This is a genomic window from Candidatus Gastranaerophilales bacterium, from assembly GCA_028696075.1.
Lineage (GTDB): Bacteria > Cyanobacteriota > Vampirovibrionia > Gastranaerophilales > JAILCC01 > JAQVHS01.
Genome location: JAQVHS010000006.1, coordinates 1 through 57,671 on the forward strand (window position 1 = coordinate 1; position 57,671 = coordinate 57,671).

56 protein-coding genes and 1 tRNA gene (1 of these 57 running past the window's edge) are annotated in these 57,671 nt (G+C 34.1%); 32 read left to right on the forward strand and 25 right to left on the reverse strand.

All coding sequences use genetic code 11. The features are described from left to right. The 5 genes from PHX18_05190 to PHX18_05210 all read right to left on the reverse strand — a co-directional run. Nucleotides 1-582, reverse strand: a 582-nt coding sequence (locus PHX18_05190) for a translation initiation factor IF-2 N-terminal domain-containing protein (GenBank protein MDD3594004.1), incomplete at its 3' end; no start/stop codon positions are given. 235 nt (nucleotides 583-817) lie between these two features. Next, nucleotides 818-1,678: a HEAT repeat domain-containing protein gene (locus PHX18_05195; protein MDD3594005.1), complete on the reverse strand. Its 861-nt coding sequence runs from the start codon at nucleotides 1,676-1,678 to the stop codon at nucleotides 818-820. 274 nt (nucleotides 1,679-1,952) lie between these two features. Continuing rightward, the gene (gene mtaB / locus PHX18_05200; GenBank protein MDD3594006.1) at nucleotides 1,953-3,242 is read right to left on the reverse strand and encodes a tRNA (N(6)-L-threonylcarbamoyladenosine(37)-C(2))-methylthiotransferase MtaB; all 1,290 of its coding nucleotides are present in this window, start codon (nucleotides 3,240-3,242) and stop codon (nucleotides 1,953-1,955) included. Nucleotides 3,243-3,245: 3 nt separating this feature from the next. Further along, complete coding sequence (gene aroE, locus PHX18_05205; protein MDD3594007.1) at nucleotides 3,246-4,094, reverse strand: shikimate dehydrogenase; 849 nt, start codon at nucleotides 4,092-4,094, stop codon at nucleotides 3,246-3,248. Between the two features lie 12 nt (nucleotides 4,095-4,106). Then, nucleotides 4,107-4,643: a hypothetical protein gene (locus tag PHX18_05210; GenBank protein MDD3594008.1), complete on the reverse strand. Its 537-nt coding sequence runs from the start codon at nucleotides 4,641-4,643 to the stop codon at nucleotides 4,107-4,109. A gap of 121 nt (nucleotides 4,644-4,764) precedes the next feature. Between PHX18_05210 and PHX18_05215 the strand changes: the two genes are divergently transcribed. Next, nucleotides 4,765-6,105: an LCP family protein gene (locus PHX18_05215; GenBank protein ID MDD3594009.1), complete on the forward strand. Its 1,341-nt coding sequence runs from the start codon at nucleotides 4,765-4,767 to the stop codon at nucleotides 6,103-6,105. Nucleotides 6,106-6,113: 8 nt separating this feature from the next. Further along, nucleotides 6,114-6,773: a nitroreductase family protein gene (locus PHX18_05220; protein MDD3594010.1), complete on the forward strand. Its 660-nt coding sequence runs from the start codon at nucleotides 6,114-6,116 to the stop codon at nucleotides 6,771-6,773. A gap of 25 nt (nucleotides 6,774-6,798) precedes the next feature. Here the strand turns inward: PHX18_05220 and PHX18_05225 are convergent, their stop codons facing one another. From PHX18_05225 to PHX18_05245, 5 genes are all read right to left on the reverse strand, one after another. Beyond that, the gene (locus tag PHX18_05225; protein MDD3594011.1) at nucleotides 6,799-8,085 is read right to left on the reverse strand and encodes a hypothetical protein; all 1,287 of its coding nucleotides are present in this window, start codon (nucleotides 8,083-8,085) and stop codon (nucleotides 6,799-6,801) included. A gap of 72 nt (nucleotides 8,086-8,157) precedes the next feature. Further along, nucleotides 8,158-8,784, reverse strand: a complete 627-nt coding sequence (locus PHX18_05230; protein MDD3594012.1) for a hypothetical protein — start codon at nucleotides 8,782-8,784, stop codon at nucleotides 8,158-8,160. 453 nt (nucleotides 8,785-9,237) lie between these two features. Beyond that, nucleotides 9,238-9,651, reverse strand: coding sequence for a hypothetical protein (locus PHX18_05235; protein ID MDD3594013.1), 414 nt, complete (start codon nucleotides 9,649-9,651; stop codon nucleotides 9,238-9,240). Nucleotides 9,652-9,654: 3 nt separating this feature from the next. Further along, nucleotides 9,655-10,101 carry a DUF4065 domain-containing protein gene (locus PHX18_05240; protein ID MDD3594014.1) on the reverse strand — a complete coding sequence of 149 codons (447 nt, stop codon included), beginning with the start codon at nucleotides 10,099-10,101 and terminating at the stop codon, nucleotides 9,655-9,657. Between the two features lie 204 nt (nucleotides 10,102-10,305). Beyond that, nucleotides 10,306-11,667, reverse strand: coding sequence for a hypothetical protein (locus tag PHX18_05245; GenBank protein MDD3594015.1), 1,362 nt, complete (start codon nucleotides 11,665-11,667; stop codon nucleotides 10,306-10,308). Nucleotides 11,668-11,833: 166 nt separating this feature from the next. Between PHX18_05245 and PHX18_05250 the strand changes: the two genes are divergently transcribed. The 3 genes from PHX18_05250 (at nucleotide 11,834) to PHX18_05260 (ending at nucleotide 13,871) form a co-directional block, all read left to right on the forward strand. Beyond that, a complete protein-coding gene (locus PHX18_05250) occupies nucleotides 11,834-12,328 on the forward strand; it encodes a hypothetical protein (GenBank protein ID MDD3594016.1) in 495 nt (164 codons plus the stop codon). Between the two features lie 358 nt (nucleotides 12,329-12,686). After that, on the forward strand, nucleotides 12,687-13,565 hold the full coding sequence (locus PHX18_05255) for a hypothetical protein (GenBank protein MDD3594017.1): 879 nt from the start codon (nucleotides 12,687-12,689) through the stop codon (nucleotides 13,563-13,565). Nucleotides 13,566-13,649: 84 nt separating this feature from the next. Continuing rightward, nucleotides 13,650-13,871, forward strand: a complete 222-nt coding sequence (locus PHX18_05260) for a hypothetical protein (protein ID MDD3594018.1) — start codon at nucleotides 13,650-13,652, stop codon at nucleotides 13,869-13,871. Here the strand turns inward: PHX18_05260 and PHX18_05265 are convergent. Further along, a complete protein-coding gene (locus PHX18_05265) occupies nucleotides 13,866-15,029 on the reverse strand; it encodes an XRE family transcriptional regulator (protein ID MDD3594019.1) in 1,164 nt (387 codons plus the stop codon). The two genes, PHX18_05260 and PHX18_05265, sit on opposite strands and share 6 nt — an antisense overlap. A gap of 288 nt (nucleotides 15,030-15,317) precedes the next feature. Between PHX18_05265 and PHX18_05270 the strand changes: the two genes are divergently transcribed. The 7 genes from PHX18_05270 to PHX18_05300 all read left to right on the forward strand — a co-directional run bounded on the left by PHX18_05270 (nucleotide 15,318) and on the right by PHX18_05300 (nucleotide 20,116). Continuing rightward, entirely contained in the window at nucleotides 15,318-15,452 is a 135-nt protein-coding gene (locus tag PHX18_05270; protein ID MDD3594020.1) for a hypothetical protein, read from the forward strand. Nucleotides 15,453-15,593: 141 nt separating this feature from the next. Next, nucleotides 15,594-16,811 (forward strand): hypothetical protein, encoded by a 1,218-nt coding sequence (locus PHX18_05275; protein MDD3594021.1) that lies wholly within the window; start codon nucleotides 15,594-15,596, stop codon nucleotides 16,809-16,811. A gap of 89 nt (nucleotides 16,812-16,900) precedes the next feature. After that, nucleotides 16,901-17,068: a hypothetical protein gene (locus PHX18_05280; GenBank protein ID MDD3594022.1), complete on the forward strand. Its 168-nt coding sequence runs from the start codon at nucleotides 16,901-16,903 to the stop codon at nucleotides 17,066-17,068. A 145-nt stretch (nucleotides 17,069-17,213) separates the two neighbouring features. Beyond that, complete coding sequence (locus tag PHX18_05285) at nucleotides 17,214-17,969, forward strand: hypothetical protein (GenBank protein MDD3594023.1); 756 nt, start codon at nucleotides 17,214-17,216, stop codon at nucleotides 17,967-17,969. After that, nucleotides 17,969-18,232, forward strand: coding sequence for a hypothetical protein (locus tag PHX18_05290; protein MDD3594024.1), 264 nt, complete (start codon nucleotides 17,969-17,971; stop codon nucleotides 18,230-18,232). Before PHX18_05285 ends, PHX18_05290 begins: the two co-directional genes overlap by 1 nt. After that, nucleotides 18,222-19,664, forward strand: a complete 1,443-nt coding sequence (locus PHX18_05295) for a hypothetical protein (protein ID MDD3594025.1) — start codon at nucleotides 18,222-18,224, stop codon at nucleotides 19,662-19,664. Before PHX18_05290 ends, PHX18_05295 begins: the two co-directional genes overlap by 11 nt. A gap of 191 nt (nucleotides 19,665-19,855) precedes the next feature. Beyond that, nucleotides 19,856-20,116 carry a hypothetical protein gene (locus PHX18_05300; protein MDD3594026.1) on the forward strand — a complete coding sequence of 87 codons (261 nt, stop codon included), beginning with the start codon at nucleotides 19,856-19,858 and terminating at the stop codon, nucleotides 20,114-20,116. Nucleotides 20,117-20,167: 51 nt separating this feature from the next. Here PHX18_05300 and PHX18_05305 read toward each other — a convergent pair whose 3' ends face one another. Beyond that, on the reverse strand, nucleotides 20,168-20,890 hold the full coding sequence (locus PHX18_05305; GenBank protein MDD3594027.1) for a hypothetical protein: 723 nt from the start codon (nucleotides 20,888-20,890) through the stop codon (nucleotides 20,168-20,170). 173 nt (nucleotides 20,891-21,063) lie between these two features. Here PHX18_05305 and PHX18_05310 point away from each other — a divergent pair, with 173 nt between their 5' ends. Beyond that, nucleotides 21,064-21,420: a helix-turn-helix transcriptional regulator gene (locus PHX18_05310; protein MDD3594028.1), complete on the forward strand. Its 357-nt coding sequence runs from the start codon at nucleotides 21,064-21,066 to the stop codon at nucleotides 21,418-21,420. Between the two features lie 121 nt (nucleotides 21,421-21,541). On the opposite strand, the gene PHX18_05315 is transcribed toward PHX18_05310, so the two are convergent. Both PHX18_05315 and PHX18_05320 read right to left on the reverse strand, forming a co-directional pair. Further along, nucleotides 21,542-22,510 carry a nucleotidyl transferase AbiEii/AbiGii toxin family protein gene (locus PHX18_05315; protein MDD3594029.1) on the reverse strand — a complete coding sequence of 323 codons (969 nt, stop codon included), beginning with the start codon at nucleotides 22,508-22,510 and terminating at the stop codon, nucleotides 21,542-21,544. Continuing rightward, a complete protein-coding gene (locus PHX18_05320; protein ID MDD3594030.1) occupies nucleotides 22,479-23,192 on the reverse strand; it encodes a DUF6088 family protein in 714 nt (237 codons plus the stop codon). The genes PHX18_05315 and PHX18_05320 overlap by 32 nt, the downstream gene beginning before the upstream one ends. A 260-nt stretch (nucleotides 23,193-23,452) precedes the next feature. Here PHX18_05320 and PHX18_05325 point away from each other — a divergent pair, with 260 nt between their 5' ends. The 4 genes from PHX18_05325 to PHX18_05340 all read left to right on the forward strand — a co-directional run bounded on the left by PHX18_05325 (nucleotide 23,453) and on the right by PHX18_05340 (nucleotide 26,993). Beyond that, nucleotides 23,453-24,067 (forward strand): recombinase family protein, encoded by a 615-nt coding sequence (locus tag PHX18_05325; protein ID MDD3594031.1) that lies wholly within the window; start codon nucleotides 23,453-23,455, stop codon nucleotides 24,065-24,067. Further along, entirely contained in the window at nucleotides 24,068-24,856 is a 789-nt protein-coding gene (locus tag PHX18_05330) for an N-6 DNA methylase (protein ID MDD3594032.1), read from the forward strand. It begins immediately after the preceding gene. Further along, on the forward strand, nucleotides 24,856-25,446 hold the full coding sequence (locus PHX18_05335; GenBank protein MDD3594033.1) for a helix-turn-helix domain-containing protein: 591 nt from the start codon (nucleotides 24,856-24,858) through the stop codon (nucleotides 25,444-25,446). Before PHX18_05330 ends, PHX18_05335 begins: the two co-directional genes overlap by 1 nt. 77 nt (nucleotides 25,447-25,523) lie before the next feature. Beyond that, on the forward strand, nucleotides 25,524-26,993 hold the full coding sequence (locus tag PHX18_05340; protein ID MDD3594034.1) for a recombinase family protein: 1,470 nt from the start codon (nucleotides 25,524-25,526) through the stop codon (nucleotides 26,991-26,993). On the opposite strand, the gene PHX18_05345 is transcribed toward PHX18_05340, so the two are convergent. From PHX18_05345 to PHX18_05370, 6 genes are all read right to left on the reverse strand, one after another. Continuing rightward, a tRNA-Gln gene (locus PHX18_05345) sits at nucleotides 26,985-27,056 on the reverse strand. The two genes, PHX18_05340 and PHX18_05345, sit on opposite strands and share 9 nt — an antisense overlap. Nucleotides 27,057-27,272: 216 nt before the next feature. Beyond that, complete coding sequence (locus PHX18_05350) at nucleotides 27,273-28,886, reverse strand: hypothetical protein (GenBank protein MDD3594035.1); 1,614 nt, start codon at nucleotides 28,884-28,886, stop codon at nucleotides 27,273-27,275. Further along, nucleotides 28,870-30,735: a hypothetical protein gene (locus PHX18_05355; protein MDD3594036.1), complete on the reverse strand. Its 1,866-nt coding sequence runs from the start codon at nucleotides 30,733-30,735 to the stop codon at nucleotides 28,870-28,872. Before PHX18_05355 ends, PHX18_05350 begins: the two co-directional genes overlap by 17 nt. A 101-nt stretch (nucleotides 30,736-30,836) precedes the next feature. Further along, nucleotides 30,837-31,313 carry a deaminase gene (locus PHX18_05360; GenBank protein MDD3594037.1) on the reverse strand — a complete coding sequence of 159 codons (477 nt, stop codon included), beginning with the start codon at nucleotides 31,311-31,313 and terminating at the stop codon, nucleotides 30,837-30,839. An 18-nt stretch (nucleotides 31,314-31,331) separates the two neighbouring features. Next, nucleotides 31,332-32,678 carry a tetratricopeptide repeat protein gene (locus tag PHX18_05365; GenBank protein MDD3594038.1) on the reverse strand — a complete coding sequence of 449 codons (1,347 nt, stop codon included), beginning with the start codon at nucleotides 32,676-32,678 and terminating at the stop codon, nucleotides 31,332-31,334. A gap of 78 nt (nucleotides 32,679-32,756) precedes the next feature. Then, the gene (locus tag PHX18_05370) at nucleotides 32,757-33,101 is read right to left on the reverse strand and encodes a septum formation initiator family protein (GenBank protein ID MDD3594039.1); all 345 of its coding nucleotides are present in this window, start codon (nucleotides 33,099-33,101) and stop codon (nucleotides 32,757-32,759) included. A 146-nt stretch (nucleotides 33,102-33,247) separates the two neighbouring features. On the opposite strand from PHX18_05370, the gene PHX18_05375 reads away from it, so the two are divergent. Beyond that, nucleotides 33,248-37,732: an AsmA-like C-terminal region-containing protein gene (locus tag PHX18_05375; protein ID MDD3594040.1), complete on the forward strand. Its 4,485-nt coding sequence runs from the start codon at nucleotides 33,248-33,250 to the stop codon at nucleotides 37,730-37,732. Nucleotides 37,733-37,860: 128 nt separating this feature from the next. On the opposite strand, the gene PHX18_05380 is transcribed toward PHX18_05375, so the two are convergent. From PHX18_05380 to PHX18_05395, 4 genes are all read right to left on the reverse strand, one after another. Continuing rightward, a complete protein-coding gene (locus PHX18_05380; GenBank protein ID MDD3594041.1) occupies nucleotides 37,861-39,063 on the reverse strand; it encodes a DNA recombination protein RmuC in 1,203 nt (400 codons plus the stop codon). Next, entirely contained in the window at nucleotides 39,064-40,782 is a 1,719-nt protein-coding gene (locus tag PHX18_05385) for a proline--tRNA ligase (GenBank protein MDD3594042.1), read from the reverse strand. It lies immediately after the preceding gene. A gap of 90 nt (nucleotides 40,783-40,872) precedes the next feature. Further along, nucleotides 40,873-41,952: a PilT/PilU family type 4a pilus ATPase gene (locus PHX18_05390; GenBank protein ID MDD3594043.1), complete on the reverse strand. Its 1,080-nt coding sequence runs from the start codon at nucleotides 41,950-41,952 to the stop codon at nucleotides 40,873-40,875. A gap of 3 nt (nucleotides 41,953-41,955) precedes the next feature. After that, nucleotides 41,956-42,843, reverse strand: a complete 888-nt coding sequence (locus PHX18_05395; protein ID MDD3594044.1) for a metallophosphoesterase — start codon at nucleotides 42,841-42,843, stop codon at nucleotides 41,956-41,958. A gap of 1,024 nt (nucleotides 42,844-43,867) precedes the next feature. Here PHX18_05395 and PHX18_05400 point away from each other — a divergent pair. From PHX18_05400 to PHX18_05450, 11 genes are all read left to right on the forward strand, one after another. Continuing rightward, nucleotides 43,868-44,896, forward strand: a complete 1,029-nt coding sequence (locus PHX18_05400) for a hypothetical protein (protein ID MDD3594045.1) — start codon at nucleotides 43,868-43,870, stop codon at nucleotides 44,894-44,896. 199 nt (nucleotides 44,897-45,095) lie between these two features. Next, nucleotides 45,096-45,794, forward strand: coding sequence for a flagellar hook basal-body protein (locus tag PHX18_05405; GenBank protein ID MDD3594046.1), 699 nt, complete (start codon nucleotides 45,096-45,098; stop codon nucleotides 45,792-45,794). 18 nt (nucleotides 45,795-45,812) lie between these two features. Then, complete coding sequence (locus PHX18_05410) at nucleotides 45,813-46,526, forward strand: flagellar hook basal-body protein (protein MDD3594047.1); 714 nt, start codon at nucleotides 45,813-45,815, stop codon at nucleotides 46,524-46,526. Between the two features lie 13 nt (nucleotides 46,527-46,539). Beyond that, a complete protein-coding gene (locus tag PHX18_05415) occupies nucleotides 46,540-46,887 on the forward strand; it encodes a flagellar basal body protein (GenBank protein MDD3594048.1) in 348 nt (115 codons plus the stop codon). 2 nt (nucleotides 46,888-46,889) lie between these two features. Beyond that, nucleotides 46,890-47,333 (forward strand): flagellar basal body rod protein FlgC, encoded by a 444-nt coding sequence (gene flgC, locus PHX18_05420; GenBank protein ID MDD3594049.1) that lies wholly within the window; start codon nucleotides 46,890-46,892, stop codon nucleotides 47,331-47,333. 82 nt (nucleotides 47,334-47,415) lie between these two features. Then, on the forward strand, nucleotides 47,416-47,943 hold the full coding sequence (locus PHX18_05425; protein ID MDD3594050.1) for a lytic transglycosylase domain-containing protein: 528 nt from the start codon (nucleotides 47,416-47,418) through the stop codon (nucleotides 47,941-47,943). Nucleotides 47,944-47,955: 12 nt separating this feature from the next. Then, entirely contained in the window at nucleotides 47,956-48,285 is a 330-nt protein-coding gene (gene fliE, locus PHX18_05430) for a flagellar hook-basal body complex protein FliE (protein ID MDD3594051.1), read from the forward strand. 53 nt (nucleotides 48,286-48,338) lie between these two features. Then, nucleotides 48,339-49,973: a flagellar M-ring protein FliF C-terminal domain-containing protein gene (locus tag PHX18_05435; protein MDD3594052.1), complete on the forward strand. Its 1,635-nt coding sequence runs from the start codon at nucleotides 48,339-48,341 to the stop codon at nucleotides 49,971-49,973. 2 nt (nucleotides 49,974-49,975) lie between these two features. Beyond that, nucleotides 49,976-50,932, forward strand: coding sequence for a hypothetical protein (locus PHX18_05440; protein ID MDD3594053.1), 957 nt, complete (start codon nucleotides 49,976-49,978; stop codon nucleotides 50,930-50,932). Nucleotides 50,933-50,934: 2 nt separating this feature from the next. Next, complete coding sequence (locus PHX18_05445) at nucleotides 50,935-51,612, forward strand: FliH/SctL family protein (GenBank protein MDD3594054.1); 678 nt, start codon at nucleotides 50,935-50,937, stop codon at nucleotides 51,610-51,612. Nucleotides 51,613-51,615: 3 nt separating this feature from the next. Continuing rightward, the gene (locus PHX18_05450) at nucleotides 51,616-53,724 is read left to right on the forward strand and encodes a flagellar biosynthesis protein FlhA (GenBank protein ID MDD3594055.1); all 2,109 of its coding nucleotides are present in this window, start codon (nucleotides 51,616-51,618) and stop codon (nucleotides 53,722-53,724) included. A gap of 2 nt (nucleotides 53,725-53,726) precedes the next feature. Here the strand turns inward: PHX18_05450 and hemW are convergent, their stop codons facing one another. Next, nucleotides 53,727-54,839: a radical SAM family heme chaperone HemW gene (gene hemW / locus PHX18_05455; protein ID MDD3594056.1), complete on the reverse strand. Its 1,113-nt coding sequence runs from the start codon at nucleotides 54,837-54,839 to the stop codon at nucleotides 53,727-53,729. 236 nt (nucleotides 54,840-55,075) lie between these two features. On the opposite strand from hemW, the gene dnaN reads away from it, so the two are divergent. The 3 genes from dnaN to PHX18_05470 all read left to right on the forward strand — a co-directional run. Further along, nucleotides 55,076-56,200 carry a DNA polymerase III subunit beta gene (gene dnaN / locus PHX18_05460; protein ID MDD3594057.1) on the forward strand — a complete coding sequence of 375 codons (1,125 nt, stop codon included), beginning with the start codon at nucleotides 55,076-55,078 and terminating at the stop codon, nucleotides 56,198-56,200. Further along, nucleotides 56,197-57,285, forward strand: coding sequence for a DNA replication/repair protein RecF (gene recF / locus PHX18_05465; protein MDD3594058.1), 1,089 nt, complete (start codon nucleotides 56,197-56,199; stop codon nucleotides 57,283-57,285). The genes dnaN and recF overlap by 4 nt, the downstream gene beginning before the upstream one ends. A 131-nt stretch (nucleotides 57,286-57,416) precedes the next feature. After that, nucleotides 57,417-57,671: the 5' portion of a hypothetical protein gene (locus tag PHX18_05470; protein ID MDD3594059.1), read on the forward strand. It continues 357 nt past the right edge of the window; 255 of the gene's 612 nt are visible here — the first part of the coding sequence; it begins with the start codon at nucleotides 57,417-57,419; its stop codon lies off the right edge, out of view.

The following is a 57,671-nucleotide window of genomic DNA, read 5'->3' on the forward strand; positions in this document are numbered from 1 at the left end:
ACCGCTTTGTCCGTCCTGGCGGGGAGGTCTGTTCGGATTAAAATCGCGTCTTTGTCCTTGATAGCCGCCTTGTCCGTCCTGGCGGGGAGGTCTGTCCGGATTGAATTCACGTCTTTGGCCCTGATAACCGCCTTGTCCATCCTGGCGGGGAGGTCTGTTCGGGTTAAAATCACGTCTTTGCCCCTGATAGCCGCCTTGTCCGTCCTGACGAGGAGGTCTGTTCGGGTTAAAATCACGCCTTTGGCTTTGATATTGACCCTGTCTTTCGCCTTCCGGACGTTTTTGAGTATCATCGAAAGGTTTAAAAGGACGCTGCGGATGTCTTACGGTGCTTGAATAAGCTTTGCCTTTTTCTTCTGGTTTACCGGTGGGCTCTATCTCGGCAGGCTCGTGTTTTTTTTCCTGCACTTGCGGCTTAGGTTTTAAAGCATTTTTAAGCGCCGTTGCTTCTTGTGCTGAAATAGAGCTGGCAGAAACTTTTCCGGAAAGTTTTAGATGTTTTTCAAGCAAAGTAATCACTTCCTTGGCAGGAAGATTTACTTCCTTTGCTAAATCATAAATTCTTATTTTATCCGATGACATCAGTAACTCCGAAATATTTCCTTACTTTAGTTGTAACACAACCGTTAAATTTATACAAATATTTGTGTACGATTAAAGGCTTTTTAGCTTTGCAAATCATTGCTGAATCGCCATTATAGGAATAAAAACTACGAAGAATCCGTCCTAACGCTTCTTTAGCCACCTCTTTTGGCAGGCAATAAAAAACCCGCATATTTTATGCGGGTCAATAAAAGAAAGGAATGCTAACCGTGAATTAGCCTGCTATAGGCTGCTTTCTGCTATCAACAGCAGCACCCGGAATATTTTGCCAGTTTGCTGCCATGATTTTTTTGAAAGCTTTTAGAGCAGTGTCTTCTAATTCACCCAGCTCCTCGGCATTCATAATCAGTTCTCTCAAAGGCATAAGCGCTCTTGTGTCTCTTAAAACACCTAAAGCTGCCGCTGCCCCTGCTCTGACTAATTCATTTTCGTCAGATTTTTTAAGAACGTCAATTAGTGCCGGAACTGCCTCAATACCACCTAACTTCCCGAGAGATGTTACTGCATAAATTCTTACATTTACCCATTCATCGTTAAGCATATCAATGATAGGTACTACGGCTTTTTTATTGCTTAATTCGCCTAAAGCCCTTGTTGCATCACATCTTACATTAACTTTTTCATGTTTTAAAGAAATAATTAATGCGTCCGTAGCAACTTCGCCGATTTCAATAAGGGCATCAGTTGCCGTGATACAGACTTGGCTGTTTTCATCACTTAAAGCTTCAACTAACGGTTCAACAACGATTTCACCGCCTAAACGTCCCAAAGCTCTTGCTGCACGAACTCTTACGTCAACATTCCTGTCTTCTCTTAAAGATTCAATCAAAGGAATTGTTGCGGTTGAATCGCCAAGCTCGCCTAAGGCTCTGGCTGCATATAATCTTACAGAACCGTTTTTGTCATTTTTTAATACGTTAATCAAGGTTTCAACGGCTTTTAAATCGCCCATTTCACCTAAAACTCTTGCTGCATTATATCGAACTTTTTCCGAACCGCTGTTTTGCAGTTCAAAAATTAATTCATCAAATGTCTTTTTAGATTGTTTTTTACGACTACCTACACTTAAACTCATGGGTTTCCTCCAACATAACACTTTTTCATAAAAAGTTTTTACTACTGCCTTCACTTAGATTTATAAAAACAAATTTTCTTTTTTTATTGCCTTTTTTCTTAAAATCAAGGAAGTTTTTGTTACAGAACTTAATAAGTGTGATTTTTACATTTATTAAGTAGCGTATTTATTATAATACCATATTTTTCAAATTTTTGCACTACTTTTTCAAAAAAGGGTAATAATTATTTTTATAAAAATAGGGTTGTTTCTTATTCTTATTGCATTGTTTTTTTTAAATTTTTGCAAATAAATTGCCGTTAACAATTGTATTCGCATTTACATTAATAATATTATTACTTATATCCTTATCACTTTCAATTAAAAATTGTAAGTAATTGGAAGAGGTTGCTTTGTAAAGATTTCCATGTTTTTTCTTCTCGACCAATACTTCTAAAGGCATGCCTTTTAAGCTTTTTAGAAAATTCAGCTTTTTATCGAGCGCTATTCCTTTTAATCTTTTTGCCCGTTGTTTTTTCACTGTTTCATCAATTTGGCAGGGCATTTGGGCAGCTTTTGTATATTTGCGTTTGGAATAGGTAAAAATATGCATATAAGAAATCGGCATATCCTTAATATTTTGACATGTCAATTCAAAGTCTTCGTCCGTTTCGCCCGGAAAGCCCACAATCACATCAGCGCCAATGTTAAGCGCAGGAATATTTTGTTTTAAAAAATCCAGTTTTTGCTTTACCTCCTCTACCGTATATTTACGGTTCATAGCCTGCAGGGTTTTATCATTGGCGCTTTGCAGAGATAAATGCAGATGACTGCAGTTTTTCTTAGCCTTTACCAAAAAATCAAGCATTCTCTCATCAAGCTCGGTAGGGTCGACAGAACCAAGCCTGTAGCGGTGAAGTCCTTCCATAACCTCCAGTTTTTCAAGCAAATCAACTATATTTTCCTGAGGTATAAAGTCCTTCCCCCACTGTCCAAAGTGAATACCGCTCAGGATAATTTCTTTATAGCCTTTGTCTGTAAGTGTTCGAATGTTATTTAAAATTGTTTGTTCACGGCACGAGCGGCTTTTACCCCGTGCAAAAGGAACTATACAGTATGAACAATAATTATTACAGCCGTCCTGAATTTTAATCACGGCACGGGTTTTCGAGGTTAAAACGGGTTCTGTTTCGATAAAGTGTTCTTGTAACATTATATCCTGCACAAAAACATCCCGTCGGTTCTGATTAAGTACATTAACAATATCAAGTTTTTCGCTGTTACCCGCAATAGCAAATATATCGGGGTTATTTGCCAGATTATCTTTGTCTGTTTGCGCCAAGCAGCCACACAACACTACTTTTGTATGAGGTTCATGTTTTTTCGTTTTGCGGATAAGGTAAAGAATTTCATCATCAGCTTTTGAGGTTACGCTGCAAGAGTTAATGACCGTAAATTCCGTACTTTCGGTATTCTCCAACTTAGTATAACCGTTTTTTAACAGTTTTTGAACAATAAAATCGGATTCTATCTGATTTGTTTTACAACCAAAAGTAAATATTTTAAAAGTTTTTGCAATAGCCATTGTTTAAAACTCTTTCAAAGCGTTTAAAGCAGCTTGTTTCATAACGTCAAAGGAAGGAGTTTTGCCGCTCCAAATTTCAAAAGCCCGCAACCCTTGCAAAACAAGCATATCCAAACCGCCTATTGTTTGCAAGCCTAAAGATTGTGCGTTTTGGATGAAAAGAGTATCTTGCGGATTGTAAACCAAGTCGTATACCAAAGCTGTTTTTGGCGCTGCCGCCAAAGCTGCTTTATCAAGCGGTGATTGATTTTCATTCTCACCGATTGTGCCTAAGGGAGTGGCATTAACAATAATATCAGTATTTTTCAGGTTTAGTGCTTTGTTTAAATCAGCCGTTTCAAAATTTACATCGGCAAACTTGTTTTGTAACTCCCCGGCAAGTTCTCTGATATTATTCGGATTGCGTACAAAAAGCCTGATTGATTTAACCCCTGTTTGAACTAAGCCTGTTATCACCGCTCTTGAAGCTCCTCCTGCTCCTATCACGGCAGCTGATTTGAGATTTTGGCGCAAAGAGGGCGGAATTGCTTCCACAAACCCGTAAATATCGGTATTATAGCCTATAAGACATTTATCAGGAGTGATTTTCACCGTATTAACAGCGTTGATAAGCTTTGCATTATCGTCAATTTCATCCAAAAAGTCTAAAATATCAACTTTGTACGGAATTGTTACATTAAAACCGCTAAAATCATTGGTTTTAAAAAATTCGATTTGTGCTGCCAGTTTTGTTTGTTCGGTTTCAAATTTTTCATAAGAACCTTCAACCCCGATTTCTTTCATCGCAGCTGTTTGCATTGGTGCAGAAATTGAGTGTTTGAGCGGATAGCCTATTATGCCGAGTTTTAACATTGTTATCTCTTATTATTTTTTGCCGGTCAATATAAATAAATTGATTAATTCACCCAGTTGAGCCGCCTGTCTTTTATGGAGCTGTATTTTATGCTCAAGGGCTTTGATATTAGTTTTGTATTCTTCAATGCTGTTTGCACAATCCCTGATTGAATTTCCGAGGTCTTCCTGAATATATTGCGCCTCTGACAAAACCGTTTTCATGGAAATGCCCATCGCTTCCATTGTTTGTCTTATAATTTGAGCGCCTATTTGTCTGTTAACTCCTTGCGGAAGCTGGCTTATAAGTTTTTTTAAAACCATAACATTTTCAGGCAGTTCCAAATCTTCGGCTTCTGAAGTTTCATATTTATATTCATGAAAAGCAGGCTCTTTAGGCTCTTGTAATTCTTGTGAAAAATTAAATGCCGACAAAGACGGGGCTTCTTCTTTTTCTTCAAAAGTTTCGTCAGATGCAACCGGTGTGATTTCTATTTCATCTTTTTTTAGCGCTTCAACTATTTTTTTCCCTACACCTTCGGGTAATCTGGCTTGATTGTTTGGCTCCATAGTCTCTCCTTAAACTTTCACAAAATGGTAATACAATTATATGATAAAAATAAAAAAATTTTATAATAATATTTTTTTCTGATATAAAATATTATTAAAGCATTTTTTAGAGAGATGATAAATGGACGATAAAAACAACAATAATCTACTTGAAGTAACGGATGATTTTTTAAACGATAAAGAAGAATATTTTGAAAAATATGCCAAAAGCGAAAAAGCTGATACGTTTTTAACTAAATTAATAGTGATATCGGTTTTGTTAAGTTTTATTTTAGTAGGGGTCGTAATTTTTTCCCCGTTTGACAAATTAAACACCGTTAATTTAGGCGCTTGGTTTAAAAATGCAGCCCAAAAAGTTAAAAACAAAAATTCCATCGCAGAATCAAAAGAAGGGTTTAACCTCTTTCACAAGAGGGAAAACATATTACTTTTAGGGGTAGACTCCAACGGCGAGGAGTCAGACCCGTTTGAAAACACCAGAAGCGATACTATTATGATAATCAACCTGGACAGCGCTTCAAAAAGCGTGTCGGTTCTCTCAATACCCAGAGACAGCAAAGTTTATATAGCTCAAAGACATGGCATCGACAAAATCAACGCTGCCCATGCTCTTGGCGGGGTCGATTTAACCATACAAACCATTGAAGATATGTTCGGTATAAAAGTTCACCACTATATAGTAGCCAATACCCAAGGTGTTCAGGAAATAGTGTCGGCACTCGGTACAATTCCCGTTAACGTTGAAAAAAGGTTAAAATATACCGATTATTCGGGGCGGCTTTTTATAGATTTACAGCCCGGAAAGCATGACCTCAACGCAAAACAGGTTGAAGAATTTATAAGATTCAGGCATGACCTTACAGGTGATATAGGAAGAACAGAGCGTCAAAGAATGCTGATGAAAGGTCTTGTAACAAGACTTCAATCACCTGATGTTATTGCCAAATTACCTGATATCATTGCTATTACAAACAAATATATAAAAACGGATATGACGATTTTTGATTTAACCCGTTATGCGGGAATAGCAAAAAATGTTAATCTTGACGATGTACAGGTAGCAACGCTGCCCGGTCATCCTTCTCAAAACTCTATTGTAAGTTATTGGATTTTAGAGCCTGAAAAAGTTCAGGATATTATAGACAGATTAATTTACAGAATTGAACCGGAAACAGTATCTGCAGCGCCATTGAAAGTGAGTATTTTATATGACGGCAATCATAAAGATGCTGTGGAAGATTTTAAAGCTATTTTAAAAGACAATAATGCGGAAATTATTTGTGAACAAAAAACAAAGAAAGTTGTACCCGAAATAATTGCGCACAATACCAACTTTTCAACCCAAAATTACAAAAATTTCAAACGTTTAATGCCGCCGTTAAAATCAGCGCACTTAACTTATGCGCCGGATTTGTACTATTGTGCGGAATCTGATGTTACTGTTGTTTTAGCAGGAGAATAGAGGTTATTATGATTTTAGACACTATAAAAAGCAGGTATGCCTTAAGAAATTTTGACGCAAAAATGCCGTCTTTAGACGACATAAGAGATATTTTAGAAGCCGGCAGACTTGCCCCTTCATGGATGAATATACAACCCTGGCATTTTATTGTAGTAAAAGACCCCAACACAAAACAGCTTTTGTACAATTTGTCGCAAAATCAGCAGCATGTGCTTAATGCACCTGTTATTATTGCCTGTTGTTGTGATTTAAGCTGTTTTGATTTTGAAAATTTCAAAACAATGCTTGAAAAACGACCCGGCATGACACAGGAAAGACTTCAATTTATATTGAATAACAAAGCTTTAAACCCTGCCGCGCATTCGCAGGAAATGGTAAGATTAAGAGCGGTAGAAGAGCTTACTTATGCAATAGCCTATATGACGCTTGAAGCTCATGAAAAAGGCTTAGAAACCTGCGTTGTAGGCGCTATTGGGAACGAACTTACCAATTCTGTTTCTGATGTTTATGCAGTGGTTAAAGAAGAATTGGAATTGCCTAAAAATGTTATCTTATCTTCACTTTTACTTGCAGGATACCCTGCAAACCCCGCCGAAGCACTATTGCCCAAAGACAGAAAAAGTTTTGACAGTGTAGTATCTTTTGAAAAATATTCGCAAGCCCAATAATTTTCGCGGATAAATTATTATACGCTCAACCGGACATCTGCAAGGACGGATACCTTTCTATATAAGCTTTTACGTCGAATTTGCCTTTTGCCCCTTTGAAAGTCATCGGTCTTATTTTGCCCGTAACGGGGCGCTGCGCGAAAGCTCTGTCGTGAAGCCCGCCTATAGACCATAAAATACCGACATAACCGTTAGACGACGGTGCATCAAAAGCGTACTTATCGTTAAGATAAATACAACGCTCAAGAGCCGTTTGAGGGTTCGGACTCCACTCGGCAATCTTTTTTGCCCAATACATTCTCATATACCCATGGATAAGCCCTTCTTTTAACAGCTGAATTTGTGCCGCATTCCAAAGAGGATCAATGGTTTTGGCATTTTCAAGCTCTTCTGTGGAATATAAATAAGTTCTTAAGTCGGCAGAATGCTCCCTCAATGTTTCTTTTGCCCAATTTGGTATACCATCCAAACTTTTAAAGTCGCTATTGTAAAAACAAAAATTATCCGCCAGTTCTTTTCTCACAATTAACTCTTCTAAAAAAGCCTCTTTATCCGCATCTGCCGCATCTGACTTTATAACCTCAAGAGCTATACGCTGCGAAGAAATAAACCCCCAATTTAAATATTTGGAAAAGCCGGAAGTTACGTTTTTGTCGGGCTTATTTTTAAATTCTGCATAACAGGGTAACTTCTCTCCCATAAAATATCTAAGCTCATTCATTAAATCATTTCTTAAAAGGTCTACACGGGGATATTCGCTCAAAAATTCCGATACACTCAGGTAAATTTTCCGTCTTAAACCCGAAGCATTGTACTCCTCTTTGTGGGAAACAAAAAACGCAGGTAAAACATTATGTCCGTCAATTTCAATAATTTTAAATTTATTTTCCGGCAAAAACTTACTTTCAATCGGATTAAAATCTTTTATTACAAGAGCAGGCGGGTTATTTTGGAAATATTCGGATACCTGCTGCTCATCAGAAAAAATTTCATAGCAAAAATTTAAAGTTCTAAAATCCTGTTTTGTTACTTGAAACCTTGCCGTAAAGAAATTTTCTTTGGTTTTAAGCTCAAATTTCGGGATTAAAAAAATAATTTTTATTGCACGATTTAATTCGGTAGATTTTTGCACCGCATAATTCAATGCAAAATTATCATAACAGCGAAATTCCCTTGTTATCAAATAAACCACATCCCCGTCCGCTTCGGGCAAGGCATTCAACTCCAATAAACGGTGAGGGTTAACAAACTTTTCCTCAGCAAAATAATTACCGGTGTAATCTAATAAATTATTTTTTTTAATTCGTTCCATTTCATTGTTATAAAGGATTTTAGGATTTAGTCAATCCCCTTATCGCTTAATAGCAAAAATGATTTTCAAAGCCTATTCAAAGTTTTCTTCATGGTAAAAACCGCCGCCGCAAATGATTTCAATAACTTTTAATAAAAACTCTCTTGCCGCATTTGACTGGTTAATTTTGTATTCAATATTGCCGATGTGTCTTATTTTCATAACAGCGTCTTTGTTCGGGTCGGAAGGCACGTACATGGACGCCATTTCGCAGCTTAAAACGCCCGGATATTGAAGGTCTGAAATATCCATAGAGGCGTTCTTAAAATCGCCGTTAAGCGCAATAATCCGACCGCAGAACATTGGTGCGTTATCACTTCTGTATAGGGCTTGGGGTTTGGTGTTGCCCCGCGTGGTAAAGCTGATACTGTGCCAAAGTATATTTAAAATCCCGACCGACTTGTCAGCATCAATTGTACAGCTGATATTGTTCGGGTTAATTCCTTTTTCTTCAAAGTTTTTTTTCATAGTCGCAACAACTTCTTCCATGGTCTTCAACATATCTGAAAAAACTTTGTTTGTGTTTTTTGCTGAATCAGTGTGTTCACAATATTGCTTGTACATATGCGAAGTTACAAGGCTAAGGCGTTCTTTAATTATGCTTGATTTTGAATTAGAGGTAACTGTGTCATTTTTGGAATAAAAAAATTCGCTGTTCATTTATTAATATCTCCCAAGGTTGCTTTGATTTTATTCTACCCTTTATTTATCAATCATCCAAAAAATTAACAACTATTTTACATATCGAAGATTTGTCGTTTATAATAAACGGCTGCATCCGTCAAACTACGCAACGTTCTTTGATGTTCACTTAGTTAGAGATTCAAACTCCATATAGCTGGAGAGGCGGTCTAGGGCTAAAATACCGGCAGATTGAGAATATGGGGTGAAAGGATTCGCTTGAGATGTGGGTGAGGGTATGGAACCCGAACCTTACAGCTCAGGATACTCGAAGAGCAGAACCTCGCTTGTGTGAAAGCGCAAGTCAGGTTTGGATAGTTACCCGAATATGCAAAAAACTCCTTGGACTTTTGTTCTAAGGAGTTTTTTAAGCTCTGGCTTTAGTAGACGAGTTTAGAACTTATTTACTTGAAAATATAGGCTAATTTAAAATCAGTTTCTAGAATAAATACAATGTTTATAATCAAAAATGATTATGTTAAATATATTTTTATCATCAAAAAAACCAACAAATCTTGCCTCCTGAAAATTTGGTAATGTAAACTGGACAAACGTTACATCTTCAATTGGAAAAGATTGCAATCCGTCAATTTCCTTTTCAATATCATGGAAATGGAATTGTCTTTTTTGTTCAAAAATTTCTTTCCACGTTTTATTACAAAAATCAACTGATTGGAATAAAAAATTATAAAAACAATTTTTATCCTGATTACTATGCTCAATTGTATAATAATCATTATCTTTAATATAATATTTAAAGGAAAATACTGGTTTGTCTTTAAAATAGCCATTATTACTAGTCGCAAAGCTGTTTTTGGTATTAACTTTTTTTTGCTTGGATTTCAATTTCTAATCCTCTAGTAACTTTTTATAATAACTATACATTGAATCTAAATTAATAATTTCACAAGGGCATTTTTGATATGCTTCTTGCCAAGGTTGTTCGTTGTGAGTCATACTTACAAGCTGTGTTGCAGAATAATCTAAAAATCTTTCACAAAATTCGTCCAAATAAGTTTGAATTTGGGGAGATAAACTTTCAAACTCCTTTTCCTCTATTTCTATTTCAATTGGTTTTCTATTAAAACCTTTATACACATTATATACAGATGGAATTACAGGACCATATTGCCAAGCTTCTATATTATCTTCAAATAATTTTTCTTTATCAAAATTTACCAAATACCAAGCTTGTGCATAATATAATATTTTTTGTAATTTTAAATTTGTTATTAAATCTCCATTAATGTTAGCAGTATTTAAAATATATCTGGAAATTTCTATTGCATCTACCATAACCATACCCTTTTTGTAAATAATATAAGATTATAACATACGTTAAAAAACAATCCAAGATTAAAATTAAATTAATTCATAAATTATTGACCTTCTATTCACTCAAAAATTTGTCTTTTTTATAATCATTATTTATTATATTCTTCTTGTAACTTTATTATTGAAAAATATGCAAAATATTTTTATAGCAATAAAAGTTGCTTGTCAATATAGTGCATATAAAAAATTTGTTATTATCTTCCATTTTCCATTTGCAGAATTACTAGCAATCGGGTTATTGTTTTCATCCTCATACACCATCCGAACAATTATATTATCTTTAGTAATAAGTTTATCTCCATTTTGATACCACAAATCAATAAAAATCTCTGCAATGGCTGGAGCTTCATCTACAATATTTGTAATCACAGAAGAAACATATTTTTTATCTTCCAATTCTTTTCTGAATTCTCCAGCCTTTTTTTTAAAATTATTATCATACACCCTATATAAAGAAGTTGCCAAATTACCATATTTAGATGATTTCCAATAAAATAAAAATTTTTTCAAAGAATGTTCTGGAGAATTTTCATCAAAAATAGAATTTTCGGTTATTTCTAATGGAAAATAATCCGACTTAAACTCTCTGGCTTTCCATTCCTCAAGATTTTTTTTTGCTTTAATCATTTTATTTGAATGTTCTTCAATAAATTTTAAAGTTTCTAGCATAGACATAGGCTTTTGATTAAACTTTTTATCAAACTCCTTTTGTCTAGATTCTTCTGTTTTTAAATCTGATACCCAATCACCAATGGCAAATAAAACATTCCATGTTTTAATCGCTACGATTTTATTAGCATAACCGAGATCTCGACCATGCAATATTCCATTTCTATAGGGCAATAAAATTTTTTCTGTAGTCGTTTTTTTCCTACTCTTATGAATTATTTCACTATATATTCTTTGCAAACTGGATGAATGCCCTGTTATAGAATCCCAAGCAGTTACTTCTGCACTTTCTCCGCTTTTTTGTTGTGGTGTTACATCACAAACTATGCCATCTATTATTATCAGAACAATTGGAATACAAGAATGGTATCGATTATTAACATAATCATCATACGCCATTTTTAGCAATTCTTGCCTTTTGGTAATTGCTTCATCACGATGATAAATAGTTTGCAAATGATACTTAATTTGTTCGTCTGTAAAATAATTTAAAAGCTCTTCATTTGCATTATCAATATTACCATTTTTTGCCAGCTCTACACACTTTGCCATGAGTTCAAGATTCATCCCCCCATAAGCTAGCCAGCCATGTTCTATAAAAATGTCATTAAAAGCATCTGGAGTTTTGGTTAATAATTTACATTGTTTTTCCATATCATTAAATTGTGAGTTCAATTCTTTAGTTTCAACGAAAAGACCCGCAATATTTTTAAGAGTTCTAAATTCTTCTAATTGTTTAGTCATAGCAATTATTGTAGGATTGCTTTTTATTCCTTTTTTATTTTTCTTTGACTTTCGATTTTGTTTTGGCATAACCTCGCACTTTTTAATATAAAGACTAACAATTAACTTTTTCATAAATAGCATCTGAGCTATTTATAGTATCAAAATTATTAAAAATCTTTGGACATATTGATATACATCTTTTCATATAAAAATAACTCTCAGTTAATTTAATATCTAAAATATTAACATAAATTTGGGTTTTTTGTTTTTGTTATAATTATTTTAAGGAGCTGGTTATATGACTGATGATTTCAATATAAAACAACGTAATTGCGAAGATTGTATGCAAATAAATCAACTATTTTTAGATTTTTATTCAAAATTACATTCGGAAAATGAGAAATATACTTCTTTGGTTTTGAGTATTGGTTATGCTTCATTTTGTTCGATTCTTTTTACAACTAACCAACCTCTTATCAAAGAATCAAGTTGTACATTCTTTATTTCTATTATTGCCTTGATTTTTTCCATTTTATTATTTGTTACCTATGAGGTTATAAAGATAAAAAATGGTCATGACTATGAAACTGAAATACTTAAGAATATAAGTAAAGTAATGGATGAAAATGTTAAGTTTAATTATAAGGAATTTAAGTTGTTAATTTCGAAAATTCAAACAGAAAAATTTTCTCATTTATTTAAGTATACACCAGCGTATTTTAAAGCCTGTATTATCCTTTCAATTGTTGCTTTATTCTTTTATCTTTTATCCATACTTATATATTTCATTTAAAATTATTTACTACAATTTAGCCAAGCCATCATACTAGGATTTTGCTGATTTATAACATTTATATAATTAGCAATTATCTTTGCATTTTTTAAAAAAATATATATAAGTATAGAGGGGTATTTAAATTAAAATTTTAATAATTGCTAATATTGAAAATCAAGAAGAAGATAAGAATAAAACCCAAAGAATAAAAATCTAAAAAATTAAAATATTTAATCAAAAACAAAATAATATTAATAATGCAAATAATTAATATTATTTTTTAAGTATAATTAGCATAGATTTATGTTAATTTGCTACTTAATATTATGCATTTTAATTTAATTCTGAGCTAAGTATAGCTTAATTAGGATTAACAATGTATAAAAGATTTCCAACATATATAAAAAAAGAAATAAATACAAATTTTTATTTCGGAGATACGCGACAAGTAGAAAAAGAAATTATTACGACTTCATTGTGGCATCCATATATTAATAAAATATTTACGCTAAGAATTCATTTTGCTAAAATCAAGTACAACGTTTCCTTACCAAAAGAAATTTCCAAAGGCATTATTATGCCTTGGTGGTCTTCAAATTATAGTGAAATAGATAATCTTTTCATTCAAAAAGAAGTAATCGAAAGTAACGCTGACATAAAACAAGAACTAGAGTTATACTCTCGAAAAAACAGTACTTCTTATATGTTTATTGAAGTTTTTCACAAAAAAGAAGCCGTTCCTCCTTATTTTGCATTTAGATTTTTTACAGAATTATTATCATTTGAATTGTTTTCTATTAATAAGCAAAATTACAAAGCCTTTAAAGATATTTTGAATACTAAATTTATTGATTTAATGGCAGAAAATGTTTTACCTTCATCTTTTATAAATGACTTTAAACATATTGCTCAATCATTTGGAAAAATAATTGAAGATTATGATGTTATAATAGATATGCGAACAGATTATTTTATTAACAATTTAAAAAAAGATTTAAATTCTTTTAACAAAAAAATATTGAATGAGACTGAAAATGAAACATTAAGCCGTCTTTTTATAGTTCCTTATGCTTTTTTTCTAATTACATCAGAGCAAAATAAAATATTTAAAGTCTGCGAAAATTGTGGAGATATAATAAATTACAAGAACAACAAAAAATATTGCTCTTTAGTGCTTGAAGGCAAGGATTGTGCTAAAAAAGCAAGTAATAAAAGGTTTTATGCCAAGAAAACTAAGAAAAATAAACCCTACTGAAAAATTTATACTTTTTGAAAATACAGTAGTTCTGTTTTGCCTGAAAATAAATAATAATTAAAAAAGGCAAAAAACAGGTGAAAAATGCAAAAAGAAAAAATCATACCGTTTGGCAATAAACGCTCTTTAGTTATAGAAATTCCAACTAAAGTAAGTCGTAAAAGATATGTATATAAATTAAAAAAAGATAAGACGAAAATTTTTTTGTACATAAAATGTATTGTAGAATTAATGCGATGTCTTCAAATTATATTCATTATTTGGCAATCCCTTATAAAAATATTACTTAAAGATGAAATATCATAATTGAGCCAAGTCATCATCCCAAGATTTTGCTAATTCATTCATTTTTGCAGTATCAATATTTAAAACTTCAGCACCCTTTTTCGTACTAATAATTTTTTTCTTTATTGCTTCTTTTACAAGTTTTGCTAATTTGCCGCCAAAGTAAAAATTATCGGATAACGCTCCTAGCTCTATAGAATTTTCGTCAAGACTATTTAGTGAATTTAATGGGTTAAGTTCTTCTTTATAGGATAGCTTTGAATTAGGATATTTCTTCTTATACTCAAAATTAAATTTTTGCCAAATATTTATATTTATATTTTTACTTTCTAAAATTTCAGAAAGTCGATATAAAACAGCTTTATGGCTGACCTTGAATATTTGTTTAACCTTAATAACTCTGTCTATAAAATCAAAACTTACGCCCTTGTTCCATTCGTCAATAAAATCTTTTTCAGGCATTAGAAAATATGAAGCAAAAGTATTTGCTTCTTTTTCTTCAATTGTATCCTCTTCTAGATTAGGTTTGTCAAAAGATGTCAGATGCATTAGAATATGACCAAATTCATGTGCGACACTAAATATTCTTCTTTCAATAGGTATTCTATCCCAAGTGTTTACAACTATGACTTTTGAACCATCATCTTCTAATATTGACAATCCAAAGAATGCATCAGATTTAAACTCTCTTGCATAAATTTTTATACCTGCTCTAGATTCCAATAAGCCACAAATGTCTCTAACGGGTTCATTACCAATCTCTAAACGTGCCCTAGCTTTTTGTGCTAATTGTTCTATATTTTTAACCTCACTATCACATTGTAGTTTAGATAATTTATACTCGGTTTTATCCCCTGTTTTTTGTTCAAGATAGTTATATTCATCAAGCCAGTCAGACACCAAGTATAAAATTTGCTCTCTTTTTTTAATGTTTTTTTTCTGTAACGCTCTAAATCTAACGTGCTTCAATTTTTTGGCTGGTTTAAGTAATTCATTAATAGTAATTGAAAAACAATCCGCAAGACTTTTAATAGTTGAAGTTGTAGGATTTGATTTTCCACTTTCAATATTGCGATAAGTCATTATAGATATTTTGGCTTTAACCGCAATTTCTTCTTGTGTTTTTTCATGCACAGTACGTAACCTTAAAAGGTTATATGCTAAATCTTCATTATTCATAACTCTTCCTCAATGTTTTAATGTATTATAGCAATTAAAAAAATATCTGTCAAAACACCAAAAATAATATATATTGTAAAGAAATATTAAAATTTAGATATTATTCTATACATTTTTTCAAATAATGATAAAATAGCTATAGCAAGACGTTGAAAAAGCATGACCCGGAGGCACTTTGAAAGAAATATTTTTCAAATTAAATATTAATTCCCTGACTAATTCGGTCGAGATAGTTTTAAAGTTATATATGACTTTAATGGGATACAAAAAAGAGAGGAGAATTTGGCTATGAAAAGATTTGTCGTAAATGAAAACGGTATTTTGTATTTAGTTACAAATTACCGTAAGGTAAACGGAATAATTCAAATATCTAAAGGTAAATTTTGGAAATTTCCGTTAAAATCTAAAAAAAGAGTAGCGTAGAGCTACCCTATAAATTCAAATATCTTTGGACAGAGTTAATTATTCTGTCCTTTTCTTATACTATTAAAACATAATTTTAATTTTTTACAAACTATTTGTTTTCAGTTTTATTAATTTTGATATAATAAAATCGGAGGTATCATGGAATTAGCTCAAAAAGAAACATTACTGTTCATAATTTGGCTACTTTATGCAAAAACGGGAAATAATATTGCTTTATATAGAATAGATTTTTTAAAGGATTTATTACCAGAAGATAAGAGAAATAATATTCCTGTTATTAAGAATTTTCAAAATCAAGAGAATAATAATACGCAGGCTATTAAAAAGTATCAAGAATTTGTAAAAGATATTTTTTGTATTTTAAATGATTTGAAATTCACTTTTGGTTGTAAATTGAAATTTAAAACACATTCTAAGTTTTTTGATGAACTAAATCAAGGTCTAAGTTGTGATGATTTTTGTATTGAAGGTTATAATACTTTTCTAGAGGAATTAAATCTATCAAATAATATTGAATCTTACTTTGAGCATATAAATAATTCTCAAACTTATAAAGAATATAAAACAAAACCCAATGAGAATAACCCAATAGAAGAATTTTCGCAAGGTTCAATTGATAAATATCTTTTACATTGGTGTTCTTGTGAAATTTCTTTCGATAAGGAAGAATTAAAAAACGAATTAGTTGTATATACAGAGCGGTTCAGTAAAGCAAATATTGACGGTGATTATAATAATCTTAAAGTTCATAAAAAAAATTTTGAAAAATTTTTAAAAAATACTACAAATAAAAAAGCTGAAACAAATTATATTATATTTAAGTTTAATGACCTTTGGAACTACGGCCAACATTTTAGAATGATAGAATATTTCATAGACTTAGTCTTGACAGGTGAGCTTGAAATTTTAGACGTGAAAAATAAAAATGTTTTTTCAGAAAAATCATATGAAATTGTAGCTATAAAAAGAATACAAGCTGAGCTAAAAGAATCTGCAGAAAATGCAAAAAAAATACTGGTTTATATTAATGCAAAAAATAACATACACAGTATAATATTCAATAATATCGAACTTTGTACGTCTGCTTACCTGGGCACCAAAAAATCTGTAAAGCTGGGGCTATTTAACATGCTTATTCAAAACCCAAAGGGGGTAAGTATAAAAGAGCTTAAAAAACAAAATAATATAAATGATATTTCTAGTCCTATAAGCAAAATTAATGGCTGTATTAGAAATATAGCACCTGATAATCATCCATTGAAAAATCAACAAGCCAAACTAATTATATTAGAAGATGACGAAACTTACAGGATTAATACCGCTTATCATAATATCATTGAAACGCACAACATATAATTATTAGTAGTAAGTATTCTTAGCAAGTTGCTGGCAATTAGCCAGCAACTTTTTATTACAAGCAAAAAAAATCTTGTCATTATAAGCAAATGATGAACAAGAGAAAAGAAAAAATTAAAGATACAAAAGAATTTTGGCAAATTTACTACAAAGAGGATTTGTCAAATGAAGATGCCGTTGAAATTTCAGATAATATGATGGCATTAATAAGTTTCCTTGATGAAATTGTTCAAAACCGCACTTTGACAATTAAATAAAGTTCAAAAAACACAAGAACCAAGACTTGCTTAATAAAAGCATAGCCAAAAACCTTTTGTAGTAGGCTATATATCTATTATTAATAAGTCAATAAATAAGTAATACCGTATGTAAGTACAAGTTAGAAATAGAATTGAGGTAAATATGGAAATATTAAATTTTGATCGTATAAAGGGGGCTTTTCCGAAAGATAGCTTGCTAAAAGTGCCTAACTTTATACAAAACGCAATTAATTATGGAGATGAAGTAATAAAATATCCTGAAAAAGTTCTTCAGAATTTTTTGGGAATAAAAGAGCTAAAAATAAGACGTAACGATGTTTTGTTTGATATAACAGGCAAAATAAATGCAAAGAAAAATGATTTGGGCTATATTAACACCAAAAACATTGAAGAAACCTTCGTAAAATTTAATACTTACGGATTAATGGATATAGATATTTCGAAGGCATTAAAACAGTCTGAAATTTTTATTGTTGATATTACTAAAGACCTACATCTTTTGGATATAACACCTGAAGAGATGATTAAATCAATCAAACTATCAGTTTTGACAAGTACAGATAAGTTAAAAGTCTTGTCGTATGAGCATCAAGGCTTAATGATATTACCAAGAGGCAAAACAATTAAAGGGTCTATCTGTTTTTATAACAAAGGCATTGAACTTTGTAGTTCTAAGTCTTCTTCAAGGTATACATCTATTATTGGTGAGGATTTTGTACAAAATGCTAACAATATTTTACGTTGCGAGAGACATATTTATGATAAAGCCACCATGCGTAAGGCTTTCAATCTACCTAAGAGTGATTCTAAAATTTATTTGCAAAAAATAATTAACAGTCAATCTAACCCTATTTATGAAACAATACAAAATTTTACTCAAGGAAAGGAGCTTTTTTAATGAAAATCAATACAATATCAAAACTAATAAAAGCAGAAGGTATTTTAAGAATATGCGAAAACCATAATTATGATTTAGATTTAGTCAAAGACTTTATCAGAGTCCAATGTTCATTTGACAACTCTAAAGACATAACAAAAATAATGCGTGAAATAAAAGCTATTATTAAAGAGGATTTAATAAATAATCTCGAATATCCACGTTATAAAGCAGTTTACAATAAATTTATAGAAAAAATAAAAGGAGAAACTAATGTTAACTAAATTTAAACAAAATCTAAGCTTAGATGAGGTTTTAAATAATGCCCCCATCATAATAAAAAATACAATGAATTTTTTAGAAAAGGTACAACCTAACTTAAAAAATACAATCAAACTATCTTTAACTCTTATTAAATTTATGCAAATGGTTAATTTTAAAAGGGTTTCATTTAAAGAACTAAATAACCATCGTATCTGTAATCTTTATCTTTTAGTTTTTGCTCCTAGCGGTAGTGGTAAGGATAAGGCGTTAAAAAATTTAAACACACATATTTTCAGAAAAGTACTTGATGAAATAAAAAATACTTATGACGAAAAATACGAGACGGAAAAAAAAGAAATAGCTAAAAAATATATTAATAAAGAAGCCAAAGCTGAACTTAAAAAATTACGTAAACTTACCCTTGAAACTAATAGTGCGACTCCCGAAGGAATTTGTCAAGATGCAGGTTCTCTTTTAAAGGTTGATTTTGGCTCGATTTTTATAAAGATATCAGAGTTAAGCTCAATGGAGCATCATGAATGCAAGAAATTCTTGAAGATGATCATTAGTTGTTATGATGGTGATTTTGATTCAAAATCTATTAAAAGCGAACAAAGATTAGATAATATTAGTTTTTTACCTATCAGCTTTGTAGGATTGTCGGATCCAAGCGAATTTTTTACAAGCCTAAAAAATGAAATCGAAAAGATGTTTAAAACAGGTTTGGCTAGACGTGCAATTACTGTTTTTCAACCTTATTATAAAAGTTCTCCTATCCCCGATAATTATAGAAAGCAAATAGAACTAGCCCAGTGGTTTGCAGGTGAAACATCTGATGAAGTTAAAAATATTTTTAATCAAATTCAAATAGGCTCTACGTACACTATTGAAAATGAAGCTATTGATACTGTTTTGCTTAACTATAAAAGATATGTGCAAGAAGAAGGCAATCGTGAAGATGATGATATTTTAAAAAAAGAATTTCAAAATAGAGAGCTTAAGGTGCTTAACATTGCTTGCTTATACGCTTCTTTAAATCATCCACAAGACTTGAGAATATCTGTAGATGACGTAAATCAAGCAATTACTACTATTCAGTTTATTTCTGATGATATGAGATTGTTCATAGAGCATAAGCCTGACAAATTCGATGAATATGATAAATTTTTTAATTTTCTTGTTAAAAATACAGGGAAGAGATTCTCTAAAACTATATTGATTAATAATCACCATAATGAAATAGGTATGAAAAGAAACTACTTACGAAAAAATTTTTCAGACATAATAATTATTTTAAAAGAGATAGCAGAACTGAAAGGTTATATGCTTAAAGAGGAGTATAACCAAAAACATAATGGTCATTTCATTATTTTAGTGGAAGAAACTATCACCGAAGATAAAAAAGATTTTAAACTTTTAAATGGTAATGTCATTGAAAATGCTTTAGAATAAAGAACTTTTATAACTTTTAGAACTTTTAACCTTATTTTTTCAAATAAGGTTTTTTGTTTGGGATAATTTGTATATAAAGCATTTTACACTGCTGTTAAATAGCTAACAAACAGCCTTTACGAAGCTCTATGCATTCGTTTAACGACTATAGAAAATTTAATCAAAACCTTATATTAAAATAAAGGAGCAAAATGGATAGAAGTGATCAAATTCAAAATCAAATTAACGATGAAATAGCAAGGTATAAAAGTAAAATAGCAATGCTTAGAAGACAGCTATCTCAAGCTAAAGACGCTGAGAAAAAAGAGCATGAAAATAAACGTAATAGGGAAAAACTAGAGCGTGAAAGAGAAGAAAATAGATTTCAAAATCAACTGACCTATAAGCTAAAAACCAATGAAACCATGAGCAATAAAGATCTTATAGAACGACTAATACAGTTAACAAAATAGGGTTGGAATTTAAACTCCAACCCTATTTCATTTCTTCCCAAGATTATAATTTTAATCCCAAAATCTGGGTTTCTTTGCATCTTGTTTAGCAATTGACTTTCCTTCGCTAACTAAGAAGTTCCTATAGTATTGATTATTAAGAGCATAACTGCTGGAAAGATACTGAGGATAATTTCTTTTTATATAAAGATATACGGAAATCATTTTCTTTGATGTTTGAGTTGTTCTTAGGTACCAATCAGTACGTTTTTGTCCATTTGACTTGTTAATTATTGTAATCAAGGCAACAGGGTTGTAACCTGCCTTAACCATATAATCAACGGCTTTTTTATCCATATTACGGTCTGTTCTTTTAGCGTTAAAAAAGAAAAAGTCGTTTAAAAAGTATCTGAAATACCCCGAAATTAAACCCTGATAAGAATCTACTCCATGTGCTATTTCATGTGCTAAAATTGCGGCTAGTTCGTCTTCATTATCGATATATGGCACTTGATCTAAACAAACACTTACTTCCCGATAATGATACAACTTGTTGTCAACCGACATCGAATGCTGTTTGTAATTAATTGGAATAGGAACAATCCCCCTATTACTCCAATGAGAATCAAAATTCATTCTCTCTGAAATATTGTTTGCATTTAAAATTTTAAATCCAACCCTTGTTGCATCCTCCGTAATCCTGTTGTACTTTGTCAAATCAATTTCCTGAGCAAATACCTGATTGCTTAAGATAAGTACTGACAATAACAGCAATAAACCCATAATCTTTTTCATAAACTTTCTCCTTTCGAAACACTTTCGATATATCCATACATGTATTACATTTCTATAAAATGTAAAAATAATAATGAGTATAACATAAAGCGATTTTAAAAATCAACATATGTTTCGTGTTTTTTAAAAACAAGAAACATGGTGGGTTATAAATGCGTCATATATAAGGTATTTTGATTAAAAAGGTAAAATATATGATATACGACGACAAAAAATTCATAGGAACAGTTATCAGAAATGCAAGGAAAAAAGCAAATTTAAGGCAAACCGAACTTGCGGAAAAAGTTGGTATGTCTGATAAAAACCTTGGTAACATTGAAAATGGTAAACAATTTCCTCAAGTAAATAATTTTTTAAGGTTATTAGAGGTTTTAAATTTATCAGTGGAAGACTTTGGTGTAAAAATATCTACCATAGAAGACCAACCAAAAGAGCAACTAATAAAGGAAGCCTTATTATCAAATCCCGAAGACATTCAAATTTACTCAGAAATAATATCTTTTACCAAAAAACTTATGTTTAAAAAATAAGCAGTTTACCGACAAAATTTTATAAATTTAAAATGTTCCTTTTTATTATATAGTTTTATAAAAAGAAAAGGCTTGGTAAAACTATAGGTATTTATATAATAAAATTGTAAAACATAGGTTTTTATTTTAATTTTACAATTTCTACCTTCATTTTTTCAATAATTTCATCAAATGCTAGTGGATTTTTATAAAGTTCTTTATCATTTGTATAACCTTTTTTGAGAGATTTAAAAAAGGTATCATCGGGATTTATTGCAATATGGTTTAATAATTCACTTAAATATATTGGCTTTAAACTAAAATATTTTTGTCCTATTTGATTTATATCATTAACTATTAAATTTAATTTCTCTTTATTTTCAAGCAATAACTGTATTTCAGAACTTTTTAAAAGCTCATAAATATCATAATAATGACGAGTTTTATTTACTAAAGTTTTTCCATTATCTTTATCATAAATTTCTTTGAGTGCAAAAAGTTTTTCAACAAAAATTCTTTCTAAGGATAAAACATTTATTAAAAAAGGTTTTGTATCATAATCATTGAGCTTTAAATGTACAAGTTTTTCAACATAAGAAGTTATAAATTTCTTTTCAATTTCCGGATAAATTCCACCACGATAACCAGGTTCTAGTAAAATTTCTTTACCTATCGCATTAGAAAAAGATGCAATAGTTGTTGGAAATTCGTAGTGAAAAGCACCATGTAACGTAGAGCGATCGTTTTTAATTGGTTTATAGGATAAAAATTCTAATGTTGAAGCAAATTTTCGAAGTGCTTTTAGTCTTTTTTCTTTTTGAGTTTTAGACTTTGTTTGTTCTGTTTCAATTATTAATAAGTCTATATCTTCTGAAAAACGCTCTATTAAATCATAGGCTTTTGCAAGACAAGTGCCACCTTTGAAAACTATTTCATCTGCAAAAATTGATTTTGCAAGGTTTTTTAGCAAATAAGTAACCCAATAATCTTTTTCAATAACAAATTCGCCTAAACCTACTTGTTTAGAGGCTTCTTGTATAAAATATTTAAAATCTTCATGCTGATGTAATTGCTTCATTTTATCTTTCAGGTTTAATTTGCCATTCTTCATAAAATTTTAACGAGTTTCCTGTATTCAAATATATCATAGAAGTTGGATTTATAGATTTTTTAAGTTTTAGCAAAAGTTTTTTATCAACGTCAAATTCTTGAGCAATTGCACCGATAAGAGACTTTACTCTAGGTGGTTCAAAAATGGCTGATTTTAAAAGTGAAGTCAAATTAGCTTTGTTTTCTTTTATCAATTTTTTAATTTGTAATATGCTTTTTTCAACTGTAGTATCTGGAATTTTTTTTATATCAATTATTGCATCTAAAATTATTCGCTCTATTGCCCCACCATCAATAGGCTTTTTTCTGTTTAAATACTTTATATTTTCATAACTTCTTGCTATTGCATCGCAAGAGATCGTAATATTATTTGCTACTTGTGTTGTGAAGCCTAATTGATTATATGCATTCATGCCTGAAATACAATAAAAAGAACTTTTATCTTTGATTTTAGCTATAGCAAAATTAATTTTATCAAAAGAAGTTTCACCTAAAATGGTTTGCTTTGCGCAATAATAATAACCTCGTTTAATACGTTTTATAACATTTGTTTTATGCAATGTGCTAAAAGCTTTTAGCACATTTAGCTTTGGCATGTTTTTAAAATCAACAATAGTCCAAATTTTGTCATAATTTTCTTCGGATAATATTTTTTTTTCTATTCTTACTTTTACTGATTTCATCTTTTATTCTCCTACTTTTAGTATAATCTATTTTTATATTTTTTCAAGTATTTACAAGTAAATTATTGAAATATTTTTAGCAAACGTCTTGATTTTTGAGAAAAGTGTACATAAAATTAAAGTACAAATACACCTTTTCTCTTTATACATAAGGGTTGTGGGCATATAAAAAGGTTAATCATTAGATTGATTAGCCATTTTGACACATGGGAAATCAATAATTTAGAAAGAATAATGAAATAAAATGAAAGGAGTTTGCTATGATTTATGGTTATTTAAGAGTTAGCACCTATTTGCAAGATACTCAAAAAAATAAAATGGGGGTTTTGAATTTTGCAAATGAAAAAAAATTAGGAAATGTTGAATTCATTGAGGAAACAATTACGGGTAAGATTCATTTTAGCAAAAGAAAATTGGGAGAATTGCTACAAAAAATTAAGCCGAATGATGTTTTGATAGTGCCTGAATTATCAAGATTAGCAAGGTCAGTAAGCCAAATATTAGAAGTTATAAACTTAGCTAAAGAGAAAAAATTTACCATATACTCTTTAAAAGAAGGGTTTTCAACATCTAATGAAAACCTTACTTCTACAATAACATCGACCATATTTGCTTTGGTTGCACAGATTGAAAGAGATTTGATTAGTCTGAGAACGAAAGAAGCGTTGATATCAAGAAAGATGAAAGGCTTGCCATTAGGCAGACCTAAAGGTAAAAAAGGCAAGTCAAAGTTGGATCCGTATAAAGATAGAATTTTAGAGCTGAATAGATTAAATGTTCCTAAAAGCAAAATAGCAAGAGAGTTTAATACAACGGTAGCTAACTTATACAATTATCTAAAAACGATTAATTACAAAGCTCTAAAGGCAGTCTAAATGGATTATCTTAGAGAATTTAATAAGCTTTTGCAAGAAGTTGATTATTCAAAAAGTATTTCGCAGAAGTTTAATGATTTTTTAACAATGACCGCATATTCTATAGCCCAACCATTCTATAGAAGCGATGAGTTTGAAGATAAGTATCTTGATGTAGCAAAAAACTATAAAAAGGAGCAACACAACAATTTTAGTGAAATGTTTACAATAGTTATAGACGCACTGGAGGTGCCTCAGGATTTTTTAGGACAAATCTTTTCTACTAATGCTATGGGTGCAAGCTATACGGGGCAATTTTTTACACCTTATCATGTTTCTAAACTAATGGCAGAGATTCTTAACGTTGATGTAAAAGAAAAGCTCAAGCATAAAAACTTTATTACACTTTCAGAACCTTGTGTTGGCTCAGGGGGTATGGTAATTGCTTTTGCACAAACAATGCAAGAGCAAGGCTTAAACTATCAAGATAAACTATATGTCGAAGCAGTAGATATTGATGATATTTGCTATAAAATGGCATATATCCAACTTTCATTATTAGGTATCCCCGCAAAAGTAATCAAAGGAGATAGCTTGAACTTGAAGTTTCAAGAAGTACTTTATACCCCAATGTTTTTCATTAATAGTTTTGATTACAAGTTAAAACTAATGCAAGATGAATTAGTAGCAGGTCAAAAAATAAATAAAGAAGCTGAATTCGCAGATAAAATTATAGAAATAACTGAGGTAAAAAAAGAAAGTTTTATTGAAGAAATAAGATTGAAGGATATTCAATTGAGGTTATTTTGATGAGAAAACTTAATATAAATAAAAGTAGTTTTGAATTGAATAAACTAATAACTACAAGTTTTTTGTATTCTAAAATAGAGCTTTCACTATCCGCCAGATTAGTTTTAAGGTGCATAGTGGACTATTGGAATGCAGCATTAGGTTATGCATACCCGACACAAAAAACAATAGCAAAATGCACTGGACTTAGTGAAGTAAGCGTAGGGCACGCGATAAAAGAATTGGTGCTAAAACAGTTGATAGCAATAGAAAAGCAAAGAAAAAGAAATTACTACCACTTTACCATAAGCTTCTTTGTGTATCTTGAATTAGTACCCAAAGTAACTTATGGTCATACCTTAAAGAGATTTGGTAATATTCCCCAAGTAGCTTTAGACAATAATATATTAATAAATAAAGAAAATGCTTCTTTTTTAAATTTCCAATATAGCTTCAACGAAGAAGAACATTTTGATGAGGAAACGAAAAAACAAAATGAAATAGAAAGGCTTAAAATTATTTTAGATACATTAGAAAATAAACCATCACTTTCTAAATTAGCTAAAAAACTTCAAATACAGTTGAAAGATTTACAAAAAAACGAAAATTAAAAAAGTTATACCTTTTTAAAAGAAAATCTTTAATAAAACTATAAGATATAAAACTTGTTTAATGGTAGAATAAATCTATGAAAAAAAATTTACAAGAAAAAGCTGTTATATATACGAGAGTATCTAGCAGAGAACAGGAACAAGAAGGATATTCAATACCTGCTCAGCTTAAATTGCTTAATGATTATGCACAAAAAAATAATATTGATGTTATTGAAGAATTTATTGATAATGAAACTGCTAAAAAGGCTGGGCGGACCAATTTTGTTAGAATGATTGATTTTTTTAAAAAGAATCAAAACGTTAAAACAATTTTGGTTGAAAAAACAGATAGACTATATCGTAATTTCAAAGACTATGTTTTATTAGAAAATTACAAACTTGATATTCATCTTGTTAAAGAAGGAACTATTTTAAGTGAGAATTCCCGTTCAAATGACAAATTTATTCACGGGATTAAAGTTTTAATGGCTAAAAACTATATTGATAATTTATCAGAAGAAGTTAAAAAAGGACAACGACAAAAAGCCGAACAAGGTGAATATCCGGGAAAACCTCCTTATGGCTATTACAGATTGAATCATAAAATAATACATGTACAAGATGATGAAGCAAAATTCGTTAAAAGAGCATTTGAACTTTATTCAGAAAAAGAATTATCATTAACAAGATTAATCGAAGAATTATACAAAGAAGGTTTTATTTACAAACATAATAAAGTCAAAATAGGCAAAAGTAATCTGGATATCATGTTAAAAAATGTGTTTTATATAGGACAGTTTAAATTTAAAGATAAAATTTATGATGGAGTACATGAACCAATTATTAACCGAGCCCTTTTCTATAAAACGCAAGAATCATTTAAAAAAGATAATAAACCTGAAAAATCAAATAAAAGAAACTTTGCTTTTGTAGGTATGTTTAAATGTTCAAAATGTGGTTCTGCAATTACAGCTGAAATTAAAAAAGAAAAATATATCTATTATCATTGCACGGGTTGGCATAAAAAATGTTCTATTAAAAATAAAATGATAAAAGAAGAAATAATATCTTTACAACTAGAAAAAGCCATGAAATATATTACGATAAAAAAAGAACATTCGAATTGGCTTAAAAGAGAAATAAAAGATTTTTTTAGTAAAGAACAAGAATACCACCGTGATGAATTACTAAGGTTAAGTAAAAAAATAGATTTGCTTAAAAATCGTATTGATAAAATGTATATTGACTATTTAGATGGGATTATTTCAAAAGAAATATATTTATCAAAATCAAAGGAATGGAATGAAGAAATAGAAAATAATAGACTTATTATCCAAGCTCATGATAAAGCAAATAATAATTTCTTACAAAGAGGAATAGAAATTATAGAACTGGCTGAAAACCTTTATACAAAATATAAATTACTAAATAACTTTGAAAAGGCTAAATTGGCAAGAATTGTATTGTCGAACTTTTATTCGGATGGTGAAAACATAAGCTATACATACAAAAAGCCCTTCGACATATTAGCCGAAGGACTATCTTTTAATAAAACTCTGGGGTGAAAGGATTCGAACCTCTGAATGCCTGGACCAAAACCAGGTGCCTTACCACTTGGCGACACCCCAATGGATTAAATTTTTAATCATTATATAATTTTTCAAAAGCGTCTGAGCAAAACTCATATTTCGTTAAGTCAGCCGGGGTTTTGTGTTTGTCAAACTAAAGCTCGTAAACTCACTTTGTTTGTCGCAGCGATACTCTAATATCGCGGTCAATGTCTTCCTGCATCACAATCGCAACATCAAGCAGCAATAATATTTTAGCTAAGGCATAGGACAATGTCAACTCTGATTTTTAGTTAAACGATTTTGGATTTTCGTTGTAAATAAAGTAGTTAAAAGACTTGAAACGATGGCAACAGGCATGCTGACCATTTTTAAGGTGTTAGTCAAGAAGAACACACCTGCCCCTAACCAATAAGGTAAAAATCTGGGGTGCGGTTTAGTGTCTTCTTTTTTGGAAGACAGCATAGATTTGCCTGTTACGTAGGCACCCGGCGCTAACAAAAATGCACTATCCAAAACAGCATCACCTGATTTGATGGCACGCAATCTGTGTGGTAAAGCGTATCGCTCTTGATGAATCGTTTTATGTAATTTACGGGAAAAATTATCTATTTGTGTTTTTAAAGCTAAATATTCATTAGTTTGATAATGTTTAAGCAGGCTTGGATTAATACCGGCTTGAACATTATCAAGTTTAATATCTTTGCACTTAACAAGCTGCCTTATCTCTTCCATAATACCCAGTTTTTTATGCTGAATTTCTTCTTGTATTCCTTTTTGAAGGGAGATGATATAACCTTTGATTGCCTTATAAGAAGCAAAGCCTTTTGTGGCTTCGTCTAAATTATCTAATTTTTTCAACAGTGCTGACATATAATCTGCTCTGGAGGTAACATCATTACCCGTAAGACTGTCTGTAATGGTATCAAAGCGATATTTGTGCAACAATTCGCTGACCTCTTGTAATAGTTTAGAGGTTCCCGTATTTTGATTATTTTTACTGATAATCATAGATAAACGATCTAATATACCCTGTGCATTTTCAAAATTATATTCAATATTTTTAGAGATTGCGCTTGCTTTCTCTTTTAGTCCGGGCGGAATAAAAGTAAGCCGTTTTTGTATTTGCTCCAATCGGGAATTATCGCTGCCTCTGAAATTATCCTTAAGTTCCTGCAGCAATACCTTCGCACGGGCGGTATATTCTCTTAATTTGGCGGCACGGCTTGTTCCGTCCGGCATTAGATCCAAATTTACCGGCACGGGTTTTTCACTTGAAGTCTTTAGGATTTTTTCGGGAAGAAGTATCGAAATCTTTCCTTTTGTACTTGCTTCTATAACCTCTATTCTTCCGTTTAAAACTTTTTCAACATCTTCAAATTCTTTTAAAAGTTTTTGATACTTGGCTTCCGTAACTTTTATGTTTTGATTGGCAAAAAAACCGTTAATTTGTTTAGTCATCCGACCTAAGAAAGTTTGGTTATCATGTTTATTCAGATTTCTAAAGAAATATTCACGATGTTTATTCACAGTTCTGGTTGTACTTAGAATTTTACCCGTAACAAATCTTGTTCCGGTAAGAACTTTTTTAGTGATTTTTGTAAATAAATCGTTTTGGTCTGCCAAATTCAGCCGTGCTATGCTTAAATCCAATGATTTATATATCTTAAGCATATTACTGCGTTTCAAACAAACGCCTGTAAGTCCAACCGCCAAAGCCCCGCCGGCTGTTGCGCTGGTGATAAAGCTTTCGGGTTTTTGTTGTCGCTTGATAACCAAGGGACGTTCAAATCTTGCCGCATATATTGTTCTGTCTGCGGTTTTAGATTTTTCATTTATAAACATAGGAAATGTATTATAGAATTTATTTGAGCTAATATATTTTTCCATTTTTAACTGCCTTCAGGTTCTTCTCAATATTTGCTTCTAATCCTTCAGAAGGTGCCAAAATGCCTTGTATAGCACCGGGGTCAACTTGAGGAGCATAAGAAGCTATAGGGTTGGGGATATAACGTATGTTTGATGTTTCCGGTTGCAGCATTGGAGCTGCAGGAATATTTGCGCTTGCAAAATCTTGTTGTGTTTGAATTATATCATTTTTTTGAGGGGTTTGTGTAGTATTTGTAAATTCTTCCATATTTACAAACGGTGTTTGAACTTGTCCGGATTTTGGCTGGGATTTCTTTTCTTCATCGGCGTATGACGAATTTGTAGGTTTGCCGAATAATCCGTGTGTTATTTTTGCACAAAGTTTTGTTAACGGCGGAGTTAATACCATCATAATGAGTATCAAACGCATAGGATATCCTGTAATTCCTTTTAATGCGTTTTTAAATTTGCCTGCGAATGCCGCAAAATTGCTTACTTTACCGACCTGTACCAGTTTAGAAGGAGTCATATCTAATCCTACACTCAATATTTTGCCTATCCAGGTTAAAGGTCTGTTTACTACATCCACCAAGCCTTTACTTTTGAATTTTTTAAACTTAACAAGACTGTCTATAGCTTTGTTAATCCGTTCAGGTCCGAACTTCGTAGTGATAGCTTTACTTATATCCACGGCACTTGTTGCTTTTTGAGGCAGCTTAATACCTAATTCCGAAATGGCTGTTTTTATCTCGGGGGTAACAACAGCTCCCGGTTTATTTAAGTTTTCTAAAATGCCTTGAGCGCCTTTCCATACTTTTTTTCTGGTATTTATCATATCAGTCATTGTCTTCAGTTTGGTTATTCTTAGTGCGGACTTATCAACGTTTTTAATACCGAGCATTCTGTAGGCAAAACTTGTTGTTAACAAGACCATCAGATATCCGCCGCAGAAGTCAAGCAATGCCGCTTCCATAAACGTACTCAGCTTTTCGCCTTTAGGTGCATCCCAGGTACGCTTTAAACCTGCCGCCACAAATATACTGTTCATTAATAATCCGAACCTGCCGCCTATTACACCTCCGCCAGCCGCTTCTGAAACACTCATAAATAATTTTTGGAAAAATCTTGTTATAGGGGTTTTGGCATTAGCAGCAATAAACGCTCTTGATTTATTGAGTTCTGCTACAAAGCGCATTGCTTTTTTGGAGTTTGCCAAAGGTAATTCTTTTAATGTGCCTATCGGGGTATTTTTTAACTTACTTGTAATATCTTTAACAATTTGTACTAAGTTGGCATTAGGCTTGGTTGATTGGGCAAGCAATCCGTCAATACCAAGTTTTTTAATCGTTGCAGGGTCTAATTTGCCTGCAAGCCCCAGAAAATATTCTGACGACGCTCGTGTCAGCCCTTTATACTGCGCTAAAGCCATGGCATTTTTGGGAGTAACGCCGATTTTAACCTTTTCGCCTATGTTTTTCATCCAATTTGGCATGCGTTGTGCCAAAAATCCCTGCGCTTTTTGTGCATGCAGCTGCATTTTTGAATATACAGGCATCAATAAGTTATCAACCTTGCCTGTTGCTTTACCTATAATTGATTTATCAAAACTTTCCTGTAAAGTTACATTAGGATTTTTAAACGGATTTACTCTCGATAAAATTGTAGCCAGTCTGGATACTAAGTAACTAAAGCCTACTCCGCCGGCAACAAACGGAGAAAATTTCACAAATTCATCAGGCGTGGAAGGCAAGCCCATGCTTTGCAGCATGTTTAAAGCTTGCGGCTTATTTTCGGCAAGTGTTGCATCTAATCCGCCTGCACCAAAGTTATTGGCTGTTTGCACATTATTCTGATATAAATTAACAGACATTATCCTACCTATGACCTATATAATTTAAAAAACATGTAAATTAAAATAATTGCCATAGCAGAATCGAACATAAGAAAAAATTTCTTAGCAAAAATCGATAATTAATTTTTTACTTCTGCAGTTTCCGTTAAATTTTCCGTTCTTTCTAAATCTTCTTTTAAATCAGCTGCTGTTAATCTTATAACAGGTGAGTCATCATCTTTTTTAAGAATTATATTTTCAATCTGTGCCTGCAGGATGAAGCGTTTGCACAAAATACAAATAAAATCATGCCCGTAAATATACATTGCAGCACCTTTTGTGCGGTCCAGACCCGCCTGTATGATTGCATTTTGTTCTGCATGAATGGAACGGCAGGTTTCATATCTTGTACCGGAAGGAATTTTGTTATGAATTCTAAAACAGTAATTGCGCTCTAAACAAGATTCAACTTTAGCCGGGGTGCCGTTATAGCCTGTTGCTTTAATCATTTTATCAGCTCCCACTATAATCGCGCCCACCTGTGCGCGAAGACAACTGGAGCGTTTAGACGCTGTTTTTGCCATCTCTAAAAAATATGAATCCCAATCTAATACCATAAAAGCTCCTACTCCTGACTACTTCATGTTTAATTTTGACATAATTTCCTGAATACATTTCTCCTCTTTAGCCTTGGGATTTCTGTATAATAAATTTGTTACAAGGCTTTGAGCGTTGTATGCCTGATTATTTCTAATATATGCATTAGCCAGATTGCAATAAGCATGCGGGTTTGTAGGTTCAATCCTGATTAATGCTTTATACATAAGTTCGGTATTTTTTAAATCGTTGCGCTTGTAATAAATATTACCCAACGCTTTTAATGCGTCCGCATTATTCGGGTCCAAGGTCAAAGCTTTTTGATAAAATCCTATTGCTTCGTATTCATTGTCCAATGCTATATAAGTCTTTGCCACGTTTATATATCCGACCGGATTATAAGGCACGGTTTGAATATATTCCAACCCTTGTTCCAATTTGGTATTTAACCTGTCTTCTTTGTTGCCGAATACGGAAGTGATAGAATTATCCGATGTGGAATAAGGATTTTTGTCTATTTCATAAATAGCTTTTGCGGTATTTTTATCTCTTAAAGAAAGCTGTAACCTCCCCGGGTTACCTGTTTGATTGTAAAGCGCATACATAATGTCGCTTTTATTATCGCTATGTCCCCAAATACCTATTGCATGCCCGAATTCATGGAGAGCTACGTTATAAACATCAACGGGTGTGAGCGGTTTATAATTCGGACCCTGGGTATATAAATCTACCTGAACAGCTGTAATATAACCATTTTGGCTTTTATGTTTTGTCATCCCCAAGATTTGATTTTGGGATTTTGGGGCAATACCTTTAAATGTGATGACAATATCAGCATTTGGTTTTTCCTGCGTGTATACGTAGTCAAAATTGCCTTCAGAAGATTCTTTCCAGTTGCTAAGCGCGGTTTTTGCGCTATCAACGTACGCATTGTTAACCTTCAGGGAATTATCAATATAGATTTTTAAAGGCATATTTTGTTTATTCCAGACAACTAATTCGCCTGAAGTCGTAATTGCATTTTTAACGTAATTATCAATAGTACTTACGGCAGAAGGTTTTTCTTCCAAAGACGGTACAAAAGTTGCCAGCGCTTGTTTGGAATATATTCCCGCCTGTGAATTTGGCGCAAGCTGAACAACATAGCCGTATTCAACTTTGGCTCTGTCATAGTTCTTAAGATACATAAGAGTTTGGGCATAATAATAGCGGCAATTAACATTATTAGGGTTCAGTTTAAGCGCTTCTACAAAATTTTTGCCCGCTTCCGTGTAATTTCCTTTGTTATAAAAACTTTGTCCAACCGCATAATAATCAACCGCAAAAGCAGTTGAAGCTATACATAAAACCAACAAATTAAAGGCTAAAATTCTTAATATCTTCATATTTAAAAGATACTATATAACCGGGCTAAAATCAATGTGTTGTTAAGAAAATTAAGGGTTCAAAGGGGGTTTTATTTATTATTCTTCTTCGTTATGATTTTTTATAATAACAAGCATTTCACCGTCCTGAGTTAATTTTAACCGGTTTCTTGCCAATGATTCCACACCTTTGCTCGAATTGTATTTTTCAAGTTCTTCTCTTAAGAGTATGTTTTTTTGGGTAGCGACTTTATCAATAGATTCCAGTTTATTAATTTTGCCCCGTAAACTAACGTATTTAACGCTGTTCATTACAATGCTGTAGGCTAATTGTACAAAAAATATCAACAGTAAAATACTAAGCAAAGAAAGCCCCTGTTTTTTCCTTTTTGCCCTATAATTCCCTTCTGAAAATTTGTTTAATCCCTCATTAATTTTTTTCACAAAAAAATACCGGTCGATAACCCTATTTCATTCTAAACAATACATACGCCCGTGTCTATAATTGTAAATGTTCTTTACAATAGCAAAATCAGCATACATTATATAAAAGGTATGCGAAATTGCATGATAATAGTATAATAAAGCTTATGATATCTAAAAGAAAACGTTTTTTTATAAAATTTCTAAGCATAATAGTTGTACTTTTCGGTATAATGACTGCGCTTATTTGGTATATTAATACAGTATCATCAAATACGGCTTTGGTTTCGCAGCTTATAACCTCTCAAATTTCACAGCTTCTGGATTTGGATTCTTATGTGGAGAACCCGCGGGCTTACGTTGATTGGGACTTGCAATACAAAATTAAAGCCGACAAACTTGTATTCAAAAATCCTGACGGCACTGATTTAGTATCAGGTGATAATATTGAACTGAATATTTTTGTGCCTGCGTTTGCATTCAAAAAAATTTATATCACTCAAATAAATACTAAAAACCTCTACGTAGACTTTGTCAGAGATAAAAATAATAAAATTAATATTATTGAAATTTTCAATATAAAAGGGTTTTTTGATATTTATTTCAAGAATTCCCATATCAGCGTTGATAAATACATAGTAAAATTTACCGATGAGTATAAGAACGCTGAAGAACACATGTTAATCACGGGCGATAGTATCGTACTCAGCAAATTTTCGCTTAACAAATATATGCAGCTTATAATGGACGGTATTGTAAGTTATAAAAAACATAAAATGCCGTTCTTTATTAATTACAACACCAAATTACCCGTTCAGGACAAAAAGTATAACGTTGAAGTTTCTTTTCAAGATATGAATTTTCAGGATTATATCGGCTATATTCAGGAATTTAACCCGAAAATTAAAGTCTTCGGCGGCAGCGGTAATTTGAAGCTTAAAGTATCATCGAATAAATATTTTAACGTACAAAGTGAAATTAAAGACTTCACTCTTTCTACGGAAGAACATGATAACTGGCTGGATTTTCCTTCCGAATTAAAGTTGGAGTCCAAAGGGGCTTTGTCGCCAAATGATATTATAATAGATGATTTTAAACTTTTTTCAACTGATTTTGAGATGGGGATGAAAGGCTCTGTAAAAGATTTGAAGGCAGCAAACCCCGGTATCAAAATTGATGCATACATAAAAGAAGGTTCTCAGGCAAGTTCTATTATAAAATTATTCCCGTCAGATTTTAACTTTATGAAAGGAATGATTGGCAAAGCCATAAAGCATAAAGTCCGGGCTGATACAAGCGGTGAACTTAAAATCAGAGGCGGAGAAATTAACGGCGGTGTTCTGCTCGATAATCTGACTTTTAATGATGTTTACGGTTTACCGAAGTCTTCTCTTTTGCTTGATTTCAGAAAAGACAAGTTATATTTGGACGGCAAAATCTTCGCTACCAAAAACAATACCGTGGATAAAGTTATGGTAACCGGTTATGTTAAATTCTTAAACGGTATTTTCAACGATATTAACGTAATTTCTACTGCGAATATTAAGCTGAGCGATGTTGTTCCGATACTTAATGTAATAAGCGATTTGATACCGTTTCCGACAGGACCTGTTCCTGATATGAATATAAAACATGCCATGGGCGAAATTACCCTTAATATTAAGGGCAGCCCGCCGGATGTACTTTTAAACGGGATATTAAATTTCAGAAATGCGACTGTCGCTTATCCCGGGTTTTACGGTTTTATAGAAAACGGCTACGGCAGGCTGAATTTTGCCGGCGATAGAATTTTATATGAAGATATAAAAGGACAAGTTGAGGGGGTCAGAGCGACAGCTTTCGGCGAAACCCTTACCCATCAAAACGGATTAACATCATTCCAAATAGATGTATTAAATACGCCGTTAAACAAAGCAAAAATATTTATTGACGGCAGTGAAATGCTTACTCATGTTTCGCAAGGACTCAAAATTTTAAAAAATCCCCAAGGATATGGAAGTACAAGCATTAATATTCAGGCACAAAAGAATTCTGATATCCCGTACGTAAAAGGTAAAGTTAACATACATTCCGCTTCCGGTGAGATTGAGGGGCTTTATTATCCTGCAGTAAATGTAAGCGGCAGCGTGAATTTTGACAGTAATATTGCAAGATTGGATTTAAAAGGAATAATAAACGGGCTGGATACAAGGCTTAGCGGTACTATAGAAAAAGATTACGGCAAACTAAAAATACAATCGGCAAATGTGGATGTTAAAAAAGCGCAGGATATAATTTTTAAAAGTCCTATTTTGGCTGAAGCAAGAAACGCTTTTGAAGAGATTAACCTTATAGACGGCTTGGTAAGTCTGGACCTTATGCTTAACGGCAGTTTCAAGGATAACAACCTTCAATACTTTGCCGATATAGGCTTAAAAAGCGTAACTCTCAACTATTTAGATATAACGGCTCCTCTTGTATTAAATAAGGGGCAGATAAATGCACAACAAAACAATATATTTTTTGACAAAGTGGAAGGCAGTATTTTTGAAAGCCCTGTTTATTTAGACGGCGTAATAAGCAATATTAACCAAGCCAATGAATATACGGATTTGAGATTTGAAGTAAATAATTTTAATGTATCAAGTATTAAATACATTGTCTGTTCCACGCTTTTAACTCCCGAATTTTCCAAGGCGTTATCTAACTACGATTATTTGGACGGATTTATCAGCATAAATGCTCATATAAAGAATAAAGTTACGGCCATAAGTCTTGATTTTGATAATTTGTATGCAATATATTGCCCGTCAAAAGACGATGTACTGCTCAAATCCGGCAGATTATTTTTTGACGGCAGCAAAGTTGTTTTAAAAGATTTAGACGCACAAATTTCTAAAAGCACGTTTCTTGTAGACGGCACAATTACCGATTTTTCATCCAATCCGTTTTATGATTTAACCATAGCATCAAACATAGTGGGTGAAGATTTTAACAAAACTTTTTCAAAGATTTTAAATATACCTGTTGAGCTTGCCGGAAATCTTTATCTTCATACCCGATTAAAAGGCAATATGGAAAATTGGAATGTAAAATTGCGCTCTATGCTGGATGAAAATTCAAATATTTTTTATAAAGGGGCGGATTTAGGCAAAGATATAAGCAGATTTATTTTTGCCGATTTATCGGGTACCCGCAACGATTTAATTATTAACAAATTCAATATTTTTTCTCCGCCGAAAACTTCTAATCAAAGTCATCCTGCCAATCAGGATATTATGCTTGAGGCAAAAGGCAAAATTTATAATGCGAATTCAACTGCACCAAGCTTTGAAAACCTTAATATCGAGGCTTTGCAATATATAAATATATCGGTTTTAAATGCATTAATAAAAAGCTCCGATAATACCGCACCGTTTTTAAGCGAGGGCGAGATAAAGGGCAGTGTAATTGTAAACGGCAAAGCCGAAACTCCGTTGATTGAGGGCGAAGTAGAAGCCAAAGATGCAATTATACCTTCTTTAAACACCAATATTAAATCGGCAAAGGTTCAATTTTTAAAAGATTCTATTGAAATAGACAGCCCCGAAATAAGCATTGCAACCTCCAAAGCCGCTGTTAAAGCAACTTTGAATAACAAACTGGATATGCCTCTTGTAGTTAAAAATGCTGAAATTATAAGCGAGAGCATTAACTACGATGAGATAAAAAACACATTCGAGTCCATAAATATCGGCAACACAGAAGATGAAAACATCGTAGGAACAAGTTTACCACCTATTATCGTTGAGAAAGGCACCATTAAAGCTAAAGAATTTATTTACAGCGGTCTTTTGGCGACCGATGCCAGCGCTGATTTTAAAGTTACACCTGACTGGTTCTGTATAATCAGTAACCTTGATACTGCGGTTACCGAAGGAAAATTAACAGGTGATTTAATTTATAATATTTATACCTCCGACCTGAGAGGGAATATAAAAGCAGAAAATATTCTCGCCAACGCATTTGCAACAACTTTCTTTAATCTGCCCAACGAAATTTACGGTGATTTGAGCGGAACATTTAATTTTTCGACAAGGGGAACAGACCACGAACAGATAACTAAAAACATCAACGGCGTTGCTTCTTTTAACCTTGCAAGCGGCAGGATGATAAGACTTGGTTCAATAGAATACATGCTTCGGCTTGCCAATATATTTAAAGGCGGTATTTTCAGATTTAATTTGAATGCCCTGCTGAACATTTTTGCACCTAAAACAGGTTATTTCGATACTATTAAAGGTGATTTGCAAATTGAAGACGGCGTTATTATAAGTGATAACATTTTATCGGACAGTCCTGATTTAAAATTGTTTATGGCCGGTTCATATAATATGAATAATTCCATAGTTAACGCCACTATAATCGGACAAATGCCAAAAGATGCCAATCAGGGAAAAATTGCGCTGGGTTCTATCGGCAAAATTTCAATTAATTCGCTTACTTCAAAGCTGGTAAAAGCTTTTGAATCAGAAGAAAGTCAGGATGTAAGTTTTAATCCGTTTACTTATTTAAGAAGTATTCCCGGCTTAAATATTGATAAAAGCGATTACAGATTTTTTGTAGTAACTCTAAACGGTAACCTTTATACCGATAAATATGTCAAAGACTTCAAATGGATTAAAGCAAACTAGGTAGGGGGGCGCTTTTTATGCTGTCTTTGCTAACCCTGAAATAAATTCAGGATAAACTCCGTGAAGCAATCCGCTCGTCAATCAGGCAATGCCTGACCTGCCTCCTGACTCTCAAGCTCTTCGCCTTTTCAGGCTTCTTCCTCTTCATCATCCTGTTCATGGGATGAGCATTCTAAATATACTTTTGGAACATCTTTTGACGGAATAAATCCAAACTCCTCAAACTTTTTGATTTGTCCTACAAGATTACCTCTACCCGCAGAGAGAACCCCAAAAGCGCTTTCAAGTTTCTTTTGAGTTGTATGCAGGCTCGAGCCGACTTCATTTAATTTGTTTATAAGTGTACAAAATTTATCATAAACCTTATTCATCAAGCCGCCTACATCTTTCATCTTTTCGTTGAGATTTTGCTGCGTCCAGGTGTGTTTAATTATTCTAAGCGTACTTAACAGTGAAGAAGGACCTACTATAATAATATTTTTTTCCATAGCTTCTTTTACTATGCCCAAATCCGTGTAAATCAAATGCAAAGAAGCTTCAACAGGCATGAACATAAGCACAAAATCAGGCGAATTAATGGTGTTTAAATGCTGATAGCCTTTTTGTGATAAATCTGTAATCTGACATTTTACATCATTTTTAAATTCTTTTAACCTGCGTTGTTTTTCTTCCGTATCATCCTCGTCTATGTAGTCAAAATAGCTCTTAAACGCAAACTTCGAGTCTATAACAATATGCCTGTTATCAGGCAGATAAACCACCACATCCGTACGCAAAAGCGACATATCTTCATCCCTGTGGCTTTCCTGCACCGAATATTGGACATCTTTTAACAGTCCCGAGCTTTGAAGCATTTGCTCAAGCAGTCCTTCCGCGTAAGCGCCTTTTGTATTTTGGTTCGTCCTGAGAGCATTAATAAGCGAAAAAGTAAGTTTTTCTATTTCAAGATTTTTTTGTTCAAGCCCTGAAATTTGCTCTTTCAGCATGGATGAATTTTTTTCTTCGGCAAGATTAAACGCTTCCACCTTTTGTTGAAATTCACTCAAGCGTGTTTTCATCGGTTCTAAAAGTTCTTTTAAACTCTCATTGCTTGAAGTTTGGAGCCTTGCCTGATTGTCCAAAAGTGCCTGATTAGCTATATTTTTAAACTCGGCTTTTAAAAGTTCCTTCAATTCATCAGTCGTGCTTGTATTCTGATTTAAAAGACTGTTTTCAGCTTCCAGTTTTGCATTCTGCTCTGTTAAAGTTTTATGCTTTGAACTAAGGAGTACAAAAGTTCCTGCCGCTCCGATTGCAAATCCTGCCAATGCCGCCAAAAGCAATTCCATCATTTAACCTCTTATATATTTGATAACATCTTGAACAGCCTGTTCGGGAGTGATTTTAATCACTTCTCCGGTTTCTCTGATTTTGTATTCAACAAGCCCTTCAGCTACTGTTTTTCCTGCCGTAATTCTTACCGGGAAGCCTATTAAGTCCGCATCTTTAAACTTAACGCCCGCTCTTTCATCCCTGTCATCAAACAGAACTTCAATTCCCTGAGCCGACAGTTCTTCATACATTTTTTCAGATACTGCCATTTGAGCTTCGTCCATTGTGTTGACGGGAACTATTACAACGTGGAACGGCGCTATTTCCTTTGGCCATTTGATACCAAAATCATCGTGGAACTTTTCTACAGCCGCTGCTGCCGTTCTTGAAACGCCTATGCCGTAGCAACCCATTATGAAAGGTTTTTCCTTGCCGTCTTCATCACAAAAAACAGCTTTCATTTTTGCGGAATACTTCGTTCCCAGCTGGAAAATATTACCTACTTCAATCCCTTGAGAAATTTTTAAAGTCTTATTGCAAACAGGACAAAACTCTCCCGCCTGCGCCAATCTTATATCGGCTGTTTCAGGCAGGTCAATATCCGCTCCCCAACTGACACCCACATAGTGAACGTCATTTTGGTTTGCACCCGTTACAAAATTCTTTAAATCTTTAACGCTTAAGTCCGCAATAATTTTGCACTTTAAGCCTTTTGGTCCTATAAAGCCGGCTTGCGCGTCATAACCGCTGTTTTGCATAAGTTCCGTTATTTCTTCGCAAGAGGCTATTCTTATATCTTGCCCGCCAACGGCGTTTTTAAGTTTGGTTTCTTCAACGGTTTTATCACCCCTGATTAACGCCAGAACCGGTTTGTCATCTATTATATAAACCAAAGATTTGCAAATAGCGGATTGCGGGATTTTTAAAAATTCGCTCAACTCTTCAATAGTCTTAATATTAGGGGTATCAATAAGTTTAAATTCCGAAAAACCACCGTCTAAAACAGCTTCAGGTATAACAGAGGCTGCAAAATTCGTGTTTGAAGCATAATCACATTCACTGCAATAAATTACGTCGTCCTCGCCGCTGTTGGTGTCTACCAAAACCATAAATTCATGGCTCAAGCTTCCGCCTATTGCGCCTGAATCACTTCTTACCATACGTGTTTCCAGCCCGCATTTTGTAAAGATTTTTTTGTAAACATCAGCCATAATTTCGTATGATTTTTCCATACCTTCAACGGTAGCGTCAAAGCTGTAAGCGTCTTTCATTATAAATTCACGACCGCGCAAAAGCCCGAAGCGGGGGCGAATTTCATCTCTGTATTTGTTTTGAATTTGATATAAATTTACGGGAAGCTGTCTGTACGAGCGAATTCCCTCTCTGGCAACAAAAGTAACAACCTCTTCATGAGTAGGTCCGAGTGCAAGCATTTTTTCATGCCTGTCTTGAAAACGCATTAATTCTTTGCCGTAAACACTCCATCTGCCCGATTCTTCCCAAAGCTCCCGGGGTTGAATGATAGGCATAAGCAGTTCTTGTGCGCCTGATTTGTCCATTTCTTCCCTGATAATTTTTTCAACTTTTTTTAAAACCTTCCACATTAAAGGAAGATATGTATAGACCCCGCTGGTTAATTTTCTTATAAAACCCGCCCTGACAAGCAGCTTATGACTTGCAACTTCCGCGTCCGCGGGAAACTCTCTCAATGTTTCCACAAATAATTTTGACATTCTCATAACGATTTTTCCTAAACTTAATTCAAGTCTTTTTCATCATACCAAAAACACAACCGCTTGACATTTTGATTTTGAAGAGCTTGTTTATAATTAAATTCTTGCACCGTGGAATGCGCCTTTTAGCATTTGCTGCAGCTCAAGTTTGTTCTCGCTCGCCAACAAGGCGGCTTCGGACGTAATAATCTTGTTTTTAACCAAATCATGTAAATACATATTCATTGTAATCATATCGTTAAACTTGCCGACTTTAATCATTTCGTATATTTCTTCAAGATTGTCTTTTAAAATATAATCTTTAATGGTAGAGGTAGCTACTAAAATCTCAAAAGCAGGTACACGACCTGTTTTATCGGCTTTTCTAATCAATTTTTGTGCAACCGTACCTACAAGATTATCCGCCAGTTGTTGTTTTATATACGGTCTTTCATAAGGTTCAAACAGATTAATAATCCTCATAACGGTCTGAACCGCGTCCGTCGTATGAAGAGTGGCAAACACAAGGTGTCCCGTATCGGCAGCCTTAAGCGCTTCCGATGCCGTAGCCCTGTCTCTGATTTCACCTACCAAAATAATATCAGGGTCTTGTCTTAAAGAATATTTCACCCCGCTTGCATAATCAGGAGTGTCAACTCCGACCTGGCGCTGGGAAAAGATACTTTTTTCGTTCTTGTAAAGATATTCTATCGGGTCTTCAATAGTAACAATGTGTCTGTTTTTAGACTGGTTAACATAATCGAGCAAACACGCCAGGGTTGTAGATTTGCCGCAGCCTGTAGGACCTGTAATAAAAACTATCCCTGACGCATAATCAGAAAAAAGTTTAATATTCTGGCTGATATTCATATCTTCAAATGACGGAATATCATAGGGAATAACTCTCAATACAAACATGGGTTTTTGCAGGCTTAAAGCGTAATTCACACGAAACCTTGATACTTCGGGAATTTCAAAAAGAAAATCAAGGTTAGAAGCCCCTTCCAAATTAACGTGCGCAGGCTTGAGGGTTGTTACAATATCCTGCATATTTTCAAGTGAAATTTCAGGAAGATTGGTTTTAAGTATAATACCGTCTTTACGGCAAATAGGCGGTTCTCCCACATGAAGGTGTATATCGGAGACCTTTTTTTCTACAAGTTGTGTTAAAAAACTGATTACATTAAAATTACCCATAAATTAATTTCCTGTTTGTTCTATTACAAAACTGTCTTCTTCATTGGCTTGTCCCATCGGAACAAGTTCCTGTTTTATTTCAAATTCACTCGGTTTGGCGAATAAATACTTCGGTTCATAAGTAACTGTAATAATTTTATACTCATGCGGCGGTGATACAAAAGCAGGGGCGCTTAAATGATAAATTCCTTTTTTGTATATAAACTTGTCCGTATGAAAATGCCCTGAAATTATTGCTATAACGTTATCATGCCCGTTTAAGACCGTAAAATATTTATCAACATCAACCGTATCGTGAGAATATTTTTTAGTGGGGGGAATGAGCGGAAAATGCTGTGCAATAATAACTTTTTTATTTTTGTATTTTTCAAGTTTTTTATCAAGCCAGTCAAGGGTTTCTTTTTTAAAATGCCCGCTTGGGGAAGGCATCATCTCGTTAGCGCCGTCAACAACGATGAAAACTATATCTTTATTGGCTTTAAAGACATAAGACGGTCCTTTAAAAAGCATTGGAGGATGATAAAACCAAACAGTACGCATAAATTCTTTTTTACCAAAATGCTGGTGACGAAAAACTTCATGGTTTCCTATAACAACGTAATAAGGTTTATTAAGTTTATTTACAAGCTGCAAAAATAATTTCAAGTCGGTTCTGTTTGCCGTATCGATGTTATCGCCTGTAAAAACAACAAAATCAATATCATTGCGTTTATTAATCTGTTTCACGGCTTCCCTTAAATATTCCGCAGCAGCGCCGACTTTCCTGCCCCGGTAATCTTTGCCTTCAGAGGACAAGTGCGTATCAGAGAATTGTATAAACTTCAATTCCTTGGCACAAACACTGATTTGCAGTGCAATAAAGAAAAATAACGCTATTAATACTTTTTTCATGCATCACCCAAAAGCTTCATGGATTTATTATACTCTAATAAAAGACTATTATACAAGTTTAAGCGGTGAAAAGGAAGTTGAGAAGCTGAGAAGTTGTGAAGCTGAGAAGCTGGGAGACCGGGATTGGGTTTAAGAGGTTATTTTGCCGTCATTGCGAAAATGCGCAAGCATTTGAAGCAATCCATAGGAAAGCAGCTGGGAAGTTGGGAAGTTGAGAAGCTGGGAGACCGGGATTGGGTTTAAGAGGTTAATAGGTTATTTTGCCGTCATTGCGAAAATGTGTAAGCATTTGAAGCAATCCATAGGAAAGCAGCTGGGCAGTTGGGAAGTTGAGAAGCTGGGAAGCTGTGGAGTTGGGAGGGCTTAAGGGGTGAAGAGGTTATTTTGCCGTCATTGCGAAAATGCGCAAGCATTTGAAGCAATCCATAGGAAGGCAGCTGGGAAGTTGAGAAGCTGGGAGGCTGTGAAGTTAAGAGGTTATTTTGCCGTCATTGCGAAAATGCGCAAGCATTTGAAGCAATCCATAGGAAAGAAGCTGGGAAGCTGGGAGGCTGGGAGGTCGAGGGTTTTAGGCGGTTAAAAGGCGAAGGGGTGAAGAGTTTCAGGAAGCTTGGCAGCTGAGAAGCTGGGAGGGCTTAAGGGGTGAAGAGTTCATTGTCGCCTTTTCAGGCTTCACACTCTGCTTGCGGCGCATAAAAAAACCCAAGGTTTTGATTAATTCCGTGGGCTGGGTAATAAGGGGTATAAGGTTTAGGGTTTAATTAAAATCTCTCTTAAAATCTCTCTATGTGATTTCTTAGCTCTCATACTTTATTAAAAACATTTTGCCAAAAAATATTGCTATATTCCGTATATATTTTGTAAATATTTGTAACAAAAACACATGGTTTTTAATATTTCATCATTAATATTGTTTGTGTAAGGGAAATGACGGTAGTATAAAAAACTGATTTTCCCCTGCAATATATAAATTAAAGGAGAAAAATATGTTAGAATTAAAGAAAAAACCACCTTAGGAACTGATATGAATTTCAACATTTCAAATTTAGCAACGTTAGTATTTTCGGTAACAAAAGCAGCGGAGCCGCAAAAACCGTTAGAGTTAAAATCTTTTGACGTGGCAAAAGAAGCGCAGCAAAACCTTCAACAGGCAAATGTTCAAACAAACCTGCCCTCACCGAATCCTGCGGTAATAATCGTCAAAACACCAACAGTAATGAACAACATGCAGTTAAACATGTTTTTAAGAGATATGTTAAATCTGCCTAAAGATTGGCTGGAGCTGATGGTTAAGTTTTCGTCGGGACAAAATGATACTGTTTCCGCCATGCTCAAGAATTTGGCGGCAACGAACAATCAGGGGTTAAGTTCGGAGGTTTTAAAACTGCTTCAATCAAACGCAAAAGTTGACTTACTTGCGCTTGCCCAGCTTTTGAAAAATAATTCGGGGCTTTTGGCGGATAAATTACTAAGGCTCGTCAATTCAAGCGGACTTAACCAAAGCAATATTGCCCAAATGAAGGAAATTATGCTGATAGGCGCATCTTTAGCATTAAATGCCCAAACAAACCCTGCTGAATTTATAAGAAATATAATACAAATGTACTTGCCATGGCTGCCTTTACTGCCGCCCCAACAAAAGGATTTGGAGGAAATAATGGAGCAGGCAGGCAAAAAAGAAAAGGATAATTCTCAAGTATTGTTTTATATTTCTACCGAAAAATCAGGTTATTTTAAGATAGAAATTATTTTGCTTGATGAACCGGAAATTTTTATTACGCACATTGTTGAAAAAGCGGATGATGAAGTAAAATATAAAATTTTAGATAACCTTAAAACAATAATTAAAAAACACTCGCTGCGTGCTAAATTCTTCTTTTCACAAAGAGCGGAAAATTCGGAAGAAAAACCACTGCAAAAACAGCTTTATATAGTTAATTCAACCGATTCGATGATAGGGTTGTCTTTAATTCAGCTTATAGCAAGAGTTATCTTTGAATTTGACGAAAAATATTCTTTGCAGCAAACAAGGGAAGACAGACTGAAAGGTTAGAAGCTTAGAAGTAGGGAGGCTTAAAAGGTGAAGAAGTGAAAAGCTTAAGGGCTGTCATCTTCTCAGCTTCACGGCTTCCCAACTTCCTCTAAACGGATGATTTTTATAAAAATTTCTCAAGATTTAACTGTAAATGTCGATAGGTATAAATATTAAAATATGTAAAAATATTCCCTTAGGGAATAAACGGAGATAAGGTATGAAGTTATTTGGCGGAATATATTTTGACGAGCGGGGTTTAAGCACTTCTATCCGCGGCATGCATATGCAAACCGAGCTGTTGAGTAATATCAACAACAATATAACAGGGTTTGACAAAGTTGGGTTCCAAAAAGAAGAAGCCGTGGTTTCCTCTTTTGCGGAATTTATAGGGGTTCATGCCCTATCTACAGTAAAAGACGACACCGTAGGCAGAATATATTCAACTAACAACAGGCTGGATTTTGCACTTGCAGACAAAGGTTATTTCCAGTATGAAACCCCCAACGGTATAAAATTAACCCGTGACGGCAGATTTAAAATGGACAAGGACGGACATCTTTTAACCAACGAAGGATACAAAGTCCTTGCCGCTGACGGCGCTCCTATTAAATTTCAAACCGTACCCGAAGATTTAGAACTCGTTAAAGTTTCCAGTGACGGTTTAATTCAGGCCTTTAACAGAACGACAAATAAATTGGAGCGTATAGCTTCCTTTTCCGTAGTTGATAAAGACGGTCAAATTGCTGACAAACCTAACGTAAGGCAAGGATATATAGAAAGTTCCAACGTAAGAATGGAAGAGCAAATGTTTAATCTTATTCCGGTAAGAAGAAATTTTGAGGCCAACAGACAACTGTTTATCACACAGAACACCCTTCTCAACCGTACTTTGCAAGAATTGGGCAAAACATCGTAATTAAAGTGAGGTAAAACTATGAAAAACCTGCAAGGCATAATATCAAGGTCAGTAAATAACGCTTCAATGCAGCTTGAGCGCTTAGGTACAGTGGCAAACACATCGTCAAATTACCTTACCGACGGCTACAAGAGCGTAAGATTTGAAAATTTTTTACAGGAAGACGGCAGAATTAACGGTGTAGAAAGAGTAGACTACCGCCAGGGCAGTATCTCTTCAACAGGACGTGAACTTGATATGGCGATTAACGGTACGGGATTTATTCCTGTTACCACACCTAACGGACAAATAGCTTATACAAGAAATTGTTCTTTTAAAACTAATGAAGAAGGTCTGTTAGTTATGGCAGACGGTTCCGTGGTAGGAGAAGGGATTAAAATACCGGCTGCAACTACACAAGTTTTTATTAAACCCGACGGCAGAGTATTAGCCGCTGATGAAAATAACTTGCAAGGCAACGAAGTAGGCAAAATTCAACTTGTTAAATTCAACAATTATGAAGGCTTACAACTCATCGACAACAACAAAGTTGTTGCTACAAAAGAATCAGGCGAGCCTGTTTTGATAACGGAACACAAGCAATTTACACAAGGCTGCGTTGAGCGCTCAAACGTAAATATCAGAGATTCCATTAACGATATTTTGAGATTAAATGCCAGTTTGGTATCAAGCACAAGAATTATTAAATTCACTGATGAAATATACCAAAAAGCAATTAACCTGACTCAATAGGAGGCGATAAAAAATGAATTTTGAAGTACTACATCCGCTGGACAAATCCCAACTCGTTCTTGATGCCGTTGCAAAAAAACAACAGCTAATCGGCGCTAACATTGCTAATGTTAATACACCGGGGTATGTCAGACGTGATGTCAGTTTTAATCAGATTTTATCAACTGCAAACAGTCCGTTAGAAACAAAGTTAAGCGAAGCAATAGGCCCCAACCCTTTCTTTGTTCAGGAAGAAGGTCAGGTTGATGTCAAACAGGAACTAATAGATATGCAAAGAAATATGCTTTACTACACGGTAGCAACACGGCGTGTAAGCAGCGTAATAACACAATTAAGGTCAGTAACACAGGTAGGTAAATAATTATGGGATTAATGGATGCTTTTAACATAGGTGCGCAAGGTTTAAGCGCTCACGCTCACAGGCTTGATATTCATGCGAAAAACATTGCCAATATCGATACGCCGAATTATGTAAGAAAAATTCCCGTACTGATTGCGCAGGATGATATTTCTTTTTCGGGTCTTATGAACTATATGAAAGACAGCGTATTCAGAAGCGGCACGGTTCCGTTTACTGGCGGCGGGGTAGTGTTTAACGGTGTGGTTGAAGATACAACCCCCGGAGATATTATCTACAAACCCGGACATCCTGATGCTGATGCCAACGGATATATAAGAACCTCCAACGTTAATCCTCTTGTGGATATGGCTGATGCTCAAATGACTTCAAGAGCTTACGAAGCGAGTCTGGCGGTCGTCAATATCACAAAAGCAATGGCACAGCGTGCAGTAGAGATAGGAAAGTAAAGAATTAGTTTAAAAGGGTAAGGTTGAAATGTTTAGTCCTAAAATTCAAAGTTTAATAAATTCCAGCTCAGAAATGTCGGCGATGAAACGGGTTGTTGAACTTGAAACCATGGTTGAGCAAAAAACAAAAACCGTTGATACTCAAACAACAAAACCCTCAAAATTTTCAGACGTACTGCAAATGGTTCCGCCCGTAGAATTCAAATATCAAATTCAGGAACCTCAAAAAATAACCCGTTCCGATATTGCCCAAATGGTACAAAAAGCAGCGTCAAGCGCAGGAATAGACCCAAAACTTATAATGTCTGTAATAAAACAAGAATCAGGTTTTAACCCGAATGCAATTTCAAAAGCAGGCGCGCAGGGCTTGATGCAGCTAATGCCCGCTACCGCTAAGTCTTTAGGCGTTACAAATGCATTTAACCCTCAGGAAAACATTGAAGGCGGGGTTAAGTATCTGAAAGGACTTTTGGATAGATTTAACGGCAACAAAATTTTAGCCCTTGCCGCCTACAATGCAGGACCTAATGCCGTTACAAAATACAACGGCATTCCGCCCTATGCGGAAACGCAAAATTACGTTAAAAGTATTTTAAAAAATTATTTATAAAGGAGGCAGCTGATGGATAAAATGTTCCCAAAAATCAACTTAATATCTTCAATAAACGACTCTAAGCTGAATGTCAACCAAGAGCCTGTTCGTTTTGATGAAATAAATTCCGACGATAAAATTGTAAGTTTTTCAGACACAATGGTAAATATGACCAAAAGCCTTAATAACGTTGCAAATTCACCCGACACTGCCATGCAGGATATGTTGACAGGCAACGGCGCGGATATTCATGATGTTATGATGGCTATTTCAAAAGCCGAAATGAGCGTAACTGTTGCTACACAAATTACGACAAAAGTCGTCCAAGCGTATGAAAAGATTATGGCAATTCAGGTGTAGAATGTATAATATAAAATTAGTAGTAATGTAACTACAAAGGAAGTATAAAGAAAATGGATTTTCAAAAATTACTGCAAAACAAAAATCTTATGATAGCTCTGGTAGTTACTGTTGCGGTTATTTTGGTTGCCGGTTTTTTCTTTTCGCTGACATCAGGGGGTAAAGGTTCCGATAAAGTAAATATTGACCCTAAAGATAACGAAAAACTCGGAAAACCGACAGAACTTTTGACTTCCGACAACACAGGCAAAATTCTTGAAATAGAAGCGCTGCTCGCTAAACACAGAATTGAAACCGAAAGAGATTCTTCAGGCGGTTCAAAAGTAAAATTATTCCTGAAAAAAGATTGCACAAGAAAACAACGGGATGAAGCGCTGCTTTTAGTAGTTCAAAGCGGTCTTGCCGATGCTAATATCGGACTTGAAGTTTTTGACAAAGGCGATTTTACCTCAACAAAAGACGATAAGAGAATTCGTCTTGCCCGTGCTATTAACGGCGAACTTTCCCGTTTAATCAGAAAAATCAAACCCGTAGAAAACGCTTCCGTATTTATTTCCATTCCGGAGCCTACAATTTTTACAAGTTTACAAAAACCTACCACCGCAACAGTGCAGCTGGTTTTGCCTGTAGGCGATAAACTTTCAAAAGATAAAATAAGAGCTGTAACAAACCTTCTTTTAGGCAGTATTTCAGGGCTTGAACTCGACAATATTTCCATTACTGATACAAACGGCAATGTATATTCAAGCATAGCAGGGGCGGACGATGACACCTTAGCAAAAATAGAAGAAAATGATGAATACATGAAAGCAAAAGTTCAAACCCAGCTTGATAAATTACTTGGCAAAGGAAACTACGTAGTAACCGTAAGCACTTATTTAAGACAAGCGCCCATAGAGCGCAACAGTATAATTTATGACCCAAACAGAAACGTTGTTGTAAGCCAGCAAAAATTCAGCGAAAATCTTGGCGACAAAAATTCAGATAAAGGACAATTAACAGGCGCAACCAGCCTTTATCTTCCCGGCGGGCTGCCTCAGGCGGCTTCTTCCAATCAAAACAGAAATTATTCAAGAACAGCCGAAGAAATGCAGTACGGAGCAACTAAAACCCAGGTGGCAGAATATTTAAAACCCGGAATGATAGAAGATATCTCAATAGCCGTAACCATTGAAAATAACGCTATTCCCGAAACTATCACTCCCGATGAACTAAAAGAATTAATAGCAAGCGCTGCCAGTCCGAAAGTGAATGCGGAAAATGTCGAGATAGTTTTTGCAGACAGCGTACGCCCAACCCTTGCCGGAGATAAAGCAGTTAACCTGCCCGCACCCGAAGGCAGCGGCAACCCTTGGTGGACTATTGCGGTATTATTATTTGGCGGTTTAATCGTAGGGTTAATAACTCTTTCTAAAAAAATCAGCGCCGCCAAAAATGTTCAGGAGCGCCAAATACAAGAGTTAAAAGAATTAAATGCGCTTCAAGACAACCAGCTTCAAGCCGTAAATCAAAGAGCCCAAATTCTTTTAGCACAACAAGAACAATTGCAACAATCATTAAATAGCGTAAGGCAGCCTGTACAAGTAGAAGTACCCCGGGTAGAAACCCTTGTTCAGGATATTCACGAAACTGCCGACGATGAAGAACTTGCAATTCAATTAAAAAGCTGGATAGAACAAGTTGATTAATTATGTTATCAGAAGCAAACACACCACAAGCCATAGAATCTTTTGCACAAAATCTTGCTACGCAGGCTAAAGACGCCTTTCCGCAAGATTTACCGCAAGAAGTACAGCAGTTCATATCAAATACCATTTATGAATTTGTCAAAATGGCGGCAGAAGCGCTCAGCGGCGACACGAATACAAACTATAGCGATGAGCAGGCTGTTTTTATATGCCAGTCTATCGGCGAATGGATGTTTCATAAAGGTATTGACAACTACAGGAACTCTATAGCCTCCGAAGATTGGGCAAATGTTCTTCAGCAGATTGCATCTGTTGTATTTGAAGTAGCAAAAGAAATTACGACGGGTATTGATACACAGGAACTTGTCGGCAAAATAGAACAGTATGTTCAGCAAACATACAAAAATATTCTGGAACAGCTGGCTTTAGCCGGAAAACTTCAAAAAAGCGTAGAAGAAGCCTCAAGTCAGTCTAATCTCAACGAATACATAGAACAAATAAATCATGACAGGGTTATGTCTCCGCAGGAAGAAGAACGTGAATTAAGGTTTATGACCATGGCAATGTATTTTAAATCACTGCCCCCGGACAAAGTGGAAAAAATGGTTACCGCGCTGAGCGCTGATGATAAAAAACACATTTTGACATATATGACTATGGACAATCTCGAACAAATGGTAGACCCTGTTTTATACAGCCAATATCTGGAAAAATTCCACAATTCCATACCAAATGCCGAAAACAAAAAGAAGAAAAAAATTACATTTGCTAATTTAAAAAGTCTTTTACAAGAAACAACCCCTCAAAAAATAGCCCAAATAACCGCTTATGAAAGAGAAAATGTTAAGAATTTCTTAATACGCCTACAAAATGGTAGAATAAATCCTGATGAGGAAGATGTATTTTCACCTCAGGTATTAGAACTTATAACCAAACATTTAATCCAAAAAGTGCAGTAGTAATGATTATTAAGAAAAAAAGAAAAAGCAACGATGACGACAATAAGCCTAAAAGCTCTGCCGCTGCCGAACTGACAGAATCTCAAAACAACATTGTATTTGAAACATTAAGCGATATATCAGACAGGCAGGAGCGCAGAAGGGGTGACAGGAGAAGAGGGTACCGCCGTATCGAAGACAGGAGCCTTGTTTCACGTGCGCAGGAAGAGGCTAATTTAATAAAAGAAAAAGCAAAAAAAGAAGGTATTCAAAAAGGCATTATTCTTGCCCAAAATGAAATAACCGAACTGAAAAAAGCTGTGCAGTCAATTATGGACGTAAAAAGAAAAGCATATGAAACTTATCAAAATGATATTGCTTTTATAGCGCTTGACGTTGCCCAAAAAATTCTGCAAAAAGAAGTTCAAGAAAATCCCGCAACCATCATTAATATTGTAAATAATGTAATTAAAGAAATATCAAAAGACGAAAATCGTATCACTATTATCGTAAATCCTATAGACAAAGACATTTTAATCAATGAATTGAATAAACAGGAGTCAAGAGTTAAAATGTGTGTAGAAACCGACACAAAAATAGAACAGGGAAGCTGCAGGGTAATCACCCAAAGCGGACAAATTGACGCTGCTTTTTCAACACAGTTGCAAATAATTAAAAAAGCGTTTGAGGAAGGGTTATAACATATGGCAAAAGGAGGTGCATTATCAACATTGCCGATGAGTGAGTTTGTACTTGCTGTATTTGTGCTGTCGTTGATTTTGATTTTGCTGGTTGAACTGCCGACTTTTATGGTGGATATTTGTATTTCTTTAAATATTACCTTAGGGGTAGTTTTGCTGATGATATCCCTTTTTGTACAAAAACCGCTTGAACTTGCATCTTTCCCGTCTATTATCCTTATCGGAACAATGTTTAGGCTGGTTTTAGGTATAGCCTCCACAAGGTTAATTTTAGCCAGAGGTGAAGCAGGAGAAGCTATCCATGCGTTCGGTACTTTTGTAACAGCCGGCAATATGGTTGTAGGCGCGGTTATATTTATTATCATTACAATCGTACAGTTTTTGGTAATTACAAAAGGCGCGGAAAGAATAGCAGAAGTTGCGGCAAGGTTTGCGCTGGACGCAATGCCCGGGAAACAGATGACTATTGATGCAGATTTTAACGCAGGGTTAATTTCACCGGAAGAAGCCGTCACAAAACGTGAAGACCTGCAAAGAGAATCCTCTCTTTTCGGTTCTATGGACGGCGCTATGAAGTTCGTAAAAGGTGATACCATAGCAGGTATTATTATTGTTGTAATCAACATTATAGGCGGTTTAGCCGTAGGGATGGGGATGAACGGGATGGAACTGGCTGATGCAGTACAAAAATATACCGTTCTTACCATCGGCGACGGTCTGTCTACGCAGCTGCCTTCATTATTAATGGCAATATCAAGCGGCATCGTAATGACCCGTTCTACCGCTGCAAGCTCCAGTTTAGGCAGAGACCTTGTTATTCAAATCTTAAATAAACCTTTCAGCTTGTTTTATGCTGCGGGATTTTTGGTATTAATTTCCGTAACAAGCCACTGGACAGGGCTGCCGGGCTGGTTTTTCTTTATATTTGCAATAATTTTAGCCGCAGGCGGTTTATCTATGCTTGTATCTCAAGACGTTCAGGCTCAAATCGGACAGCTTGAAAATGTGAAACAAAACATGCAAAACCTTGTTAACCCTAACAAAATGTATGAAAGACTAGGAGTTGATGTGCTTGCCCTACAGGTCGGCACGGGTTTAATAGCAATAGCAGACCCTGAGCAGGAAGGACAACTTCTGCCGAAAATCGCGGCTTTAAGACAAAGAGTAACCGACGAATTAGGATTTATCATTCCTAATATCCGTATTATGGACTCCACTGCCGTGGGTGAATATGAATACCTGATTGCAATAAGAGGCAATACAGTTGCAACCGGCGAAGTGTATCCCGGCAGATTTATGGTTATAGCAGACCAATGGGATGAAACAGGACTGCAGTTACCTCAAAATGTTGTTACATCAACAGACCCCACATACCAAACTCAAGCTTACTGGCTGCTTCCGCAGGATATCCCGCAAGATGTACAGCTTACATACGTTGACCCTACAGATGCGATTGTTACCCATTTGCAGGATTGTGTAAGAAAATACGTTGATGAAATTATGACCAAAACAGACGTACTAAAATTGATGGAACTTGTAAAAGCGCAAGACCCGACTTTGGTTAACGACCTTGTTCCGGCAATTATATCAACCAGTGATTTAAGAAAGATTTTTGTAAACCTTATCAAAGAAAATGTTTCTATATTAGACATTGTATATGTGTTTGAAAGACTTTGCGACTATGCAAGGTTTTCAAAAGAGCCTGATATTTTATCGGAACGTTTAAGAGCCGCTTTAGGGCGTCAAATTTGTTTAAGGCACTCAAACGAACATAGCGTGTTATATGCCGTAACTTTATCTCAGGAATGGGAAAAAATTCTTGATGACAGCTGCCAAAGAACAGAGCTTGGAACAATGTTCCTGCTAAACCCCATGCAGGTTCAGGAGCTTATTGAAACAACCGCTTCAACACTTATAAGAGCACACCAGCATATAGGTTCGCAGCCAGTGTTGCTTTGTTCTCCAAGAATAAGACTGCCGCTGTTCCAGTTGCTTGAAAGACACATTCCGACGGTTGTTGTTATTTCATACAGCGAGCTTATAACCGATATAAGAGTAGAAGCGGTAGACACTATAGGCGAAGCGGAAACAGACTATGATTATTCAATGTAGTTTTACAAAAACTCACTTATAACGCTGTTGCTAAGCAAAAATCCTTTTGTTGTTAAAAACACCCTGTCTTTTGCGACTTTCATTAAATCAAGTTCGACTAATTTTTCTATTTGTTTTTTGTAGTCCTGCATAAAATCTTTACCGAATTTTTCGTTAAACGCTTTGATATCTATACCTTTTTTAAGCCTGAAGCCCAAAAAAATACTTTCTTCTAATTCGTCACCTTTGGTTATTTTTCGTTCTGTTATTTTGGTCAAAGGATTGTTAATATACATCTCCAAATCAATCTCATTGGAATATCTTGTTTTGTTCATATAAGAATGTGCCGCCAACCCGAAACCATAATATTCTTTTGCTTCCCAATAACAGTTATTATGCTTCGATTCAAAACCTTTTTTGGCAAAGTTGCTTATTTCATAGTGTTCAAAACCTGCTTGAGTAAGCTCATCAACTATCTTGAGATAAAATTCCTCCTGTTTATCATCATCCGGTAAATTATCCGGCATATTTGAATAAAAAGCGCAGCCCTCTTCTATTTTTAGCCCGTAAGTCGAAACATGATTAATATCGAGGCTTTTTATTATATCTAAATCTCTTTGCAAAATTTCCATAGTTTGATTTGGCAGTCCGTACATTAAATCAACGCTTATATTATTAAAGCCGCAATCTTTCAGGGCTTCTACTGTTTCTGTTGTTTGCTTTGCATTATGTTTTCTGCCCAAATTTTTTAAAATATCGTCGTTAAAAGTTTGAGAGCCGACGCTTATTCTGTTTATACCCAAACGTTTTAACTCTTTAAAATATTTTGCGCTTGAGATTGCCGGGTTTATTTCTGTTGTTATTTCTGCATTTTCTGCTATATTAAACGCTGAATTTAATGCTGTTATTATATTTTTAAAATTTTCTATTTCAAGTATATTGGGCGTTCCGCCGCCAAAATATACCGTTTTAATAATGTTTTTTTTGTTTGAAAAATATTTTATTTCTTTAATCAAGCTGTTTATGTAATCTTTTTCTTTGTTTTTGTGTCCGTCAAAAGACACAAACGAGCAATAATTGCACTTTTGCAGACAAAAAGGTATGTGAATATAAATATTTTCTATCATATTGCCCATTGTTTAAAACCTGTAGAAAACCTGTTCAAAACCATGGTGGTTTTTAAAAGTTGTTGAAAAATTGTCGGTTGTTTAAAAGTTATTGAAAGTTTTATACTTTTTCATGACAGTTTCTTTACATACAAAAGTCTTTATCAACAACTCTTTTCGAGGTTTTCTACAAAAATTTGTTTCTCTACTACTACTATATATTATTTTATTTTATAATAAAATATAATAAAGAAGGAGAGAGTGTTATGGAATTTATCATTCAAAAAGAAAGTGTTATAGATTTTTTAAGATTAACTGAACATATATCAGCAATCAGAGGAATACAACCTGTATTATCAAATGTTTTTATTAAAGCTGTTAAAAATGAAATAATTTTAAAAAGTACCGACCTTGATTTAGGCACTATAATTTATATTGAAGCAAATGTTGAAAAAGAAGGCGAAATAACCCTTCCTGCAAAAAAATTAAGTGATTTGATTTCAAGATTTCCGGATAAAGAAATCAAATTCTCTCTTAACTCAACAACAAATGTAACTTCAATAACCTGCGCCAATTCTAAATTCGACCTTTTAGGTATCAGCGCATCAGAATTTCCTCAAATAGTTGATGAAAAAGAAGTCGAAGAAAATAAAGAAAGAATTACCATAGAAATTGAACCCTTTATTAAATCAATTAAACTGACTTCTTATTCAACAATAAACTATGAATCAAACAATGTCTTAAGCGGAGTTTTATGCTCTATAAGTGATAAACATTTAGAACTTGTATCGACTGACGGCAACAGATTATCAAGGGTTGTGGAAAAAATTGAAAGCGCATTGGATAAAGAATTTTCGACAATTATTCCATCTAAAACACTCAACGAATTTGTAAGGATGGCGGCTCTTTTTGATGAAAAAACAGTTGATATTATTAAAAAAGACAGCCAGGTTATATTCAAGTTTAAAAAAGCTATTTTGGTTTCCCGTGTTATAGAAGGTCAATACCCCAAGTATAAACAGCTTATCCCTGAAAATAACCAAAAATTCGCTATAGTATCAAAAGAAGATTTGATAAACGCACTTGAGCGTACGGCTTTGATAGCTGAAGGAAGAACCAACATAGTTAAAATGACTTTTGAAAATAATCAGCTTATGCTCGAAGCCGATAATCCGGAAGTCGGTGATTGTGTTGATTTAATAGATGTGAAGTATGACAGTGAAAAACTAAGAATAGCTTTTAATTACAAATATTTGCTTGAAGCCCTTAAATATTTTGAAACACCGTTGGTTAAGTTTGAACTTAATACCCCTTTATCGGCTACTTTGGTTAAACCTAATTCATCAGAAAATTATCTGGCGCTTATAATGCCTGTTCAAATAAGAGAATGATTTTAAAAACACTGAAAATTTTAAACTTTAGAAACTATGATGAGCTTCAAATTGATTTTGACAAAAATAAAACCATCATAGTAGGCAGCAACGCCCGGGGTAAGACTAATATCCTTGAAGGCGTATATTATTTATCCTCATTGTCATCTTTTAGAACAAGCAATGACAAAGAGATGATAAAGTTTGATAAAGATTTTTTCAGGATAAGAGGAGAGATTTTTAAAAATGATACCGATATTTCGATTGAAGTTTGGTTGAACCCGCCGCGCAAAAAAATTCTGAAAGTTAACGATATCAAAAAAACAAAATCTAAAGAATTTCAAAACATAATAAACACCGTAAAATTCACAGTAGATGACCTTCTTTTAGTCAGAGGGACGCCAAAGGACAGAAGAAGCTGGCTTGATAGCGCTATATGTCAGGTTTATGGCGGTTATTACGACAGGTTGTTAAAGTATAACCGTATAAAAGACCAAAAAAACAACCTGCTTAGAAAAATAAAAGCTTGTGCTGTAAGCAGTTATGAAGATATTTTGAACGTATTTGACGAACAGCTTATAAACAGCGGTTCTAATATAATTTATTTGAGAAAAAAATACATAAAAGAAATTGCGCCAAGGGCAAAAGAATTTCACAAAAATATTTCTGAAGGGAAAGAAGAGCTTGATATTTTTTATATTTCATCGATAGAGCCGGAAAGCGTAGAAGATATAGCGGAAAATTTTAAACAAAAGACCAAAGAGCGCAGACAGGAAGAAATAATAAGGGCAAAAACACTTGTTGGTCCTCATCGTGATGATATCGGATTTTGTATAAATTCGAATAATGCCCTTAGTTTTTCATCGCAAGGTCAGCAAAGAACCATAGTTCTGTCATTAAAGCTTGCCGAACTTAAGATTATTGAAGAAAAAATAAACGAAAAACCAATTCTTTTGCTGGATGATGTTTTGGCTGAACTTGATAAAGAGCGTCAAAAATTTCTGCTTGATGCTATTGAAAATGATATTCAATCAATAATTACAACAGTTGATGTGAATAACTTTGAGCCTGAATTTTTAGAAGGTGTGAAAGTGATAAATATTTAATAAAATCCGCTGAAGAGGGGAAGCTGAGAAGCTGAGAGTAGGTTTAAGAGGTGAAGAGGTTATTTTGCCGTCATTGCGAAAATGCGCAAGCATTTGAAGCAATCCATAGGAAAGAAACTAAGCGTGAGGGGATGAGATTAGGTTTAGGAGGTGAAAAGGTGAAGAGATTAAGAGTTCATCGCAGGCTTTTCGCAGCGCATCGGCTTACGCATTTGCTCCTGTGGGTATTGAGCCTATACTCACTTGCAATCCGCAAGCTCGAGGCTCAATTATCCTACGTCGCCATAGAAAGGTTTCGCCTTACAAAGCCTTGCCCTTCGGCAAGCCTTTTCAGGCTTCACACACTGCTTACGCATTTTTCCGCCTGTGCAATCATTGAAAGCAAA

Bases quoted from the DNA above. Each gene is read 5' to 3' on its own strand.
- PHX18_05195 (MDD3594005.1), bottom strand. From the start codon at position 1,678: ATGAGTTTAAGTGTAGGTAGTCGTAAAAAACAATCTAAAAAGACATTT.
- mtaB (MDD3594006.1), bottom strand. From the start codon at position 3,242: ATGGCTATTGCAAAAACTTTTAAAATATTTACTTTTGGTTGTAAAACA.
- aroE (MDD3594007.1), bottom strand. From the start codon at position 4,094: ATGTTAAAACTCGGCATAATAGGCTATCCGCTCAAACACTCAATTTCT.
- PHX18_05210 (MDD3594008.1), bottom strand. From the start codon at position 4,643: ATGGAGCCAAACAATCAAGCCAGATTACCCGAAGGTGTAGGGAAAAAA.
- PHX18_05215 (MDD3594009.1), top strand. From the start codon at position 4,765: ATGGACGATAAAAACAACAATAATCTACTTGAAGTAACGGATGATTTT.
- PHX18_05220 (MDD3594010.1), top strand. From the start codon at position 6,114: ATGATTTTAGACACTATAAAAAGCAGGTATGCCTTAAGAAATTTTGAC.
- PHX18_05225 (MDD3594011.1), bottom strand. From the start codon at position 8,085: ATGGAACGAATTAAAAAAAATAATTTATTAGATTACACCGGTAATTAT.
- PHX18_05230 (MDD3594012.1), bottom strand. From the start codon at position 8,784: ATGAACAGCGAATTTTTTTATTCCAAAAATGACACAGTTACCTCTAAT.
- PHX18_05240 (MDD3594014.1), bottom strand. From the start codon at position 10,101: ATGGTAGATGCAATAGAAATTTCCAGATATATTTTAAATACTGCTAAC.
- PHX18_05245 (MDD3594015.1), bottom strand. From the start codon at position 11,667: ATGAAAAAGTTAATTGTTAGTCTTTATATTAAAAAGTGCGAGGTTATG.
- PHX18_05250 (MDD3594016.1), top strand. From the start codon at position 11,834: ATGACTGATGATTTCAATATAAAACAACGTAATTGCGAAGATTGTATG.
- PHX18_05255 (MDD3594017.1), top strand. From the start codon at position 12,687: ATGTATAAAAGATTTCCAACATATATAAAAAAAGAAATAAATACAAAT.
- PHX18_05260 (MDD3594018.1), top strand. From the start codon at position 13,650: ATGCAAAAAGAAAAAATCATACCGTTTGGCAATAAACGCTCTTTAGTT.
- PHX18_05265 (MDD3594019.1), bottom strand. From the start codon at position 15,029: ATGAATAATGAAGATTTAGCATATAACCTTTTAAGGTTACGTACTGTG.
- PHX18_05270 (MDD3594020.1), top strand. From the start codon at position 15,318: ATGAAAAGATTTGTCGTAAATGAAAACGGTATTTTGTATTTAGTTACA.
- PHX18_05275 (MDD3594021.1), top strand. From the start codon at position 15,594: ATGGAATTAGCTCAAAAAGAAACATTACTGTTCATAATTTGGCTACTT.
- PHX18_05280 (MDD3594022.1), top strand. From the start codon at position 16,901: ATGATGAACAAGAGAAAAGAAAAAATTAAAGATACAAAAGAATTTTGG.
- PHX18_05285 (MDD3594023.1), top strand. From the start codon at position 17,214: ATGGAAATATTAAATTTTGATCGTATAAAGGGGGCTTTTCCGAAAGAT.
- PHX18_05290 (MDD3594024.1), top strand. From the start codon at position 17,969: ATGAAAATCAATACAATATCAAAACTAATAAAAGCAGAAGGTATTTTA.
- PHX18_05295 (MDD3594025.1), top strand. From the start codon at position 18,222: ATGTTAACTAAATTTAAACAAAATCTAAGCTTAGATGAGGTTTTAAAT.
- PHX18_05300 (MDD3594026.1), top strand. From the start codon at position 19,856: ATGGATAGAAGTGATCAAATTCAAAATCAAATTAACGATGAAATAGCA.
- PHX18_05305 (MDD3594027.1), bottom strand. From the start codon at position 20,890: ATGAAAAAGATTATGGGTTTATTGCTGTTATTGTCAGTACTTATCTTA.
- PHX18_05315 (MDD3594029.1), bottom strand. From the start codon at position 22,510: ATGAAGAATGGCAAATTAAACCTGAAAGATAAAATGAAGCAATTACAT.
- PHX18_05320 (MDD3594030.1), bottom strand. From the start codon at position 23,192: ATGAAATCAGTAAAAGTAAGAATAGAAAAAAAAATATTATCCGAAGAA.
- PHX18_05325 (MDD3594031.1), top strand. From the start codon at position 23,453: ATGATTTATGGTTATTTAAGAGTTAGCACCTATTTGCAAGATACTCAA.
- PHX18_05330 (MDD3594032.1), top strand. From the start codon at position 24,068: ATGGATTATCTTAGAGAATTTAATAAGCTTTTGCAAGAAGTTGATTAT.
- PHX18_05335 (MDD3594033.1), top strand. From the start codon at position 24,856: ATGAGAAAACTTAATATAAATAAAAGTAGTTTTGAATTGAATAAACTA.
- PHX18_05340 (MDD3594034.1), top strand. From the start codon at position 25,524: ATGAAAAAAAATTTACAAGAAAAAGCTGTTATATATACGAGAGTATCT.
- PHX18_05350 (MDD3594035.1), bottom strand. From the start codon at position 28,886: ATGGAAAAATATATTAGCTCAAATAAATTCTATAATACATTTCCTATG.
- PHX18_05355 (MDD3594036.1), bottom strand. From the start codon at position 30,735: ATGTCTGTTAATTTATATCAGAATAATGTGCAAACAGCCAATAACTTT.
- PHX18_05360 (MDD3594037.1), bottom strand. From the start codon at position 31,313: ATGGTATTAGATTGGGATTCATATTTTTTAGAGATGGCAAAAACAGCG.
- PHX18_05365 (MDD3594038.1), bottom strand. From the start codon at position 32,678: ATGAAGATATTAAGAATTTTAGCCTTTAATTTGTTGGTTTTATGTATA.
- PHX18_05375 (MDD3594040.1), top strand. From the start codon at position 33,248: ATGATATCTAAAAGAAAACGTTTTTTTATAAAATTTCTAAGCATAATA.
- PHX18_05380 (MDD3594041.1), bottom strand. From the start codon at position 39,063: ATGATGGAATTGCTTTTGGCGGCATTGGCAGGATTTGCAATCGGAGCG.
- PHX18_05385 (MDD3594042.1), bottom strand. From the start codon at position 40,782: ATGAGAATGTCAAAATTATTTGTGGAAACATTGAGAGAGTTTCCCGCG.
- PHX18_05390 (MDD3594043.1), bottom strand. From the start codon at position 41,952: ATGGGTAATTTTAATGTAATCAGTTTTTTAACACAACTTGTAGAAAAA.
- PHX18_05395 (MDD3594044.1), bottom strand. From the start codon at position 42,843: ATGAAAAAAGTATTAATAGCGTTATTTTTCTTTATTGCACTGCAAATC.
- PHX18_05400 (MDD3594045.1), top strand. From the start codon at position 43,868: ATGAATTTCAACATTTCAAATTTAGCAACGTTAGTATTTTCGGTAACA.
- PHX18_05405 (MDD3594046.1), top strand. From the start codon at position 45,096: ATGAAGTTATTTGGCGGAATATATTTTGACGAGCGGGGTTTAAGCACT.
- PHX18_05410 (MDD3594047.1), top strand. From the start codon at position 45,813: ATGAAAAACCTGCAAGGCATAATATCAAGGTCAGTAAATAACGCTTCA.
- PHX18_05415 (MDD3594048.1), top strand. From the start codon at position 46,540: ATGAATTTTGAAGTACTACATCCGCTGGACAAATCCCAACTCGTTCTT.
- flgC (MDD3594049.1), top strand. From the start codon at position 46,890: ATGGGATTAATGGATGCTTTTAACATAGGTGCGCAAGGTTTAAGCGCT.
- PHX18_05425 (MDD3594050.1), top strand. From the start codon at position 47,416: ATGAAACGGGTTGTTGAACTTGAAACCATGGTTGAGCAAAAAACAAAA.
- fliE (MDD3594051.1), top strand. From the start codon at position 47,956: ATGGATAAAATGTTCCCAAAAATCAACTTAATATCTTCAATAAACGAC.
- PHX18_05435 (MDD3594052.1), top strand. From the start codon at position 48,339: ATGGATTTTCAAAAATTACTGCAAAACAAAAATCTTATGATAGCTCTG.
- PHX18_05440 (MDD3594053.1), top strand. From the start codon at position 49,976: ATGTTATCAGAAGCAAACACACCACAAGCCATAGAATCTTTTGCACAA.
- PHX18_05445 (MDD3594054.1), top strand. From the start codon at position 50,935: ATGATTATTAAGAAAAAAAGAAAAAGCAACGATGACGACAATAAGCCT.
- PHX18_05450 (MDD3594055.1), top strand. From the start codon at position 51,616: ATGGCAAAAGGAGGTGCATTATCAACATTGCCGATGAGTGAGTTTGTA.
- hemW (MDD3594056.1), bottom strand. From the start codon at position 54,839: ATGGGCAATATGATAGAAAATATTTATATTCACATACCTTTTTGTCTG.
- dnaN (MDD3594057.1), top strand. From the start codon at position 55,076: ATGGAATTTATCATTCAAAAAGAAAGTGTTATAGATTTTTTAAGATTA.
- recF (MDD3594058.1), top strand. From the start codon at position 56,197: ATGATTTTAAAAACACTGAAAATTTTAAACTTTAGAAACTATGATGAG.